Source organism: Geomicrobium sp. JSM 1781026, from assembly GCF_041949955.1.
Classification (GTDB): domain Bacteria; phylum Bacillota; class Bacilli; order Bacillales; family Marinococcaceae; genus Geomicrobium_A.
Map to the genome: position 1 here is coordinate 1 of NZ_JBHFQF010000002.1, position 57,671 is coordinate 57,671.

The 57,671-nt window shown below is 44.4% G+C and carries 51 protein-coding genes; 38 read left to right on the forward strand and 13 right to left on the reverse strand.

The features are described from left to right. The first annotated feature begins 841 nt into the window (after positions 1-841). The 8 genes from ACE1TF_RS02965 (at position 842) to ACE1TF_RS03000 (ending at position 10,024) form a co-directional block, all read left to right on the forward strand. Entirely contained in the window at positions 842-2,749 is a 1,908-nt protein-coding gene (locus ACE1TF_RS02965; protein ID WP_375014106.1) for a right-handed parallel beta-helix repeat-containing protein, read from the forward strand. Between the two features lie 139 nt (positions 2,750-2,888). Then, positions 2,889-3,656 (forward strand): DeoR/GlpR family DNA-binding transcription regulator, encoded by a 768-nt coding sequence (locus tag ACE1TF_RS02970; protein WP_375014108.1) that lies wholly within the window; start codon positions 2,889-2,891, stop codon positions 3,654-3,656. Between the two features lies 1 nt (position 3,657). Next, positions 3,658-4,965 (forward strand): four-carbon acid sugar kinase family protein, encoded by a 1,308-nt coding sequence (locus ACE1TF_RS02975; RefSeq protein ID WP_375014110.1) that lies wholly within the window; start codon positions 3,658-3,660, stop codon positions 4,963-4,965. Continuing rightward, positions 4,962-5,969 (forward strand): 4-hydroxythreonine-4-phosphate dehydrogenase PdxA, encoded by a 1,008-nt coding sequence (gene pdxA / locus ACE1TF_RS02980; RefSeq protein WP_375014112.1) that lies wholly within the window; start codon positions 4,962-4,964, stop codon positions 5,967-5,969. The genes ACE1TF_RS02975 and pdxA overlap by 4 nt, the downstream gene beginning before the upstream one ends. A 22-nt stretch (positions 5,970-5,991) precedes the next feature. Then, positions 5,992-6,972, forward strand: a complete 981-nt coding sequence (locus tag ACE1TF_RS02985; RefSeq protein WP_375014114.1) for a PdxA family dehydrogenase — start codon at positions 5,992-5,994, stop codon at positions 6,970-6,972. A gap of 15 nt (positions 6,973-6,987) precedes the next feature. Next, on the forward strand, positions 6,988-7,977 hold the full coding sequence (locus ACE1TF_RS02990) for a tripartite tricarboxylate transporter substrate binding protein (RefSeq protein WP_375014116.1): 990 nt from the start codon (positions 6,988-6,990) through the stop codon (positions 7,975-7,977). Positions 7,978-7,992: 15 nt separating this feature from the next. Continuing rightward, on the forward strand, positions 7,993-8,490 hold the full coding sequence (locus tag ACE1TF_RS02995) for a tripartite tricarboxylate transporter TctB family protein (protein ID WP_375014118.1): 498 nt from the start codon (positions 7,993-7,995) through the stop codon (positions 8,488-8,490). Between the two features lie 34 nt (positions 8,491-8,524). Beyond that, positions 8,525-10,024: a tripartite tricarboxylate transporter permease gene (locus ACE1TF_RS03000; protein WP_375014120.1), complete on the forward strand. Its 1,500-nt coding sequence runs from the start codon at positions 8,525-8,527 to the stop codon at positions 10,022-10,024. A gap of 94 nt (positions 10,025-10,118) precedes the next feature. Here the strand turns inward: ACE1TF_RS03000 and ACE1TF_RS03005 are convergent, their stop codons facing one another. Then, positions 10,119-10,811 (reverse strand): copper homeostasis protein CutC, encoded by a 693-nt coding sequence (locus ACE1TF_RS03005; protein ID WP_375014122.1) that lies wholly within the window; start codon positions 10,809-10,811, stop codon positions 10,119-10,121. A 224-nt stretch (positions 10,812-11,035) separates the two neighbouring features. Between ACE1TF_RS03005 and putP the strand changes: the two genes are divergently transcribed. The 8 genes from putP (at position 11,036) to ACE1TF_RS03045 (ending at position 21,985) form a co-directional block, all read left to right on the forward strand. After that, a complete protein-coding gene (gene putP / locus ACE1TF_RS03010) occupies positions 11,036-12,547 on the forward strand; it encodes a sodium/proline symporter PutP (RefSeq protein WP_375014125.1) in 1,512 nt (503 codons plus the stop codon). A 150-nt stretch (positions 12,548-12,697) separates the two neighbouring features. Further along, positions 12,698-13,915, forward strand: a complete 1,218-nt coding sequence (locus ACE1TF_RS03015) for a vWA domain-containing protein (RefSeq protein ID WP_042398041.1) — start codon at positions 12,698-12,700, stop codon at positions 13,913-13,915. Between the two features lie 1,030 nt (positions 13,916-14,945). Beyond that, entirely contained in the window at positions 14,946-17,981 is a 3,036-nt protein-coding gene (locus tag ACE1TF_RS03020; RefSeq protein WP_375014127.1) for a gamma-glutamyltransferase, read from the forward strand. Between the two features lie 99 nt (positions 17,982-18,080). After that, positions 18,081-18,737, forward strand: a complete 657-nt coding sequence (locus ACE1TF_RS03025; protein WP_375014129.1) for a hypothetical protein — start codon at positions 18,081-18,083, stop codon at positions 18,735-18,737. Positions 18,738-18,821: 84 nt separating this feature from the next. Beyond that, on the forward strand, positions 18,822-19,376 hold the full coding sequence (locus ACE1TF_RS03030) for a helix-turn-helix domain-containing protein (RefSeq protein ID WP_375014131.1): 555 nt from the start codon (positions 18,822-18,824) through the stop codon (positions 19,374-19,376). 65 nt (positions 19,377-19,441) lie between these two features. Next, on the forward strand, positions 19,442-20,056 hold the full coding sequence (locus ACE1TF_RS03035; RefSeq protein WP_375014133.1) for a lysoplasmalogenase: 615 nt from the start codon (positions 19,442-19,444) through the stop codon (positions 20,054-20,056). A gap of 10 nt (positions 20,057-20,066) precedes the next feature. After that, complete coding sequence (locus ACE1TF_RS03040) at positions 20,067-21,014, forward strand: alpha/beta fold hydrolase (RefSeq protein ID WP_375014135.1); 948 nt, start codon at positions 20,067-20,069, stop codon at positions 21,012-21,014. Continuing rightward, a complete protein-coding gene (locus ACE1TF_RS03045; protein WP_375014137.1) occupies positions 21,011-21,985 on the forward strand; it encodes a 2-hydroxyacid dehydrogenase in 975 nt (324 codons plus the stop codon). Before ACE1TF_RS03040 ends, ACE1TF_RS03045 begins: the two co-directional genes overlap by 4 nt. Here the strand turns inward: ACE1TF_RS03045 and crcB are convergent. The 4 genes from crcB to gnd form a co-directional block, all read right to left on the reverse strand. Further along, positions 21,966-22,328 carry a fluoride efflux transporter CrcB gene (gene crcB / locus ACE1TF_RS03050; RefSeq protein ID WP_375014139.1) on the reverse strand — a complete coding sequence of 121 codons (363 nt, stop codon included), beginning with the start codon at positions 22,326-22,328 and terminating at the stop codon, positions 21,966-21,968. The two genes, ACE1TF_RS03045 and crcB, sit on opposite strands and share 20 nt — an antisense overlap. After that, positions 22,325-22,717, reverse strand: coding sequence for a fluoride efflux transporter FluC (locus ACE1TF_RS03055; RefSeq protein WP_375014142.1), 393 nt, complete (start codon positions 22,715-22,717; stop codon positions 22,325-22,327). The genes crcB and ACE1TF_RS03055 overlap by 4 nt, the downstream gene beginning before the upstream one ends. A 611-nt stretch (positions 22,718-23,328) precedes the next feature. Further along, entirely contained in the window at positions 23,329-24,825 is a 1,497-nt protein-coding gene (locus ACE1TF_RS03060) for a gluconokinase (protein ID WP_375014144.1), read from the reverse strand. A gap of 18 nt (positions 24,826-24,843) precedes the next feature. Beyond that, positions 24,844-25,743 carry a phosphogluconate dehydrogenase (NAD(+)-dependent, decarboxylating) gene (gene gnd, locus ACE1TF_RS03065; protein WP_375014146.1) on the reverse strand — a complete coding sequence of 300 codons (900 nt, stop codon included), beginning with the start codon at positions 25,741-25,743 and terminating at the stop codon, positions 24,844-24,846. Between the two features lie 233 nt (positions 25,744-25,976). Here gnd and dgoD point away from each other — a divergent pair, with 233 nt between their 5' ends. Then, the gene (dgoD, locus tag ACE1TF_RS03070; RefSeq protein ID WP_375014148.1) at positions 25,977-27,125 is read left to right on the forward strand and encodes a galactonate dehydratase; all 1,149 of its coding nucleotides are present in this window, start codon (positions 25,977-25,979) and stop codon (positions 27,123-27,125) included. A gap of 35 nt (positions 27,126-27,160) precedes the next feature. After that, a complete protein-coding gene (locus ACE1TF_RS03075) occupies positions 27,161-28,510 on the forward strand; it encodes a GntP family permease (protein WP_375014150.1) in 1,350 nt (449 codons plus the stop codon). A gap of 211 nt (positions 28,511-28,721) precedes the next feature. Here the strand turns inward: ACE1TF_RS03075 and ACE1TF_RS03080 are convergent, their stop codons facing one another. Then, complete coding sequence (locus ACE1TF_RS03080) at positions 28,722-29,570, reverse strand: MurR/RpiR family transcriptional regulator (RefSeq protein WP_375014152.1); 849 nt, start codon at positions 29,568-29,570, stop codon at positions 28,722-28,724. A gap of 238 nt (positions 29,571-29,808) precedes the next feature. On the opposite strand from ACE1TF_RS03080, the gene ACE1TF_RS03085 reads away from it, so the two are divergent. After that, positions 29,809-30,909, forward strand: coding sequence for a response regulator aspartate phosphatase (locus tag ACE1TF_RS03085; protein WP_375014154.1), 1,101 nt, complete (start codon positions 29,809-29,811; stop codon positions 30,907-30,909). Beyond that, positions 30,906-31,199 carry a hypothetical protein gene (locus ACE1TF_RS03090; RefSeq protein ID WP_375014156.1) on the forward strand — a complete coding sequence of 98 codons (294 nt, stop codon included), beginning with the start codon at positions 30,906-30,908 and terminating at the stop codon, positions 31,197-31,199. Before ACE1TF_RS03085 ends, ACE1TF_RS03090 begins: the two co-directional genes overlap by 4 nt. An 84-nt stretch (positions 31,200-31,283) precedes the next feature. On the opposite strand, the gene ACE1TF_RS03095 is transcribed toward ACE1TF_RS03090, so the two are convergent. After that, positions 31,284-31,607, reverse strand: coding sequence for a hypothetical protein (locus tag ACE1TF_RS03095; RefSeq protein ID WP_375014158.1), 324 nt, complete (start codon positions 31,605-31,607; stop codon positions 31,284-31,286). A 1,043-nt stretch (positions 31,608-32,650) separates the two neighbouring features. Here ACE1TF_RS03095 and ACE1TF_RS03100 point away from each other — a divergent pair. The 6 genes from ACE1TF_RS03100 (at position 32,651) to ACE1TF_RS03125 (ending at position 38,053) form a co-directional block, all read left to right on the forward strand. Continuing rightward, a complete protein-coding gene (locus ACE1TF_RS03100) occupies positions 32,651-33,700 on the forward strand; it encodes a tetratricopeptide repeat protein (RefSeq protein ID WP_375014160.1) in 1,050 nt (349 codons plus the stop codon). A gap of 105 nt (positions 33,701-33,805) precedes the next feature. Beyond that, positions 33,806-34,759, forward strand: a complete 954-nt coding sequence (gene trxB, locus ACE1TF_RS03105; protein WP_042398065.1) for a thioredoxin-disulfide reductase — start codon at positions 33,806-33,808, stop codon at positions 34,757-34,759. Between the two features lie 223 nt (positions 34,760-34,982). Continuing rightward, positions 34,983-35,855, forward strand: coding sequence for an RNase adapter RapZ (gene rapZ, locus ACE1TF_RS03110; protein WP_375014163.1), 873 nt, complete (start codon positions 34,983-34,985; stop codon positions 35,853-35,855). After that, on the forward strand, positions 35,855-36,796 hold the full coding sequence (locus tag ACE1TF_RS03115; RefSeq protein WP_375014165.1) for a gluconeogenesis factor YvcK family protein: 942 nt from the start codon (positions 35,855-35,857) through the stop codon (positions 36,794-36,796). Before rapZ ends, ACE1TF_RS03115 begins: the two co-directional genes overlap by 1 nt. A gap of 15 nt (positions 36,797-36,811) precedes the next feature. Beyond that, positions 36,812-37,774 carry a DNA-binding protein WhiA gene (gene whiA / locus ACE1TF_RS03120; RefSeq protein ID WP_375014167.1) on the forward strand — a complete coding sequence of 321 codons (963 nt, stop codon included), beginning with the start codon at positions 36,812-36,814 and terminating at the stop codon, positions 37,772-37,774. Positions 37,775-37,798: 24 nt separating this feature from the next. Further along, positions 37,799-38,053 carry an HPr family phosphocarrier protein gene (locus ACE1TF_RS03125; protein WP_042398077.1) on the forward strand — a complete coding sequence of 85 codons (255 nt, stop codon included), beginning with the start codon at positions 37,799-37,801 and terminating at the stop codon, positions 38,051-38,053. 38 nt (positions 38,054-38,091) lie between these two features. On the opposite strand, the gene ACE1TF_RS03130 is transcribed toward ACE1TF_RS03125, so the two are convergent. After that, positions 38,092-40,869, reverse strand: a complete 2,778-nt coding sequence (locus ACE1TF_RS03130; protein ID WP_375014169.1) for a S8 family serine peptidase — start codon at positions 40,867-40,869, stop codon at positions 38,092-38,094. Between the two features lie 713 nt (positions 40,870-41,582). Here ACE1TF_RS03130 and ACE1TF_RS03135 point away from each other — a divergent pair. From ACE1TF_RS03135 to ACE1TF_RS03145, 3 genes are all read left to right on the forward strand, one after another. Beyond that, positions 41,583-42,833: a metal ABC transporter solute-binding protein, Zn/Mn family gene (locus tag ACE1TF_RS03135; protein ID WP_375014171.1), complete on the forward strand. Its 1,251-nt coding sequence runs from the start codon at positions 41,583-41,585 to the stop codon at positions 42,831-42,833. Between the two features lie 73 nt (positions 42,834-42,906). Then, positions 42,907-43,950, forward strand: coding sequence for a metal-binding protein ZinT (locus tag ACE1TF_RS03140; protein ID WP_375014173.1), 1,044 nt, complete (start codon positions 42,907-42,909; stop codon positions 43,948-43,950). A 71-nt stretch (positions 43,951-44,021) separates the two neighbouring features. Then, positions 44,022-44,939, forward strand: a complete 918-nt coding sequence (locus tag ACE1TF_RS03145; RefSeq protein WP_375014175.1) for an aminoglycoside phosphotransferase family protein — start codon at positions 44,022-44,024, stop codon at positions 44,937-44,939. Positions 44,940-45,475: 536 nt separating this feature from the next. Here the strand turns inward: ACE1TF_RS03145 and clpP are convergent. Then, positions 45,476-46,072, reverse strand: coding sequence for an ATP-dependent Clp endopeptidase proteolytic subunit ClpP (gene clpP, locus ACE1TF_RS03150; protein ID WP_042403517.1), 597 nt, complete (start codon positions 46,070-46,072; stop codon positions 45,476-45,478). Between the two features lie 207 nt (positions 46,073-46,279). On the opposite strand from clpP, the gene rpoN reads away from it, so the two are divergent. Then, positions 46,280-47,623 (forward strand): RNA polymerase factor sigma-54, encoded by a 1,344-nt coding sequence (rpoN, locus tag ACE1TF_RS03155; RefSeq protein ID WP_375014177.1) that lies wholly within the window; start codon positions 46,280-46,282, stop codon positions 47,621-47,623. 48 nt (positions 47,624-47,671) lie between these two features. Beyond that, positions 47,672-48,049, forward strand: coding sequence for a hypothetical protein (locus ACE1TF_RS03160; RefSeq protein WP_042403513.1), 378 nt, complete (start codon positions 47,672-47,674; stop codon positions 48,047-48,049). 2 nt (positions 48,050-48,051) lie between these two features. On the opposite strand, the gene ACE1TF_RS03165 is transcribed toward ACE1TF_RS03160, so the two are convergent. Continuing rightward, positions 48,052-48,513: a hypothetical protein gene (locus tag ACE1TF_RS03165; RefSeq protein ID WP_375014179.1), complete on the reverse strand. Its 462-nt coding sequence runs from the start codon at positions 48,511-48,513 to the stop codon at positions 48,052-48,054. A gap of 83 nt (positions 48,514-48,596) precedes the next feature. Between ACE1TF_RS03165 and ACE1TF_RS03170 the strand changes: the two genes are divergently transcribed. Continuing rightward, a complete protein-coding gene (locus ACE1TF_RS03170) occupies positions 48,597-49,196 on the forward strand; it encodes a TetR/AcrR family transcriptional regulator (protein WP_042403509.1) in 600 nt (199 codons plus the stop codon). On the opposite strand, the gene ACE1TF_RS03175 is transcribed toward ACE1TF_RS03170, so the two are convergent. Genes ACE1TF_RS03175 through ACE1TF_RS03185 form a run of 3 tightly spaced genes read right to left on the reverse strand, consistent with a single transcriptional unit; the run spans position 49,169 to position 50,532 of the window. Then, positions 49,169-49,783: a hypothetical protein gene (locus ACE1TF_RS03175; RefSeq protein WP_375014181.1), complete on the reverse strand. Its 615-nt coding sequence runs from the start codon at positions 49,781-49,783 to the stop codon at positions 49,169-49,171. The genes ACE1TF_RS03170 and ACE1TF_RS03175 overlap by 28 nt on opposite strands. Positions 49,784-49,786: 3 nt before the next feature. Next, entirely contained in the window at positions 49,787-50,206 is a 420-nt protein-coding gene (locus tag ACE1TF_RS03180) for a permease prefix domain 1-containing protein (protein WP_042403507.1), read from the reverse strand. Further along, a complete protein-coding gene (locus ACE1TF_RS03185; RefSeq protein ID WP_042425142.1) occupies positions 50,203-50,532 on the reverse strand; it encodes a PadR family transcriptional regulator in 330 nt (109 codons plus the stop codon). The genes ACE1TF_RS03180 and ACE1TF_RS03185 overlap by 4 nt, the downstream gene beginning before the upstream one ends. Positions 50,533-50,734: 202 nt before the next feature. On the opposite strand from ACE1TF_RS03185, the gene ACE1TF_RS03190 reads away from it, so the two are divergent. The 6 genes from ACE1TF_RS03190 (at position 50,735) to eno (ending at position 57,625) form a co-directional block, all read left to right on the forward strand. Next, on the forward strand, positions 50,735-51,769 hold the full coding sequence (locus ACE1TF_RS03190) for a sugar-binding transcriptional regulator (protein ID WP_042403524.1): 1,035 nt from the start codon (positions 50,735-50,737) through the stop codon (positions 51,767-51,769). Then, positions 51,770-52,777, forward strand: a complete 1,008-nt coding sequence (gene gap / locus ACE1TF_RS03195; RefSeq protein WP_375014184.1) for a type I glyceraldehyde-3-phosphate dehydrogenase — start codon at positions 51,770-51,772, stop codon at positions 52,775-52,777. A gap of 75 nt (positions 52,778-52,852) precedes the next feature. Further along, positions 52,853-54,034: a phosphoglycerate kinase gene (locus tag ACE1TF_RS03200; protein ID WP_375014186.1), complete on the forward strand. Its 1,182-nt coding sequence runs from the start codon at positions 52,853-52,855 to the stop codon at positions 54,032-54,034. A gap of 12 nt (positions 54,035-54,046) precedes the next feature. Next, a complete protein-coding gene (gene tpiA / locus ACE1TF_RS03205; protein ID WP_375014188.1) occupies positions 54,047-54,805 on the forward strand; it encodes a triose-phosphate isomerase in 759 nt (252 codons plus the stop codon). Continuing rightward, positions 54,802-56,322 (forward strand): 2,3-bisphosphoglycerate-independent phosphoglycerate mutase, encoded by a 1,521-nt coding sequence (gpmI, locus tag ACE1TF_RS03210; protein ID WP_375014189.1) that lies wholly within the window; start codon positions 54,802-54,804, stop codon positions 56,320-56,322. Before tpiA ends, gpmI begins: the two co-directional genes overlap by 4 nt. 22 nt (positions 56,323-56,344) lie before the next feature. After that, positions 56,345-57,625 (forward strand): phosphopyruvate hydratase, encoded by a 1,281-nt coding sequence (gene eno, locus ACE1TF_RS03215; protein ID WP_375014191.1) that lies wholly within the window; start codon positions 56,345-56,347, stop codon positions 57,623-57,625. The last annotated feature ends 46 nt before the right edge of the window (positions 57,626-57,671 follow it).

The window sequence follows — 57,671 nt, forward strand, 5'->3', positions numbered from 1 at the left end:
ATTGGGTTATCTTTCACCCAAGCAGTATGAGCAGCAATATAAAGAATCAGTAATCTGAAAAACTCAGAATGTGACCAAAAATCCTGCGTGGATGATGTTGTGATTTTCAACGTCCTCCACGCAGGATCGACCAAACGCAGTGCGGTAGGCTTTTATACTTGGGCGCTCAATTTTTAGTGTCTACTTTCTTGACTGAAGTCCAGTATTGTCACATAAAAGAGTGAGAGGCCGTAGCATTCCTTGAACGAGTTGGGCAGCTATCAATCACATCTGTTTACCGTCCGGAAAACGCTCGCCGTGTTGTTTGCAACCCTCTTATTGATGAAAAACAATTGGCGCTGAAGATGTCGGAGTGAAACAAGATGAACTGCGACAAACAGTACGGTGACACTCACTCGCAAATTGCCCTCTGTTAGTAGCTAAACAGTTACAATTCGGTCCGTCTTTCGCGCGCGTCAATCCTACGTCGTTCTAATCAACGGTATGAAATATGCGACGTTGTGCAACTCGAGGTTCTTAGTTGTGGTATTGAACTCTATGTATGAACATAATCAGTCAATGACAGGGATAGGATTTTGAGCAACATGGTTGTAGAAGACATTCATTGCTACGATCTGTTGTGAGTTCTTGACGATGAACTATGAGCTTTATCAGTCGATATTTCTTCCTTCATTACATATTTCTTTTATTCGATTTACAAAGATTGCTTTTCTATCATTTTTTCACTCCCGGCCTTTTCTCGTGTAATTACCTCCAAAGCGGGTAGGAACACAAGAATATTACGTAAGGGTGCATAGCATAGTTACAGAACTAACTAGAACAATAGAAAGGAGGAATTGTTATGATTGTAACAACGTATGCAGATTTACTTGCAGCCCTTGCCGCTGGTATTCCGGTAATCATAGTGGCGAATGACCTGGTAGCGACTAGTACAGCCACTGTCAATTATTCAGTGGAGATTCAAGGAGCAAATCCAAATATAACGATTACTCGTTCCTCTGCATTTACAGGAGACGTTTTTTTCGTTACAAATTCTGGACAACTGACGGTTAATGCACTTGTCTTAGACGGGCAAGAGGTTACGTCTACAACACTAGTAAGAGCTTTAGGTCCGGTTGTGATGGGCGCAGTAACGTTGCGAAATTCTACTTCTAGCACGAGAGGAGCCGCGCTTCTCGTGCAGGGGACTAGCGCAATATTGAACGGAGTGACGATTTTTAATTGTTTTTCACCAATTGAAGCAGGGACCATCTATGTCACCGTCCCAAACAGTAGCCTTACGCTTACAGATTGCATAATTAGTGGAAACGAATCTGGGGGCAACGGTGGAGCTTTGTTTATGAATGAGTTCACAAATTTCCAGTGTACACGAACGATATTTGCACAAAATGTAGCCGGAATTAACGGAGGCGCTTTTTTCTTAAATACAGATATAACGGCTGTTATTACGGATTGTCAGTTTATTGACAACACCGCTGCCGATGGTGGAGCAATTTTCATTAATCCGAGAACATCATTAACCGTATCGGGTAGTGGATTTTCAAATAATGTTGCAACCTTAAATGGCTCAGGTATTTACTTGAATGCTGAAAGTGCAGCAACGATCACAACGAGTATATTTCGAGGAAATCAAGCACCGTTTGGAGGCGGTGTATTTATAAATTTGAATTCTTCACTCGTACTTGAAAATAACCGATTTGAAGAAAATCAAGCAACTTCAGCGGGGGCTGGGTTGTTTATGAATGTTGACAGCGCAGCAGCAACTTCAAACAACACTTTTGAAAATAATCAAGCCCCGCAAGGGGCAGCAATATTTGTAAATGTGGTTGCTGTACTACAATCAAATGCAGATATTTTGTTTAGCAATCAGGCAAATGGAGAAGGTGGAGGGTTGTTCATAAACAGTGATGCAAGTGTGAGTGCCACAAACCTTCAAGCAGCTGTAAACACGGCGAGCACGGGTGGTGCAGTGTTTAATAACGGAGGAAGCCTCACATTACAGAATAGTGAGATCTTTGGAAACACTGCGTCTGTGCAAGGCGGGGCCATCTTTAACGCGGGTACGTTAAATTTCGTTGGAACGAGTAACTTTGGACCGTTTGGTTCGAATAATGCACCTCTTGCCCCAGGAATTTACAATGCTGGCACGTTAAATGGTCAAGATGCACTTTTCGTCCCTGACGGAGTGTTTATTGAATCCGCAGACAATGTCGTTCAACTAACAGCCCCACTTTCACCTAATGCGGTTATCCAACTAAACGAATCGGATTATGTGGCTCCTGATCCGGCCAACAGTCCCATTGTCGTCGGGGTTGCAACGCCCTCTTACCCTGTTCTCACACAAGAAGATGCTAATCGATTCATCAAACCACCAGCGGGGTTTGAAGACTGGCAAGTAGCATTGATCGATAATCAAATTGTGCTCGTATTCAACCCAATGGTTGGACCATTTAGAATTACGTATATCGGTGTCATTGGAAGAAACCCGAATCCTAACTCTTATACTGCAGACGACTTGCCGATCGTCTTACAAGATCCAGAACCCGTAGAAGGGCTTCAATTTATCGGATGGTTTGACGCATTAGGAAACCAAGTGACAGTCATTCCAGAAGGAACGACCGGAGATCTCGTCCTGTATGCAAGGTACAACACGGTCAACCCACCTGATGTAAGCGGTACTGTCATTTTATCCAGTTCAATATCCATCTGTTTTTGTAATAACGATTGCCCTTGCGAATCATGTGAATGAAGTCAAATGAAAAATCACTACAGGAGGATTTCCTATAGTGATTTTTGTTAATTTTGAACAATTTATTTAAAAAATTATTGACATTAATGTTATAAATGAACAATAATTGTGTTAGAAATTAACTTTCAGAGGTGTACATATGCATGCTGATGAGCGCAAAAGACAAATTATTAGTCTTACAAACAATAAGGAAAAGGTAGAAATCGAGGACTTAGCTCTGAAATTAAATGTTTCTGCAATGACAATTCGTAGAGACTTAACTGAACTAGAAAAACAAGGACAGCTTATAAGAGTGCACGGCGGGGCAGTTCCTGTTAAAGAGTTAGTGTCAGAAGTTCCTTATATGAATAAAGCATCAAAACATATAGAGGAAAAGAAAAAAATTGCATCTTTGGCTGTTCAATATATCCCTGATCACGCTCGTATTATCATGGATTCCGGTACAACGACTCTAGAGATTATCCGAAGAATTAAGCACAGAGGGGATTTAACCGTCATTACAAATGATATTACATCAGCGATGGAATGTATGAATGAGCCACTAGAAGTCATTTTAACTGGTGGGGTGTTGCAGCAAGGGGTAGGTGCATGCACGGGTCCGGCTGCTGAGAGGTTTCTAGAAGATGTACATGCAGACATTTTCTTCTTAGGTGCCCATGCCATTCATCCTAAAGCAGGAATTACTGCGCCTACTTTGGAGAAGGCAAGTATTAAGAAGAAAATGATTAATGCTGCGGAGTTAACGATTTTAGTAGCAGATTCTACTAAATTTGATCAAAAATCATTTGCTAGTGTATGTCCTCTAAATATGGTCGGTCAAGCGATTACGGATAAACAACTATCGGAAATGAAGATGGAAGAATATTCCGAGAGAATGAATATGGAGGTAGCGTCGGAGGAGATCTGATATGGAGCTAGTGGTTATTGCTGACGATTTAACAGGAGCAAACGCTTGTGGAGCTTTGTTTGCAGAGACTGGGTTTAGGGTGGAAACGAAATTCCACTGGTCTGAACATAGTCTAAATTCAAGTGTTGACGTAACGATGGTTGATACAAACAGTCGACAGAGTTCGCCTGTTGTCGCTAGAAGTAAGTTACAAGAAATGATTCACACATATCGAGCAAATGAAATCTCTTACTTCGCTAACCGTATTGACAGTACAATGCGTGGGAATGTGGGTGCTGAAGCGGCGGAGTGGCTGTTGCAGTTTGGAGAGCAATCAATTGTTGTCATCGTTCCAAGCTTTCCCGACTCGGGTAGAACAGTCCGGGATGGATTATTGTATGTTCATGGTCAGTTAATGCATCAAACAAGTGTAGGTGATGACCCAACAACGCCAATCAAAGATTCAAGCATTTCATCAATCATCCACGCTCAAACAGTTGAGGCGACAGCCCATGTCCAGTTACAAGAAGTTGAGAAAGGGGCTGAAAGTCTCGCAAATCAATTTCGGAAATTACCAGAGAAAGAGCAAAGAATTGTTATTGTTGACGCAGTTACAAATGAACACATTACAACCATAGCTAAAGCAATGACATTGTGTAATCTACCGATGTATCCGTTCGATCCTGGCCCACTAACGTATCATTTTATGAAATCAAAGTTGTTAATGAATATTGAAAAACCTCCAAAACAAATGGTGTGTATTGGCAGTGCAAATCAGTTAATTGAAGCCCAAATGAACAAATTTTGTAACGATCGAAAACTAGAGCCTATTGTTGTAAACCCGAAGTGGTTTTTGGAACCGTGTGAATACGAGTTTATATCAGAACAAGCTCAACGAATCCATCGCTTGTTAATAACTCAAGATATTGTTGTTACGACAACGATTGTACCAGGTGAACGACGACTATCACTACAAGAGTATGCTGAACAGCACCAGCAAAGTGTTGAACATATTTCTCAAAGAATTACAAGCGGATTTGCCATGTTTGCATACAAACTATTGAGTGAAAATCCATCGATACGAGGTTGTTTCACGAGTGGTGGAGACTTTACTGCAGCACTATGTAAAATATCAGGAGCGGATGGGTTGAGACTGCAACAACAAATCGCCCCTCTCACTGCCCTTGCACAGCTTACTGGTGGAGATTTAGATGGACTAAGAGTCATTACTAAGGGTGGTTCAGTAGGAGAGTTAGACGTTATCGATACTTGTGTAAGAAGACTGGAAGTTGAAGCGAATAAAGAAGAGGATATGGAGGTTATCGAATGAATTTACCAATTATTGTGATACCTATGGGTGATGCAGCAGGTATAGGTCCTGAAATTACGGCTAAAGCTGTGAACAGTCCCGAAGTACAAACAGTATGTAGACCAGTAGTTGTCGGACACCGTCAAGTGATGGAACAAGCCATCGAACAAACGAATGTAAACCTCAACATTCACCAGATTGAAACAGTCGAAGATGGGAAGTTTAAAGATCAATACTTAAACATTATCCATATTGAAAATTTGGATTTCTCATCGTTGGTCCAGGGAGAAGTACAGGCACAATGTGGGCAGGCTGCCTATGAATACATCGAAAAATCTGTGCGACTAACAAAAGAAGGTAAAGCAGCCGCTCTAGCAACAACCCCAATTAACAAAGAATCTTTAAAAGCGGCAGGCGTTCCTTATATTGGACACACAGAAATGCTCGGAGCAATGGCGGATATTGAGGATCCACTAACGATGTTTGAAGTCTTGTCATTGAGAATTTTCTTCTTAACCCGGCATGTGTCGTTGAAAGAGTCGATTGAGCAGATGACAAGTGATAGGGTATTTGATTACTTGAAGAGATGTGACGAAGCGATGCAACATTTAGGCATTGAAGAACGCAAGATTGCTGTAGCAGGACTCAATCCACATAGTGGTGAAAATGGATTATTTGGTGATGAAGAAGTTGTTGAAATAGGTCCTGGAATTGAACGAGCAAGAAATTATGGGTTAGATGTTTCTGGTCCAGTACCTGCAGACTCGGTCTTTCACCAAGCATTGCATGGAAAGTATGATGCCGTCCTTTCTCTTTATCACGATCAAGGTCACATTGCTGCCAAAATGACTGATTTTGAGCGAACCGTTTCAATTACAAATGGTCTTCCTTTTCTTAGAACCTCTGTCGATCATGGAACTGCATTTGATATTGCAGGGACAGGAGTCGCAAGTGAAGTGAGTATGGTCGAATGTTTAAAGGTAGCTGCTCAATATGCACCATATTTTAAAAAAGCAAATGTGTAACGATAAGGAGATGATTAACGCGATGAATGAAAGAATAGGGATTACGCTAGGTGATGCTGCAGGTATAGGCCCAGAGTTAGTTGTCAAAGCGTTTCAACATCAGGAAATTCGAGAGAAAGCTACGTGGATTGTTGCAGGTGATCGTGCAGTTTTGGAACGAGCAGAGGCAATTACAGGTAAGCATCTTAATGTGACCTTTATCCAAGATATTCATGATGCCAAGACGAAAGCAGGCACGATCTATTTTATTGAGGTGGCTACTTTAGGTGACGAATCATACAAATTAGGGGAGTTGTCACCTGATGCGGGCAAAGCGGCTGGGGAATGCCTAAAGTACCTCATCCGCATTGCTAAGGAGGGGGTCATTTCAAGCATTATGTATGCGCCATTAAATAAAGAAGCGTTACATCGAGGTGGTCACGAATTTAAAGATGAGCTTCACTTCTTTGCGACATTATTTGGCGTAACAACTGGATTTAGTGAAATTAATAAAATGGACGATCTATGGGTAACGCGCGTAACATCTCATGTCTCTTTAAAAGAAGTATCGGACCTTGTAACAAAAGAAAAAGTGGCATGGACGATACGTTTTGCAAATGAAACATTGGAAAAGGCAGGGTACTCAAACCCTAGAATTGCAGTTGCTGCATTAAATCCTCATGCTGGCGATGGCGGCATGCTAGGTCAAGAGGAGATCGAAGTCATACAACCTGAAGTGGATCGGGCAAAAAGCGAAGGATTAAATATCAGAGGCGCCTATCCAGCGGACACCCTTTTCGTACGAAGGAAAAAAGACCCGTTTGATTGCCTCGTAGCGATGTATCATGATCAAGCACAAACAGGAATGAAGCTTCTCGGGTTTAATAAAGGAGTAACAATAAGTGGTGGGTTGCCTGTTCCTTTAACGACACCAGCTCATGGAACGGCATTTGATATCGCTGGAAAAGGTGAGGCGGATGAAGGCGCTACAATTGAAGCGTTAAAGATGGCTGTTCAGCTATAGTTAGGGGGGCTTTCCGTGTCAGAAAAAGGTAAGAAACTCTTTTTACTCGTATCATTATTTTCTATTATATTGATAGCCAGCGCTTTTGTTCATGAAACGGTGACCCCTGATGCAAGTGATCGAGATATTGAGAACTATCCTAATCGTGACATTGATGTGTACGTCGGTCACGGTCCAGGTGGGGGCACCGACATATTTACGAGAACGATAACAAATGAGATGAGCGAACTGATGGGTGTGAACTTCAATATTATTAACCAAGAAGGTGGCTCAGGTGTTATTGCTAAACAAAGTGCTGCAAACCAGCCTGCAGATGGATACACACTCATTGGGATGTCTGCCTTTGCTGTAACGACTGCTGCAGGCATTAACCAAAATGATTTGTCTACCTTGATGCCAATTGGACGGGTGGAAAGTGATATCTATTCATTGCAAGTGAGAGAGGGCACATTTGAGTCTATTGATGAGCTGGTTGACTATGCCGATGAAAACCCAGGCGAACTTCAATTTGCATCTGTAGGGACAATGGGAATGGATGAGGTAAACGCTAGGCGGTTTATGGAGGCAGCGGACATTGAAATGACTTATGTTCCAATGGAAGGGGCAGGGTCCATGCATTCAAATCTACTTGGTGGGCATGTGGATGTCATTTTAGAAGAATTAGGGCCTGCATACTCTTATATTGAAAGTGAACAAGTAAAGCCACTAATTATCTTTGCTGATGAGCGGGTCGAGGAGTTTTCAGAAATACCAACGACAGTTGAATATGGATGGAATTTAACTGATGGGATTGAACGTGGATTAATGATCCATCGAGATACCCCGGAGGAAATCGTTACTTATCTTGAAGAGGTCTTATATGAAGCGCAGAAAACAAAGACTTTTGAACAATATAAAGAAAACGCTTTCTTGAATTTCCGAGAAGGATGGCTTAATAGTGAACAGTATGAACAGAAGCTTATACAAGATATGGAGCTCTATGAAAGAATACTAGAAGACTTGTAAATGGAGGGATGCATTGTGAAATATAACGGCATTTTATCAATCATAGTCATTTCTTTGTCGATATTTTTTCTTGTGATGACCTTCAACCTTCCGGATACAGAATCTGCTGGGACAATAACTGCTAGTGTATGGCCAATGATAATTCTTTTCGTCATGCTATTAATGGGTATATTACTAGCTTTAAGGACGTATCGAGAAAGAGCGAAGGGGCATATAGAAGAACCCGAAGAGTCTGAATCTAAATCTAAACCGGCAAATCCCAACTACCATTGGCTTGTGATGGCAGTTCTTGCAGGGTACACACTTGCGATGCCACTCATCGGTTTTTTGGTAGCCACTCCGCTATTTATCATTCTACTTGCACTTGTGCTTGGAATGACAAAGATTCGATATTTGTTACTTACCTCACTCATTAGTCACGGTGCTGCTGTACTTTTGTTTTTATACGGGTTTAATATTCCGCTTCCTAGAGGAATAGGTTTTTTCAGGTCATTTAGTTTCTTAATCTATTAAGTACGTATGCACGGGCAATAGAAAGGAGGCAGCAATGCTAGAAGGTTTAATGCTTGGCTTACAATCAATAGTTGAACCCCAGCATTTTCTCGTGTTACTCATCGGGGTATTCGTTGGATTTATCGGTGGAGCTTTGCCTGGTGTAAGCGGAACAATGTTAATTATAATTGTTTTGCCGATTACATATGGAATGGAGCCCATCTCAGCTTTTATCCTTTTAACAACGGTTTATGTGGCATGTGTATTCTCTGGTATGATTACTGCAATTTTGTTCCGAACTCCAGGAACGCCTGAGTCAGTAGCTACAGTATTTGATGGGTATCCAATGACACAACAAGGTAAAGCAGGACAAGCTCTAGGCATTGCCGTACTCAGTTCTGCAACAGGTGGTATGGTAGGTGCGATATTTCTTATTTTTTTAGCTCCGGTGCTAGCAACATTCGCTTTGCAATTTTCAGCTCCCGAATATTTTGCCTTAGCTATATTAGGACTAACTGTTGTAGCAACGCTAAGCGGAGGGGATTTAATACGTGGTGTTATTGGCGTAACGATTGGGCTATTTATAGCAACAATCGGAATGGATCCTTTGTCTGGAATTCCAAGGTTCACTTTTGAAAGCGCTCCCTTGTTAAGTGGTGTTGATTTCATTCCAATTCTTGCTGGTTTGTTTGCGGTCTCTGAGGTATTACGCCGAAGCCGAGATGATCATTCAATTAAGGATACATTCCAAAAATTCAAAACGAAAATCTTTGATTTTCCCATTATCAAAAAAATATCAACAACCCTCACACGTTCATCTTTATTAGGATCAGCAATAGGAGTATTGCCAGGTGTAGGGGCAACAACAGCAGCGATGTTGAGTTACAGTGAGGCGGTTCGTTGGTCAAAACATCCAGAAAAATTTGGAAAAGGAGCACCAGAAGGAATTGCTGCTCCGGAATCTGCAAACAATAGTGCAGCGGTAAGTGCAATGGTTCCATTGCTGTCATTAGGTCTGCCTGGAGGAGCAACAACAGCCGTTATACTCGGGGCATTCGTCATGCATGGACTGCAACCTGGACCGATGCTGTTTACAAATGAGCCGCAACTCGTATACACAATCATCATTAGCATGTTAATTATTAATCTCCTTATGATTATTTTCGCAAGACCATTTATTATGATCTTTTCAAAGATCATGAACATTCCTTATTCAATAATGGGGCCAGTCATTCTATTATTATGTGTTATTGGCACATTTGCAGTGAGAAATTCCATGTTTGATGTATGGATTATGTTGTTGTTTGGTCTTATTGGGTTTTATTTCGATCGAATTAAATTCCCGCTTGCAACCATTATATTAGGCGTCGTACTAGGTCCAATCGCAGAGGAAGAGTTTAGAAGAGGGTTACTTATGGCTGGAGGGGACTTATCCATATTTATAAACAGACCCATAAGTGCAACTTTGCTAGGGCTTGCCTTACTAGCCTTAACCTTGCCTCTCATAAAAAAGGTGTTTTCTAAAAAGATTCAACACCCTCCAGTAAGCGGATAAATTCTGACCGAGTACTAACAAAAAATATACACGCTAATGATACTGAATCGATCCGATCACAAAAATGAGAGCGCGGTGATTTCGCACCGCGCTCTCATTTTTTTAGGGAGTGATTCATCATCTTCATTTTCTCGGGATCAATGGGAAGGTGCATATTTCCATCTTGTCTTACTCCGGTTCCGAGATGGTATTCTTCTGCACACAGTTCCCTGTGAAGGTTTGGGAGCTCTTCGGGTTTGATTCCACTACCGACGAGTATGGTAGGGCCATTTAATTGTTTTGACTTGGCAATCAATTGTTGGAGTTGGGGGATGGCATCTTTTGCTTTCTGCTCTCCTCCAGATGTGAGAATTCTAGCGATTTGTTTTTTGTATTTATTTAGAAGCACGTATCCTTCTTGTTGAGAGCGAAGGGTGTCAAAGGCACGGTGGAAGGTAATATCAAATCCATCAGCCCTTTCCAACACCTTGTTTAATAGGGTTTCATCGATTTGTCCACCTTCAGTCGTACAGCCAAAGACGATGCGGCGTCCACCTAATGAACGGACCATGTCGATGTCATCTCGGATGATGTCCCAATCGGTTTTCGTATACACAAATCCGTGGCTGTGTGGTCGAATCATCACTTGAACAGGAATTGCAGCTGTTTGCAATGCATGTTTTACTGTCCCGTAACTCGGCGTCAATCCTCCTTCAGCCATTGCGCTAACGAGCTCAACACGGTCTGCCCCCAACTGGGCGGCTTGCTTCGTATCTTCATGATTGAGTGTAATGACTTCGATTCGCATTCAAGGTCCCCCTTTTCATGTCTACTTTATCAGAAACAGAGGGAAGGAAAATCAAACTGCGATTTTGTTGTAATTTTCTGTTAAAATAAACAAAAACGAAGGGGTGAACGTATGGAGATGTTCGGGCTGCCGTTGGCAACGGCGTTATGGTTAGTCATACCAATGCCACTCACCATTGTGCTATCTGCAATTAGTTATTATTTTTGGAAGAGGGGTGAAACTTAATGGGTGGTATCGAGATTCCTACACTGATTACGTTTATTGTTTACCTTATTGGGATGGCGATCTGTGGCATCATCTTTTACCGCCTTACGTCCAATATGAGTGATTATGTTCTTGGAGGGCGGAGTTTAAATGGTTGGGTCGCTGCTTTAAGCGCTGGGGCATCAGATATGAGTAGCTGGATGCTCATCGCATTGCCAGGGACGATCTACTTAAACGGGCTGAGTGAAATCTGGTTGCCGATCGGGCTAACGATTGGTGCATACTTAAACTGGCAGTTTTTAGCGAAACGGCTACGCCGGTATACACAAATTGCAAATAACGCCATTACTTTACCAGACTTTCTTGAAAACCGCTTTCGTGACAATACTAGAATTCTACGTGTCGTTTCGGCATTTTTTATTCTTTTATTCTTTACGTTTTACACGTCCTCAGGGTTAGTTGGCGGGGCAGTATTGTTCTCTGGAACGTTTAATTGGGATTATGAAGTGGCGCTAATTATCGGCACGATTGCCATTGTTTCGTATACATTTCTCGGAGGGTTTTTGGCGATTAGTTATACGGACTTCTTTCAAGGCACGCTCATGCTCCTTGCACTTGTAATAGTGCCGATTGTAGCCGTTTATGAGATTGGGAGTTGGGACTCGGCAGTCACTTCTGTCGCGGAGATTAATCCAGAATATTTGGACGCTTTTGCCGGAACGTCGGTAATTGCAATCGTTTCTTTGCTCGGCTGGGGGCTTGGTTACTTCGGTCAACCTCACATTATTACAAGATTTATGGCGATTCGCTCGGAGCGTGACGTACCTACGGGGCGTCTCGTCGGAATGACGTGGATGGTCATTTCCCTTTTTGGTGCAATCTTTGTTGGCGTTCTTGGTATTGCCTATTTTGATGGAATCGGAGCGGGTACACCTCTAGATAACCACGAGACTGTATTCATTATTTTTAGCCAAGTGCTTTTTAACCCTTGGGTTGCTGGATTTCTGCTTGCGGCAATTCTTTCGGCAATTATGAGCACGGTTGACTCGCAACTGCTCGTCTCTTCGAGTGCGCTTGCTGAAGATTTCTATAAAGGGTTCATTCGCCCAAAAGCGTCTCAAAAAGAACTTGTTTGGATTGGTAGGTTTGGGGTTGTCCTCATTGCACTCGTGGCCATGATACTCGGGTTCGACTCAGATAATACCGTGTTGGAACTTGTTGAGTATGCATGGGGAGGATTTGGCGCTGCATTCGGACCCGTAATGCTGTTCTGTTTGTTTTGGAGGCGGATGACGGTGTGGGGAGCGGTAGCGGGTATTACAACCGGTGGACTCACAGTAATTATCTGGTCGCAGTTCCAAGGGGGTCTGTTTGATTTGTATGAACTCGTACCTGGATTTTTGCTCGGTAGTTTGGCCATAGTAATCGTTAGTTTGCTAGGTAAAAAACCATCTCAAGAAATTATTGATGAATTTGCGTTTGTGGAAGAGGCAGAATATGATGAAACGAAACGAGTGTATTATAGACGTTAGAATGGTGAAGCTACACGAGGAATAAAGAGCGTTTGATCACATACATTGCAAAAGATGGCAGGAAATGAATTTCCAGATAGAGTAGATTCTGAACACGTTTTCGTATAGAATCAAGTTGATAATGCTCAGACGAGGCAGGTGAACGAGCAAGTGAAACGCTTTCTACTATTGATGGGTTGTGCAGCCATGCTTGCTGCCTGTACCGTTGAAGAAGAACAATTTGAACCTGAAGAGCAGGAAGAAATTGATGAACATTCATATGACTTTGGCTCATTTGATCGCTTTACGAGCACATCTCCTGCAGAATGGATGCAGGCAGAACCTGGTGATTATCATACAGAAGACTTTGATGATGAAGAAGTGCTTGAAATACTAAGAGAGTCTGCGGATTTAGGAGTGTCAGATGAAGAACTATTCTATCAGATGTTGGACCTTGCAGCTTTTGATTACCGAGACGATTACACGTATTTCATGCAATTCGATGAGATTCAATCAGAAATTGCATCTGTAGGGGCAAACTTGATGGATGAAGGCATGCAAGTGAACATCCACTTGCTTTACGATGCCAACATCGGCACGGATGCTGACGATGAAGTATTAGGGCTTTTACAAGATTTCATGCAGGACATGCCGGACGATACAAATGTATCCCTCTTGAGCTACGGCGCGGAAGCAGAGAGTGGCGAACGTTCTTGCGACAGTATTCATGAGATTCATCCGCTTGACAGTTACGATGAGCGTCTACTTCAGGAGGGGGTTGGCATTGAGCCTGGGGCGTCAGTTCCGCTCTCTAGCGCACTGAATGAAGTTGAAGTTCATTACAGTGATTATGAAAAAACAATCGTGTATGTCGTTGCTTCCGGTGCGGATACGTGTGGTGGCGATCCGGCTCATGCAGCTGAAATGTTAGATGCTGTCGTCCATGTAATTGGGTACAACGTCGACCCGAATGAACGGGAAGCTCTTGAGAGCGTTGCATCTAGCAGTGAAGGCACATTTACACACGTGGAGGAAGTCGAAGGCTTCCAGCGTGTAATTCAGGAAGCGTCGATCTACACGATTCAAGCGTGGAGAGACTGGCAAGTTGAATTCATCGAAGACAAGCGGGCACAGCAAATGGAACATATCGATGATTCCAGGGAACGGCAAGATGAGATGAATGAACGAACGAGAGAAGAACAAGATCGTCTACGCCATTTAACCGATCAGCTTGAAGAAGAAGGCTATCGTGTCAATGGGGCATACATTCGCTCCATGATCAATGAGCGAGCTGTGTCCCTTCGAACGTACATGTTTGAAACAGCAATTGAATTTCGAGACGAAGCGTTTCAAGCAAGCTTAGATCCGATTGAAGAAGATCAAGAATAGACATGAACAAAAAACCATCTATATGAAGAAGTCTGATTTTGAGCTTGTATCTGCTCTCAACCATTGTTGAGGTAGTGTTTGCTCAGATATACTTCTAGCTGTATAACATTTGGTGATTTATAGGAGATCGGCGATCTAGATCGCGGTAAAAAGGCTGATTTCACCCGATGCGGGTGAAATCAGCCTTTTGCGCGCTAGTTTCCCTCATCTGCGCTCAATCCGCCAAACTCCTGCGCAGTTTGTTCGAACTGGAGCGCAGATTCCAGGCTGAAGTGCCAACGACACGTCGGCCCCAGCGGGGCCGAAACGAAACCGCACTCGGTTCGGCGTGGCTCGCGCCGACGTCTTGTGGGTACTTCGGCTCGGGGATGTACACGTGACCCGGTAATCTGTTACCGAGTTCGCTCATTCTGTTCCCTAGTTTATGTGAATAGCCCACTTTTCCAGCGATTTCCCCCAACTTGAGAACTGATCGACCGCAACTCGAGTACAGTTCCCATTTGACTAAGCCGACACCGATTCTTTAGGAGATGCTTTCGTTCAACATATACAGATCACTTCAGATCGCTATAGAGCACTATTGCTTCCCTCACTCTGGGCGATCTATGAACGTTTGTTTCTGTGCTGCAGAACTATTCACTCTGTTTGTCCATGTAAACCTCAAGAGCTAGCAACCATCATCGGCACATCTGGTGCCGATGATAAAACGAACGAGACGTCAGCATGACTCATGCTGACGTCTCGTTTTCCTATATGACAAAAAAGGTCGTAGAACTACTTACGCCGAGCGAAAGAAATGAGGTTTGATGCAATTTCAACATCAAGAACTAGTGAATTTCATTATTGCAACCCATCTAGGTACGTCTATGATGGGTTTTTTGTCCCTCAAAATCGTTAATTTAACGGACTGGAGACGATATATATTCCTAATAATCGACCATTTTTTTCTACTTGCTAGGGAATAATACCTGTTATAGTATGCCTATATAGGAATTAATCATCAATTTAAGGAAGGTATTGGAGGGTTTTGATGAAACGGCGACATCAAAAGTGGGGAAGTTTAGTATTGCTCGGTGGTGTGATGGGTGCCACGCTTGGAGTGGACCACGGGCTTGCGAACAGCGGCCACGAAATGTCAGGCTTTGGCGGGGCGGTGTCTTCTGAAGACGAGCATGCGAGTCAAGCGGGGATGGATATGTTAAACAACGGCGGCAATGCTGTAGATGCAGCGATTGCAGTTGCAGCCATGCAAGGGGTTACCCGCCCGTACTCTGGAGGTATTGGTGGAGGCGGAGTGATGAACCTTTACTTAAAAGAGACAGATGAACATATTATGATTAATAGTTTGCCAGTTACGCCAGCGTCTTTTCATGATCGTACATATTTTAATGAGCAAACGGGTAGTTTGTACAATCAAGCGACTCGTACGAGTAGTGGAGCGGCTTTTTCAATCCCGGGTACGGTCAAGCATTGGGAGCATGTGATTGAGGAATACGGTTCTTTGCCAATGGAAGATGTGCTAAGTCCGGCCATTGAATTGGCAAGGTCGGGGTTTGTTGCAGATGCAAATTATGTGAGTGAAACGAATCGACATGCGGATCGGTTTCGACTGTTCACCTCTTCCAGTGATTTATTTTTAGACGGTGGTTCGGTTCCCGCAGCCGGAGATACGATTACGAATCGTGACTTGGCTCGTTCATATGAATTAATTGCCGAGCACGGGGCCAGCGTATTTTATGATGGAGAGATTGCGGATGCAATGAGAGATACCATCAATGAACCCCCAACGGTTTCTAATCCTAGTTTGAACGTATTAGCGGGAGATGTGACGAGCGCTGATTTTTCAAATTATGAAATTATTGAAGAGGAGCCGATTCACTCTACCTATCGTGAATATGATGTATACGGCGCACCACCTGCTTCTAGTGGTGGTGTGACGATTGCTTCAATGTTGAACATGTTAGAAAATGAAAACCTATCAAACATGTCCAAAGAGGACGCGTATCATTATTATTTGGAGTCCAGTCGGTATGCGTTTGCGGATCGAAGAGCTTATTTAGGGGACCCGGAGGTTTCAGATGTCCCTGTCAATGAGCTCCTCTCGGACCGGTATACGCAATTTCGCCACAGCCAACTAGGCGAGCGAGCCGCGATCGGTCAAGTGCCGCCAGGTAACCCACGAGGTGTTTTAGAAAGCTCACCGAACTTGGCGTATGATTTTGATGAGGAAAACGGACAAGAATGGTCAAAAGAAGCGTTCTATCGATTAGATTATGGACCGGCCAACAGTCCATTTGATGCCGATTTCAACGTGCGAAATGGGCAAGGAGAGATCTCTCTATCAGAACGTTTGCCGACACGCGGTAGTGCGTATGGAAGGGCAGCGGCGAATGTAGAGCCTTCGTATGAGCAGGAGGTTCGCTTAACCGTAAATGCCGACCATACCGATAGCGACCAGCGATTGCGGCTATTTTTAGCCGGTGACGTTTGGCAGTCTGGAGCGAGTCAACCTGAGAATGGTTACGGACTAGAACTGCGTCTGGACCGGGATGAAATCCGTCTGTTTAGCATTGTTGATGGGACGAGCCATACATTGCAAACGACTTCTTATGCTTTAGAGGATCGCGATCATGAGCTTGCGTTCGTTCATACGAACAATCACTTGTATGCAAAAGCTTGGGTATTTGGGGAAGAGGAGCCTCGGGAGTGGACGCTGTCTTCGAGGTTGAGCGAACCAACGACGATCAACCAACCGGGCCGGTTCATGCTCAGTGCGATCAACTTTAGTTACGATAATACGCAGCAGTTTACGTTAGATGGTGTGAATGTCCGCTCATTAGACAGTGACCGTGTCCGCACGCTTCGCTCCGAACAAGAAGCAGAACCGGCAGAGCCCCAAGAGTTACCTGATGAAGAAGCGGATGGATTTGAAATTGAAGAAGAACGAAGCGATGAATCGACAATACATTTAGCCACATCGGACGCCGAAGGAAATGTCGTCAGTTATACGAATACGATCGTGTCGATCGGTGGCAACGGCATGATAGTGCCTGGGTACGGATTTCTATTAAACAACGACGCGTACAACCGCATACCTACTGAACACCCAACTCACCCGAACTACCCGCAGCCAGGGATGAGAACACTCAGTAGCATGAGCCCAACGATTGTGATGAAAGACGGGGATCCTGTCGTCACCGTTGGCGCACCGGGTAGCGACACAATCATCACGACGGTCACCCAAATCTTAATGAATCACTTAGATCGGGACATGTCGCTCACCGAAGCAATTGAAGAGCCGAGAATTACACAAAGAAATAATTTTAACGCTCACACCGAATACGAAGGCCGGTATGGAAGGGAAACCTCTGACCTTAGAAAGGCGTTAGAAGATCGGGGTCATATCGTTCGAGAAGGTCTGCACGAAATCGGAGCGGCGACAGGCATTGCTTTTCATGAAGATGGTCGTGTGAGTGCAGCAGCAGAGGCCGAGCGCCGTGGTGGTGGCTCTGCACTCGTGCAACAACAATTGTTTTCAGATGTGCCTCCAGGTACACATGCATACGATGCCATTATGAATTTAACTGCACAAGGAATTCTAACTGGGTATTCTGACGGCACGTATCGACGGTCGCAAACCTTGAATCGTGGGCAATCGGCTCGCATTATTGCTCGGGCACTTGAGCTGCCCATCCCAGAAGAGGTGACCGAGTCGCCGTTCGCTGACGTAACCGCTAGCAATGTGTATGCCGATGTAGCGACCGTCATGAAAGAAACAGGCATTATGGTCGGTCAACAAAACAATACGACTTTTAACGCTGGCGCAGGTTTGACGAGAGAGCAAATGGCGAGTGTGCTCGTCAGAGCCTTTGACTTGGAGTCGCTCGAAGGGAATCCAGAAGTGATTGACTTGAACGACAGCTCAGATGTACACCGAGAAAACATTTTAATTTTAACGGAGCATGGAATTACCCAAACCGAAGACCGACGATTCCGACCACGTGAAATTGTGAACCGCGGTCAAATGGCATTGTTTATTGATCGGATCCTCACAAGTGAAGAATAACTGATACGGCCACAATCCCTTAAGGGATTATGGCCGTATCCCATTGTAATCAGAAGATTATGATATGATAACAGGAGACATTTACAAGGTGGTTAGCGAATGACGGGCAGCGGAGGAAAGCCAAATGTTCAGATTGCCTATGAGATCGGCATGTTCTTTCTTGCCGCTTTTTCGGTGTCGACGCTTTGGGTAAATACGGGCGTGGACGATTATATTGTGTGGGGAACGTGGGCGGCGTTTTTTGTTGATTTCCTCGTGCGTATTATAAAAAGTGAAGATCGTGTGGAGTTCCTGAAGGCAAACCCGCTTATTGTTGTGGCTGCCATACCGCTAGACGCGATTTTTCAGTTGGCGAGGTTCGCAAGAATCTTGCATCTTCTGCGACTGAAAACCATTACGAAATACTACACAATGCCACTTATTAAGTTTTTGAAAAAGCAAAAACTGTACGTCGTGTTAGGTGGGGCAACGCTGTTCATCTTATTGCTTGTCATCCCTCTTTACGTTGCGGAAAGTGAGCTTTCTTCATTTTTTGAAACGATCTACGTGAGCTTCTTTTCCGTTGTTGTCTTCTATGCGGCGGGCTTTGAACCTGAAACGCTCATCGGCATTATCATCACCGTCATCTATTCAATCCTCGGTGTTATGCTGCACGGTCTCATCATTAGTACGGTGTTTGACCGCGTGTTTAATTCTGATTGGTTCCAAACGTACTGGCAAAAAGCGAAGAAAAAGAAGGAAGATATTGCGTCGTGAACCAACGGTTGACACGGGCAACGAACGGTTCATCGCTAAATGCAACAACTTGCCGTAAGGTGGTGAAGAAGGAGGAGAGAGCTAATGAAATTACATGAACACATTCGTCGATTAAGAATGGAACATGGCCTTTCTCAAGAGCAATTAGCGTTAAAGCTCCACGTCACGAGGCAAGCGGTCTACAAGTGGGAGAACGAAAAGGCTTATCCCGATATTGAGAGGCTTGTGGAGTTAAGTCGCATTTTCGATGTAACGATTGATGAGTTGGTAAAGGGAGACGCGCAGTTTCGAGAACGAATCAAGGTGAGGAACCCTCTTCTGAAAAATACGTCCTTTCTTTCCTCGTTGCCGTATTTTAGCATTACAATTCTCCCTGTAATTGGTCCGGTCGTTGCCATGGCTGTTGGTGAGGATGAAATTAAGCGGCATGGCAAGCGTGCGTTGTTACCGCAAGTCATATTTCTCGTGCTCATCGTTGTGTTTGCGATGTTTATATTGACCGGAAGTTTGTTTTCTTTATCGGATTCGATGTTTATGACGATTGGATTGATCTGTTTTAGTCTGTTGTTCGTGTACACGGTTTCTGCGATCGTTTGGTCGTGGTTGCAAGGGTTCGCGGTTTTGCGTGTGCGGGATTAAACCGTTGATGAACGGCGCGTTACAGGGGATAATGAAGATACTGACCGGGAAGGGGGTGTGTTCTTATGCAGCGTTTAACAGGTTTGATCTTATTGATGAGTGCACTTTATATTTTCATTATTCCTTTATTAAATGTATCCACACACGTTGTTGTTCTGTTCAAAGTTATTCCGATGGTCCTTATTATTATTTATGGTCTTAACATTCGCACAAAAGGCTCGGGTATGCTCGTCATGATTGGCGTCACAGTCTGTGCAGTGGCAGATGTGGCGATTGCGTATTCGTTTATCGCTGGACTTGTCATCTTTTTGATCGGTCATTTATTTTATATTCCTGCGTTTTGGCATGCACGAAAAAGAGAGGCCAATCGTGTATTGGCTGTCGGAATCATTTTCATTTATATCGTATTTATTGGCTTTTTTATTATTCGTGCTTTAGTAGAATCAGGCGACATTGCTATGGTTGTTCCTGTCGTATTGTACATAGTGGTCATTGGTTCGATGGGAATTACAGCAATGCTTACGAGAAACCGCTTGGCGATTTTCGGGGCAGCTTTGTTTATTATTTCCGATAGTTTCTTGGCGTGGAACCGTTTCGTAGAATCTTTGGAACTGTCGCATGTTCTTATTATGGCAACGTATTATAGTGCACAGTATTTTATCGTAAAGAGCAGATTGTAGGAGGGCTTGGATGTTTACACAAAAAGAGTATGTGGAGATTGACGGACATGAGCACGGAATGATTATTGAAGGAACCGATAAAGAAAATCCAATATTACTGTTTGTACATGGGGGGCCAGGATTTCCTGAATACCCATTAATGGCGGCTGAAAAATTAGCGTGGCTTGAAGATGTGACGGTCTGTTATTGGGACCAACCAGGTGCGGGCATGTCTTATAACCCGAAAACACAAGGAGAGCTTTCGATTGATCGTTACGTGAAGGATTGTTTAGCAATCACTAAACATGTAAAACAGCAATGGAAACGCGAGAAGATTTATTTGTTCGGGCATTCGTGGGGTAGTATGATTGCCTGCCTAACAGCCTATGCACATCCCGAGCATTTTCATGCGTTGATTACATCGGGGCAGATGGGTAGACACCGTGAATCAACGAAAGATACACTCAAGTTTTTGGAACGAAGTGCAGCGGTTCGAGGAGAACATGGGGTAGTAAAGCGCGTCAAAAAAGTGAAAGTTGATGACACGTTACATGAAAATGCCGATTACCGAATGCTGCTTGGGAAAGTGAATAAGTACGGCGGCGGGATGAAGAAAAGCGGTTACTCAAACACGAACAGCCTCGTTGATATTATGAAATGTCGTGCGTACACGCTGCGGGAACGAATGAACATCTTGCCTGGTGCGGCGCTAACGTATAAACAAGTGGGGAAAGAAATGATGGACGTAGACGTGGCTGAACGAACGAAACGTTTTGAAATGCCTGTTTATATTATGCACGGACGGTATGACTACCAGACGAGTCTTTTGGAAGCCGAGCGCTTCTTTGAAAAGATCGATGCCCCGCATAAGGATTTCCATGTGTTTGAGAATAGTGCGCATACGCCATTTATAGAGGAACAAGATAAGTTCATACAATTATTTCAACAAATTTTGCAAAATGATGGAGTGACGTCGTGAAGCCTTACGTGTTTGTCGGACATCCGATTGAACGAGAAACCCGAGACTACCTCGAACAACATTTTGAGCTGGCGGTGTGGAATGAGCCCAACAAAAAAGTACCCGCGGAACGTTTGCGTGATGAGTTGCAACGAGCAGAAGGGGCGATGCTAACGTCTACACGAGTTGATGCTCAGCTGTTAGCCGATGCTAAGAAGCTAAAAGTCGTTAGCACGGTTAGTGTCGGTTATGATGCGTTTGATATCGACGCGTTTCAAGAGTACGGGGTGCTTGCGACGCATACGCCTTATGTGCTCGATGAAACAGTGGCTGACCTCGTGCTTGGCCTGATGATTTCTTCGAGTCGTCGAATTGCTGAGTTACATGAGTATATTAAAAAAGGTGAGTGGCAGCCAGAACCAGATAGCACATTTTTTGGTCAAGACTTGCATCATCGCACACTCGGCATTATTGGCATGGGGCGTATTGGAGAGAAAGTTGTCAGACGGGCCCGCCTCGGATTTGAAATGGACGTCGTGTATCACAACCGTCGCCGCCAACCGGAAGTGGAGCAAAATTACGAGGCGCGGTACATGGAACTGGATGATCTGCTCCAACATGCTGATATTGTCGTTGTGATGGTTCCGTTAACAGAAGAGACGACAGGGCTCATTAGTACACGAGAATTTGGGCTTATGAAGCCGACGAGTGTACTCGTTAATGCTGCGCGTGGCCCTGTCGTAGATGAAGGTGCGCTCGTCACGGCGTTACGAGAGAAGCAAATCTTTGCAGCGGGTCTAGACGTCTTTGATCAGGAGCCACTGCCTGCCGATCACCCGTTGTTATTACTAGATAACGTCACATTGACCCCGCACATCGGATCAAGTACACATGAAACGACGCGAGAGATGGAAATGTGTGCGGCGAAAAACCTTGTGCAAGCGTTACAAGGAGACACACCCCAGGACTTGATTAAAGAATTGAAAGACTGAGCCCGATTAGAAAACCAACGACGGACCCGAGTAAAGTTAGGCTTACGTAAATGAGTAAAGGGAGGTAGCGACGTTGCTCGAGTAGCTCCAGTGCTTCCACACTGAATGTCGAGAACGTCGTGAATCCTCCGAAAAATCCGATGGCAATGAGTGCGTGTACAATACTTTCGTCTGCTGTTGACCATGCATACCACGCGCCGAGGCCGAAAGAACCTACAATGTTTACGATGATCATTGCAAGAGGAACCGGTGTGTGGGGTGTTTGGCGTTGAATGGCATTGCCAAGGATCAGCCGCAAAACCGCACCGGCAGCTCCTCCGAAAAACACAGCGAATACGGTCATTGATTTGCTCCTCCTGCCCATTTTTGTCCACACACCAACCCGCAAAATGAGAAGCAGATGCCTCCAACGAGTGACACGATCATATAGACGCCAGCGAAAACCAGGTGCTGGTCTGTGATGAGAAACACCCCATCCGCTGCAAAGGCGGACATCGTTGAGAGCCCCCCACAAAAACCAACGCCAAACCCAGCGCGCAACCATTCGGGAAACGAGCGGTTGAGCACCGCACCTACGAGCGCCCCGAGCAAGAAGCTCGCAATAAGGTTTACGATGATCGTGCCTAACGGGCCATGCGTGAGCGGGCTCATCATATGTATGCCATAACGCAAGCTACTGCCGAGCCCGCCACCAATCGCAACCGCACCGATCAAGATGGATTGTTGTTTCATTGCTGAACTCCTTGTTTTCTGCCGTTTGTATCATTATAGGAAGAAATGAACGCTCGTACGAACGTAAATTAATTGTAAAAATTCTTAATATATTGTAATTTTTGTTGCAAGTGGATGACTTTAAATGATGCTTTTGTATTGGAGTGGTAACGAATGTTCTCAAGAAATTTTAACATATTATTATCAGGTGTATTCGATAAAAGAGGATAACAAGCTTGCCGTAAATGAGTAAATTGAATAATTGTGAGATGGGATTTTAGTGGGTACTGCCCCCCTTGATGACGTAGCTTACTGAAAAACGTATAACCGTGTTTCTCTTGTTATAAATAGAGAATCCCATCATAGACAGGATCTATGATGGGATTCTCTGAAATATCGAGCCGATTTTTGCAGGAATCCCCACATAGAAAGGCGATATTCCCACATAGGCGGTTCTATGTGGGAATAATTGACGAATGCAACGCTCAATGTTGTTGGAATCCCCACATACGCACGGCCAGAGGGTTCGCGTGAACGAGTGATTCGCTTTTTTCAGTCCCTTTGTTTACCGCAGTTTACACCGCTTGAAAAACCCATTTCTAAAAAATGAAGAAATGGGTAGGGTAGAAAAGTTATCGACTAGTTGCTGCAGCTTGTTGCAAACGATATAACCGCTCGTAATGGGGAGACAAGCTCCGAATTAGTTCTAAATATAGCGAGCTATAGTCGCGATAGGTGGTTGCAGTTGTTGCATCTGGCACAACCGTTTCTTCTCGAGTTTTACGATTTTTAAAATGAGAGAGCTGCTCAATGTCTCCGAGTGTGTACATGCTCAAGATCACAGCGCCGAATGCCGAGCTTTCATAAGAGGGAGAGAAATGAAGCGGTTGATCAAAAATATCCGCTGCCATCTGTTTCCATGTCTCTGAGCGGGAGAACCCCCCGGAAGCGTAAATGGCGTTTGGAACTCCGATTAATTCTTGCAAGGCAAGCAAGACGCTATAAATGTTGAACGTGACCCCTTCTAACGCAGCCCGAATCATATCTTCGCGCGTATGGGTGCGGGTGAGTCCAATATAAGATGCGGTCGCTTCCGGGTTCCAAAGCGGCGCACGTTCACCGGTCAAAAACGGCAAAAAGAGCAAACCATTTGACCCTGCCGGCACACGTTCGGCGAGCGATATCGCCGCCTCTGTCGCATTCTCGCTCGTCATGGTGTCATCTTTAATGAGTTCTTCGACAACCCATTGAAGGGCAATGCCACCATTGTTAATCGGACCGCCAATAATCCATAGATCATCTGTTAGTAAGTAGCAGAACGTCCTGCCTTTGGCATCCACGTGTGGCGCGCGAGATGCACTACGAATCGCCGCGCTCGTTCCGATTGTTAGCGCCACTTCCCCTTCATCAATGGCGCCAACGCCTAAGTTGGACAGAACGCCATCGCTTGCTCCGATAATGTATGGAGTCTCTTCTCTATAGAACGTATACGATGTTGGGACAAGCGTCGGAAGTTGCTCTAGGGAAATACCTGCATAAGCGGCAATGTCTTCATCCCACTCGCGTGTGTGAATGTTCATCAGTCCAGTAGCGCTTGCAATCGACTCGTCCATCACAAATTCCCCGAATAGTTTAAAGAGGATATATTCTTTAATCCCAACGATTTTTGCGGTTTTTTCTAGCAATGGTGCTTGATGATCATTCATCCACACGAGCTTGGCGAACGGAGACATCGGGTGAATCGGTGTTCCCGTACGTTCATAAAAATCCTGCCCCCGCTCCGTCTGTTGCAGCGCTTTCGTTTCTTTTGCGCTTCGTTTGTCCGCCCATGTGATCAACTGTGTCAGAGGTTCTCCTGACTCATCGACACACATCATACTGTGCATAGCAGAACTAAAACTCACCGCACGCACACGCGTCCCTTCGTCTGCCAGAAACGCAAGTGCTTGCTCGAGTACGCCCATCGTTTTCTCATAGATGAGGTTTGCATCTTGTTCGGCGGCGTCCGGAGTCGGGCTTCGCATTGGGTACGTCTCGTACGCTTTGAATCTCTCCGTCCCTTCTTGATCGAATACAACGGCTTTGACGCCGGTTGTTCCAATGTCCACGCCGATATAATGATTGTCCATGTCAATCACCTGCTTCCACTACTCTTTTTTCTCAATCGCATGACCGCCAAACTGATGGCGCAATGCAGCGACTACCTTTCCGTGAAACGGGTCGTCATCTAGTGAGCGGTAGCGCATCAACTGCGACATTGCAATGACGGGGGCACTTGCTTGATAGTCTAAAGCCGCTTCTACTGTCCATTTGCCTTCTCCGGAAGAATGCATCACGCCTTTAATGCTCTCTAGTTTTGGCTCGTCTTTAAATGCTTCTGCGGTTAATTCCATTAACCATCCTCGAATGACAGAGCCGTGATTCCACATGTCGGCAACGCTCTCGTAATGATATTCGAATGGCCCTTTTTCTAGGAGCTCAAACCCTTCGCCAATGCTTTGCATCATTCCGTATTCGATGCCATTGTGAATCATTTTTAAATAGTGTCCGCTCCCGACTTCCCCAGTGAGTAAAAATCCATTCTCAATTGTAATGGCTTCAAAGACCGCTTTGACGCGATCGGCTGCTTCCTCATCCGCGCCTACCATTGCACAGAGCCCATTTCTAGCACCAGAAATGCCCCCAGACGTCCCGCTATCTGCAAACAGAATCCCAGTGTCTTTTAACTGTTCGTGACGACGTAATGTATCGCGGTAATGGGCGTTTCCAGCATCAATAATGAGGTCATCGGGTGCTAGTTTCCCGCGTAATTCCTGAAATACGTCTTCGGTAATGTCTCCAGCAGGCACGAGCAAAATGAGGGTGCGCGGGGTCTCAAGAGCGTTCAGGAGATCATCAATCGTTTCCGCGGTCCCCCCACCAGCTGCCTGCAATGTATTCCTTGCTTCCGGTTGTTGGTCCAATCCAACAACATCGATGTTACGATCCATAAGCTGTAAAGATAGAGACAGTCCCATCTTTCCAAGCCCAACAATGCCTACCTTCATAAAAACGCCTCCAAAGTAATGGTGTTGTTTGTATCTTATTAAAATAATTTTCATTTGTAAATGAAATGAAGAAAATATATTTCATTTTTAACCACATAGTGGTAAGATGCACTCAATCGTTTTGAAAAATAAGTAGGAATTAAAATGATAGGTGAAACCGTTTTGATAATTTCAGATCAAGAAGATGAATTTCTGAAAGCGTAACCACGAATGGAGAAAGGAAGTGACGAACGATGAAAATCGTAAACTATGAATTGTTTCAAGTACCCCCACGTTGGTTGTTTCTAAAGATCGAGACAGACGAGGGGATTACCGGTTGGGGGGAGCCGATCGTTGAAGGACGTGCGGCAACCGTGAAAGCTGCCGTTCATGAATTGATGGAATACGTCATGGACAAAAACCCACTTCATATTGAAGATCATTGGAATGTGATGTATCGCTCTGGCTTTTATCGTGGAGGTCCGATTCTCATGAGTGCAATTTCTGGAATTGATCAAGCGCTCTGGGACATTAAGGGCAAATACTATGGTGCGCCGGTCCATGAATTGCTCGGCGGTAAAGCAAGGGATTCTATTAAAGTATATTCCTGGATTGGCGGAGATCGCCCTGCAGATGTTGGGCAAGAGGCGAAGCGTGTCGTTGACCGTGGGTTCACAGCGGTAAAAATGAACGGAACGAACGAATTGCAATACGTCGATTCCTACGAAAAAATCGATCTTGTTCTGGAAAATGTTGCTGCCATTCGTGAAGCGGTAGGTCCTTATATTGGTATTGGCATCGATTTTCACGGGAGAGTCCACAAACCGATGGCGAAAATCCTTGCAAAAGAGCTTGAACCGTTCCGGCCAATGTTCATTGAGGAGCCCGTTCTCCCTGAAAATAACGAAGCGTTGCGAGAGATCGCAAACCATACCGCCATTCCGATTGCGACTGGCGAAAGAATGTATTCAAAATGGGATTTCAAGAACCTTTTGCAAAACGGTTACGTAGACATTATTCAGCCAGACCTTTCTCATGCCGGTGGCATTACGGAAAATAAGAAAATCTTGTCGATGGCAGAAGCGTTTGACGTCGCCGCCGCACCGCATTGCCCGTTAGGACCGATTGCACTTGCTGCGTGCTTACAAGTGGACGCAACGTGCCACAATGCGTTTATTCAGGAGCAAAGCCTAGGTATTCATTATAACCAAGGGTCCGATTTACTGGACTATTTGGCCGATACGAGCGTTTTTAACTATAAAGATGGGTATGTAGAGATTCCAAATCGTCCAGGTTTGGGGATTGAAATTAATGAAGCGCATGTAAGGAAAATGAGTGAAGAAGGTCACAACTGGCGAAATCCGGTTTGGAGACACACAGATGGCAGTGTTGCCGAATGGTAAGGAGTATTAATACGAAAACAAAGGGGTAATTCTCCATGTCAGGCGTAAGCTTAATAATTATTACAATTTTAGGTATCAGCTTACTTTTATACTTAATCATTCGTTCCAAAATGCAAGCGTTTTTGGCGCTGCTATTGGCGAGTATCTTCATTGGACTAATGACCGGTATGGACCCATTAGCACTGCTTGAAACGATCGAAGAAGGAATGGGTGGCGCACTTGGATTTATCGCCATTGTCGTCGGTCTTGGCGCCATGTTTGGTGAAGTGCTCAGAACATCCGGAGGAGCTGAACGGCTGGCGTTCACCCTCATTGATACATTTGGCGAGAAGCGGGCGCAATGGGCCCTCGGGTTTACAGGGCTGATCGTCGCCATTCCGGTATTCCTTGACGTTGCCCTCGTCATTTTAATTCCGATCGTCTACAGTTTGGCGATGCGTACCGGTAAGTCGTTGCTTTTTTATGCGATCCCGCTGCTCGCTGGTTTGGCGGTGGCGCATAGCTTTGTGCCACCAACGCCCGGGCCGATTGCCATTGCATCAATGTTAGGTGTTGACTTAGCTTGGATGCTCCTTTTCGGTTTTATTGCAGGTTTGCCTGCCATGATCGTCGCAGGGCCACTATTCGGTCGCTTTATCGGCAACCGTATTCACGTGCCCGTGCCTGACCACATTCGCGCGCGTGCAGAAGCCGAAGAACAAGAGACGAGCGATCTTCCTTCGTTTAAGTTAATTCTATTTATTATCTTGCTGCCACTCATCCTTATTTTAACGAATACAGCCGGAGAGCAACTATTAAATGAAGGTGCGGTCCAACAAGTATTCATGTTCATCGGACACCCGTTTGTCGCTTTAATTATCGCAACACTTTTCGCGCTGCATTTCTTAGGTCGCAAACGTGGCCTAACGAAACAACAGCTACAAGATATGTCCACGAAAGCGTTGGAACCGGCAGGAATCGTGATCCTTATTACCGGAGCGGGCGGGGTATTTAGTGAAGTGCTCATCCAAAGTGGTGTCGGTGACGTCATGGGAGACATGATGGCCGCATCTGGGTTCCCACTCGTCTTGCTCGCCTTCTTAATCGCAACCGGGGTACGCGTTGCCCAAGGTTCAGCAACCGTCGCCATGCTAACTGCGGCGGGACTCATCTCGCCAATCGTTGGTCTTGTTGACTTATCACAACCATCACTCGCTCTCATTGCCGTTGCCATCGCCTGTGGTGCGACCGTATTATCTCACGTGAACGACTCAGGTTTCTGGCTCGTTAACCGTTTCCTCGGCATGTCAGAAAAAGACACACTCAAGTCTTGGACCGTAATGGAAACCATTATCGGGGTCGTCGGATTCCTCGTCGTATTCGCACTCAGCTTTTTCTTTAACTAAGTACACATACAAACCCCATCATAGCGTGGCTATGATGGGGTTTGATATTTTTAAGCGGTGTGATGATGTTGGCATTGGGTGTAGGTTTTGTCGAAAAGGTGCACATCCGTGTCGATTATGTGCACATCTTTGTCAAAAGTGTGCACTTCCATGTCGAAAGCGTGCACATGCATCGCTATTAGAGGTCATCAAAGTTGCTCGTGTTCAAAAATTAATACCTCTTCGTCGCAATCGACTCACGAATCTTGTCTAAGTTTTTCAGTGTTGTATCTTTTAGTTGCAGTGCGGCGAGTACGTACAAAACATCGATTAAAGCGAGCTGTACCATGCGGGATGCCATCGCTTCCGAACGAAAGAGTGATTCCCGCGCGCTCGTCGTTAACGTGTAATCCGCAGTTTTTGTTAATGGTGACGAAGTGTGCCCTGATATCGCAATCGTCGTTGCGCCAGCGGTTTTGGCGGTCTTTAATGCATCAACAACATCGCGGTTACTGCCGCTATTTGAAATACCAATGGCTGTACTACCTTTTGAAAGCAAAGACGCGCTCATCATCTGCTGATGACTGTCGCTAAACGCTTGAATCGGGATGCCAAACCGCATGAATTTGTGGTATGCATCTTCGGCAACAACTCCGGAACCGCCCGAACCGTACAAGTCAATGCGCTCGCTTTTCGTAATCACTTCAGCTACTTGTTGCAACGTTTCTTCATTTAAAAGGGCAAGCGTGTCATCCATGGCTCGTTTATGTTCAGTGAATATTTTTGAGGCAAGTGTTCCGACGTCATCTTGCAAAGAGATGGATTCGTGAATATTCGCTTCCTCTTTCACAATCTGCCGGGCTAAAGATATTTTCAAATCTTGAAAACCTTTATACCCAAGCCGTTTACTGAATCTAGAAACCGTGGCATCAGCAACACCACTTGCTTCTGCCAGTTCCGAAATTGAAAAATAAACCGCTTGATCTGGGGCAGAAAGAATGTAATCTGCAACCTTCTTTTCTTTATCCGATAAGGAAGAATAATAAGAGCGTATCGTTTGTAGACAGGCATTTGCAGTCAAAATATTCCCTGCTTTCATTCATGTAGTGTACCGCAGTATAGCATAACTGAAGATTAAGGGACAAAATCAGCGCGAAATCGTATAGAAATTTGTTGCTTTTTAGTAGAAAAGAAAAATTCCGCTCACATTAACTAGGAATATTTACTCAATTATATTGAAAAATTCTTACTTTATAGTAAAATAGATATTAATTCTAGGATTTTAAGTAGATTAAGTTTTAAAAGGGGGACATAACAGAATGAGCTCATATGTATCCCCTGCTGACCTCGTGTCAACCATTGGAAACTGGTACCATGCGATCATTCGACGAGACGTAGAAGCAGCCACGCGATTAAAGAAAGTTGTAGAGGAGTTGATGGCTAGAGGGAAAATTGATGAAGAAATCGAACTCTACTACGAGCTTACCGACTTTCGGCATATGATGATTACCGAGAATATATCTGAAGGAGAAGCATATCGAAAAATTGATAAACTTCAGGATCTAGGTAAGGTCAATGTTAATTCTACGTTTCGGAGTTTACAAAATTATATTTATGGTCATTTCGAGTTTCTCCAGGGTAGTTATATTAAAGCTATTCGCTACTATCAAGAGACAGAATTTGAGCTAAATCAATTATCAGATCCTTTTGAGAAAGCAGATTTTTATCAGCGGATGGGAGAAACATACTATAGAATTGATCAATATGTAAGCTCAATTTATTATCTCGAAAAATCATTTAGTATATTTAACGAGAACCCACTTTTCGAAGAGCGTGCCTTAAATAGCTTGCTATTGTTAGGGTGTGTTTACTCAGAGATGAGAGAGACTGATGAGGCTAAAGAGCTGTTTGATCGTGTTTTAAATTCTTCTAAATCATATCCAACATTACATTCATTAGCACTAAGAAACATTGGCTTAAGTTTGTTGCAATCTAATCATTTAAAATCAGCAAAAAGGAATTTTTTAGAGGCGTTAGAGACTGGAGGGCACAAAAACTCTGCTGAGGGCATGAAGACAAAGTATAATATCTCTTTAATTTGCTTTAGATTAGATGACTATGAAGAGGGATTGAATTACTTGAACATTGCCATGTATGAAGCAGATAAGTACCATTCAACTGAATATATTGCCCGTTGTAAAATTGTCCAGAACTTATATGTCAAAAAAGATTTAGCTGTTGTGATTGAAGGCTTAAATCAACTCGAGGCAAATAATCTCTATTTTGAGTGTGCAGAAATGTCTAATGAAGTATCTTACTACATGGAGAGAGTAGGAGAAAACGAACAAGCGTTTAGCTTTTTGAAAAAATCATTAGAATATCGTAATTTTCAATTAAAATCTAGGAGTGATATTTCATGAAGAAGCTAATTATGTCATTTGTGTTTGTTTTGTCTATTAGTTTTACAGGATTTGTTGCTGATGCTAGTGCTGATAAAGGCTCATCGGTGTGGAGTGTAAATTCTCTAGATAAAGGCTCATCTGTATGGGGCGAAGTGAGTCCCCAAGATAAGGGCTCATCAGTATGGAGTGAAGTGAGTCCCCAAGATAAAGGCTCATCTGTATGGGGCGAAGTAAGTCCCCAAGATAAGGGCTCATCCGTATGGAATGAAGTGAGTCCTCAAGATAAAGGCTCATCCGTCTGGAGATAAACACAAATTAGGTTATTCAACTATCTAAATCTATAAAGAAATTAAACCTAAAACCCCTACCGCATCTACTGCGGTAGGGGTTTTTCATGCTCTGCGTGCTCGGACGTTAATGACTGTTCCGAACAATCCTTTGCCTATGAGAATGAAACTCATTGCTGAGAAGAGCGCTGCGATAAATGGAAGGCTAAACCCGATGACTTGACCCGGGACGCCTGCGACCAGTGTGGACGTCTCGTGTAAAGAGGCGCTTAGTACAAATCCTGACATGTAGGCGGACGTTAATAACAGAATTGGAGATGCTGTGAGTAGTCCTAACCCATAAAGCAGCGTCTTGTTGGCACGCTTGATCATTGCATAGGTAAGCAATAAGGAGGCGAGGATTGTAAAAGTAATAAGTGCAATAAACATGAATATCCCCCTTAAAAGACACTCTGTACATCGTAGTATGAAAGTGCTGTTTTGAAAAGAGGTTCAGGGAAATAATCTGAACGTTTCGATAAACGTGATCCTCTTTACATTATAGTCACAGCGTAAGGGATTATGATTTTGTATACAACGAAGAAAAGGTGTTTGCTCATATTGAAGAGCAAGCGTAGCGAAAAATCTAAAGTTGTTTGTTCGGGATGATTGGCTTGGTTGTGTGGTGTATGTAAGGTGGGCCCCTATTTTGCCGGAAACTATGCTAAGCTGGCTGCTGAAAGTAAAAAGCAAGACAGGTTGCATGATTGAGGGAACACTTTCTGTTCAGTATCAGATGAACTAAAAAATTTCACTCAACTATAGGCAGGGGATTGTCGTGTGGCTTTGTACCCGAACATCAATCTCCGTGGAATGTCTTCGGCTGAGCGTGGTATAAGCTGTGGACTAAAAATAAAAAACTGCTTTAGAAGTCGACGGTCAATTACCTCCTTTAAAGCGCTCGATCGACTTCCAATAATTCTTTTTTGGAATGAAACGATCATCGATTGGAAGTAAATTGATACCAACACGGGCTTAGATCGGTGATTCTGTTTCGAATCGAAGCTCTTTTGGAAACAGCTTCATGGCCGAAAAACGATGAGCGCCTATGGAGAACTACGACCGATGCTATGACTTTGAAAAGAAAGTTGTACATATAAAGGAGTACAGTTGAAAGCAAAAAGCAAAAAGACACTTCAGGATGAATGGATCGAAGGATGACACGCACATAATGTCGTGGGCACTTTATTAGCTTCGGAGATTTCATTGACCTTTCTTACCTTGACCACGAAAGGGGCGAGGAAGTCGTCCGTAGCCTGGGAAACGGTTCTAAATGTTGACAACGTACACCTATGCTTCATGACTTTGAGACGGTTCTTTTGATTCCAATAGATTATATGGTATAATTAGTTCGTTATGCTTTTGTTCGGAGAGTTAGCTTGTGGCAAAAGCGAATTTGCTATGGTCAAAACCGGAGAGTGAGGGTTTGTTCAATGGGTCAAGTTGTCCCTTTTATACAGAATCCGGAATACTTCTTTAAACAAGGTGTCATTGCTTATCAAAAGAAGGACTGGCACCGTGCGACGCGATTGCTGCAACGAGCCATTGACTTACGCCCCCTCGAAGGGGTTTTTCACTGTCAGTTGGCAGCTGTGTTATCGGACATGGGTCAGTATGAGCGTTCCAACGAGATTCTGTTACACGTAGTCGAGCATATTGATTACCAATTATACGATTGTTATTATTTTCTAGCAAATAATTATGCCTATTTAGGGTTGTTTGATAAAGCAAGAGAAGCGGCGAATAATTATTTGAAGCTCATGCCATATGGCGAGTTTCGTGCAGATACAGAAGAACTGCTTGAGCTATTAAACCTTGAGGATCTTGATGCGGGAATAGAAAACGATGAACTTGTCGATCACCCTGTCCCCGATCAAGTCATTTTGCAATATGAAGAAGCGTGGCGCTATATTAAAGAAGGCAATTACCGTCAAGCCGAACGAAATTTGCGTGAGATGATTGAGGATCAGCCAAGTTATTTGGCTTCATATAACCAACTGGCGCGAGCGCTTCACTTGCAAGGGAGAACGGAAGAAGCGATTTTCGTGTTGCAAGAACTCATTGAGGAGCAGCCATATGTGCCGGCACTTTGCCAAATTGCGCTTTTGCTGTTTGAAGCAGGTCACAAAGAAGAAGCGTCCTATTGGACCGAGAGATTAAAAGATGTTGTACCGATTGATAAAGGCCATATGTATAAGGTGGCAACGACGTTATGTAGGCTCGGAGAATACGAGGCTGCGTTTCCTGTTTTTCGTTATTTGCAAAAGCATATGCCACAGGAAAAGGCGTCTTTTTTCTACCGGTACGGTGTTGTCGCATATCACCTCGGGTATAATAACCGCACAAGAAAAGCGTGGTCCATCGCCAAAAGGTGGGGGCATGAACATGCGGCTAATTTACTGGCGACGTGGGAGATACGATCCCTCGACGATGAAGAAGTGCGTTGCGAAGACTTGCGCGATCTAGCTTTTGGAATCGAGTAACACTCAAGCAAATTTATGGACGCTGACTAGCGACATTTCATATACTTTGGGAACAGGATAAAATAATGAACTTCAATCCAGAATAAACAAAAAGGAGTGTTGGAGATGTCAGGGGATACAGAAAAAATCTATGATGTGATTATCGCAGGTGCAGGTCCAGCTGGAATGACGGCAGCTGTTTACACGTCAAGAGCTGAAATGTCGACGCTAATGATTGAACGCGGTGTTCCAGGTGGCCAAATGGCAAATACCGAAGATGTTGAGAACTACCCAGGGTATGATCATATTCTCGGTCCCGACCTTTCGAATAAAATGTTCGACCATGCCAAAAAATTTGGTGCCGAATATGCGTATGGCGACATCAAGTCCATTGAAGAAGGTAAAGAATATAAAACCGTTCACGCAGGAAACAAATCATACAAAGCGAGAGCCGTCATCGTTACGACCGGTGCAGAGTATAAACAACTAGGCATTCCAGGCGAGAAAGAACTCGGTGGCCGTGGCGTATCTTATTGTGCGGTCTGTGATGGCGCATTTTTCCGTGAGCGTGAAATCATCGTTGTTGGTGGTGGAGATTCTGCAGTGGAGGAAGCTGTCTACTTGACTCGATTTGCTGATAAAGTAACGATTGTGCACCGTAGGGATCAGCTTCGCGCCCAGAAGATTCTTCAGCAACGCGCATTTGTTAACGACAAGATTGATTTCAAGTGGAATACGGTTGTTAAAGAAATTCATAGTGAGGACGGCAAAGTAGGCAGTGTCACACTTGTGGATGTCGAAGATGGTACGGAGTATGAACACAAAACCGAAGGTGTGTTTGTTTATATCGGGATGTTGCCATTAAACGATGCCGTGAAAGACTTAGGGATCACAAATGATGAAGGTTATATTGAAACGAACGAAGAGATGGAAACGGCCATTCCTGGGCTATATGCTGCAGGAGACATTCGTGAAAAGAGCCTTCGCCAAATTGTTACAGCGACAGGTGATGGTAGTTTAGCTGCCCAAAATGCACAGCATTATGTCGAAGAACTGCTCACCCAAGTAGGTTCGAAATAACGATGTTAACATTTCTTTATAAATTCGTTATTCGCTTTTAACGGGTTTGTAACCACAGTGCAACACTCATGCGCTATGATGGGGTTAGTTAATTGACCCCCCTTTTATATATCTTGAAGCGCAAGGCGATATCGCCTTGCGCCTTTTTTGGGAATCGAGCCTTTAATGATGTATAATGGGAAGAAGAACAGAACGGTACAGGTGAACAAAAGGGGAGAAGGATATGAACGAAGATATCCAAATTGTTGTTATAACCGGGATGTCCGGAGCGGGGAAAACGGTAACGGTCCAAAGTTTGGAGGACCTTGGTTATTTTTGTATTGATAATTTGCCTCCAGCCCTTATTCCGAAATTGTTAGACCTCATTGAATCCGGTTCCATGAATCGCGTAGCCCTTGTGATGGACCTGCGTGGTCGTGAGTTTTTTGACCAAGTGTTTTCAGCTGTTAGTATGCTGGGTGACAAGCCGAATTTGCATACACATATTTTATTTTTGGATGCAGATAATGAAAAGCTCGTTCAACGATATAAAGAAACGAGACGTTCCCATCCGTTAGCGCCAAACGGTTCGCTGTTAGAAGGTATTGAAAAAGAACGGAAGATTTTAGAAGAAATCAAAGGTCGTGCAAGGCATCGCATTGATACGACAAGCCTTAAACCAAAAGAGTTGCGAGAGGAAATCAATCGTTTATTTACGAAGCCTGAAGAACAGACATTTACGGTTCATTTTATGTCGTTTGGCTTTAAGCACGGAGTTCCGATTGATGCCGACCTTGTCTTTGATGTTCGCTTTCTTCCAAACCCGCATTATATTGACCGACTTCGCCCGATGACCGGTCTTGATAAAGATGTGTCTGACTATGTTCTAAAATGGGATGACACGAAAGTTTTCATAGAGAAACTTGAAGACTTGTTAACGTTCATGTTACCGCTATACAAACAAGAAGGAAAGTCCCAGCTCATTGTTGCGATTGGTTGTACAGGTGGGCAGCATCGCTCCGTTACGCTTGTCGAGTACTTTGCGAATTTGTATGAGAGTGCCTATCCGGTTCATCGCAGTCATCGCGATCGGAAAGTTGGAGGCGAACGTAGCTAGTGGGTGTACAGAAAGTTGCAGTCATTGGTGGCGGAACAGGTCTCGCGGTATTACTCAGAGGTTTAAAGAAATATGACGTAGATATTTCTGCAATCGTAACGGTTGCAGATGATGGCGGCAGTTCAGGTCGTTTACGTAAAGAATTGAACATCCCTCCTCCTGGTGATGTACGCAATGTGTTAGCGGCATTGGCCGAGGTAGAGCCTTTAATTGAACAACTCTTTCAACATCGTTTTAAAGATGGGGAAGGGTTAACGGGTCATACGCTTGGCAACTTGCTTTTGGCTGGAATGACATCGATCACAGGGGACTTTGCCCGCGGGATTACGGAACTTAGTAAAGTGCTCAATGTTGGGGGCAAGGTGTTGCCAGTGTCCAATGATAGTTTGGAATTGGCCGCAGAGATGAAGGATGGGTCAATTGTTTACGGTGAATCCAGCATCCCTCACGCGGAACAAACGATTGATCGCGTTTTTATAGAGCCGAGGAACCCTGCCGCTTTACCTGAGACGATCCAAGCCATCCGGGAAGCGGATAAAATTGTGATCGGTCCAGGTAGTTTGTTTACGAGTGTGCTCCCGAACTTACTTGTGCCCGAAATTACAGAGGAAATTAAGCAATCAACAGCGAAGAAGCTTTATATATGCAATGTAATGACGCAGTACGGGGAGACCGAACAGTTTTCGGCTTCCGACCATGTGAAAGCGATCCAAAGGCACGTCGGTAACGACGTATTCGATCATGTGCTAGTGAACGAAGCACCGATCCCTAAAGAAATGACAAACCGTTACATGGAAGAGGGAGCAGAGGCTGTCGTGTGCGACACGAAAAACCTACAAGCGCTTGGTTTACGAGTGATACAAGATAACTTCATACGCATCGAAAGCAGCCATCTGCGTCACCACGCGGAGAAGCTGTCAGAGATTATTATAGAATTATAAAGGTGGTGAACGCTCATGTCGTCTTTTGCAGCGATGACTAAAAAAGAATTAACGCAAATTGAAACCGATTCATGCTGTGAGAAGGCTGAGCTAGCTGCACTCATACGAATGAACGGAGCGCTGTCATTTGGCAGTGGCAAACTATCCCTTGATATATCCACCGAGAATGCGGCGATTGCTAGGCGAATTTACACGTTGCTGAAACGTTCATATGATAACATGAAGGCAGAACTCGTCGTTAGAAAGAAAATGCGTTTAAAGAAAAATAACGTATACATCGTTCGACTATACGAACATGTTCGTGAAATTCTTGCAGACACAGAGATTATGGGAGAAGGATATTCATTTACACGAGACATCTCTCATCGGTTGATTGAGAAGCAATGTTGTAAGCGCGCTTACTTGCGCGGAGCCTTTTTAGCAGGAGGATCGGTGAACCACCCAGATACGTCTTCGTATCACTTAGAGATCTTTTCACTATATGAACAACACAATCGCTCACTCCAAAAGCTGATGGCGGAGTTTGATTTGCAGGCAAAAGTGCTAGAGCGTAAAAAAGGGTTTATTTTGTACGTGAAAGAGAGCGAGCGAATTACCGAGTTTCTAAATATCATTGGCGCTCACCAAGCTTTGCTTTATTTTGAGGACGTACGAATCATGAAAGACATGAGAAATTCCGTCAACCGGTTGGTGAATTGTGAAACTGCCAACTTGAACAAGACCGTCGGAGCGGCATTACGTCAAGTTGAGAATATCGAGTTTATTGAGCAACAGATTGGTTTGAATAAATTACCTCAAAAGCTTAGAGAAATCGCAGAGATAAGAGTGAAACATCAAGAAGTTACGCTGAAAGAGCTCGGTGAAATGGTTCCTTCAGGTAAAGTGAGCAAGTCAGGTGTGAACCACCGACTAAGAAAACTCGATGAGATGGCTGAGAAGTTACGTAATCACGAAAGCATTGAGTTGCCGCAAGCTTAAACGATTGTGAAGGGAAGGGAAGCCATGGTTACAAGAGAAGTGACAGTCACTTTAAAATCTGGGTTGCAGGCACGCCCTGCAGCGTTGTTCGTTCAAGAAGCAAATCGATTCGGTTCTCATGTCACCATCCAAAAAAATCATCAAGAAGTGAATGCGAAAAGCATTATGGGTGTTATGAGCTTGGCCATTCGTAAAGATACGGCAATTGTAATAAAGGCTGAGGGAAATGATGCTGAAGACGCAGTGAATGCGTTGGAAGCATTCGTCACTGAACATTAAAAAGGTTGAGCGGGTTCGATCCGCTCAACCTTTTTTCGTTATTCGCTTACGTTCTTCCAAACGTCCCACTGTCCAGAATTGTTCGGGTTTTCCCCTTGTGTCCACCATTTGGCTTCAAATAATTGGCCGTCATGGAGTACACGGTCTCCGCCGACGTAAATGTCAGATGTTGACCAAGCAGGATAACCGTCATCTTCATCTGGCTCGGTGCAGTCTGAAGCGATCTTCCAAACATCCCATTGTCCAGATTGTTCTGGGTCTTCACCTTGCGTCCACCATTTGGCTTCGTAGAAGTTACCGTTGTGCTCAACGCGGTCTCCCCCTACATAAATGGAAGAGCTTGACCACGCGCCATGTTCACAAAGCGGTGGGTTTTCTGGGTCTGGAGTTGGTTCTGGTTGCGAAGCATCTTCGTCACTTTCGACGACTGTAAACACGTTACTTTGAGCGGTATTTGTTTGTTCGAGATATTCAGCATACCCAATCATTACGTAATCACCAGCGTCAAGATGAGTCGCATCATAAGTTTCCTCAAACGTACCACCAGCAACATCAGCATACGAGTCAGCAAGTCCTAAATAGTTGCCTGTTTCTGCGTCATAGAGCCAGAATCCTAGTTCCTCTGCTCCACGGGGTACATTTGCAACGAGATCAAATTCATTTGTCTCCTCTGTATCAAGAACATTTAGCGAAGTAATTCGTGGATAATCAGGTTCGTCTACAAATAGAATTGTAGGTACCTCAATTGTATCGGTGAGGCTTTCGACTGTAATCATACCTTCATAATAACCACTGTCTAAAAGGTCAGGATTCACTTGAATGTTCAGGCGAACTTCACCAGATTGTCCTGGTTGAAGCGCAATGTCACTGCTCGTCATCGCACTAATACCAGAAGGGTTGCCATCAAATTCAATCGAGAAGCCATATGCTTGTCTTTGATCTGAAACATTATTAATCGTAAACGAGCTTCGCTTCGTTTGGACTCCCTCATCTTCAGCGAAGATACCAAATGAGTGAGTTCCTGGCATAACTGTAGAATCTACGTTAATGGCATCTGGAATTCGAATGCTACCTGTTCCTTGCGTATTATGCGGGTACGTATTCCCGTCAGGGTCAACGAGCGTTTCTGCAGTATTCATTAAGGCCGCACGTACGTGTTCAACACTTGCATCCGGATCTGCATCTAAAAGAATAGCTGCTGCACCAGCGACGTGTGGTGCTGACATGCTCGTCCCTTGTTTGGATGAATATCCGTGTGGGTTGCTACTATCGTGTGTCGGCACAGTACTTACAATCGATACCCCTGGTGCAGACACATCTGGTTTGATCATCCAGTTAAACATGACCGGTCCGCGAGAAGAGAAGTCTGCAACCGTTTCTCCAACTTCACGGTCAAAATCAAAGTCAAATGAAACGGTGTTGTCCCCGTTACTTAGGGCATCTAGCATCGCTTGCCCGTCTTGGAGCGACAATTTAACCGTCGGGATGTCTAAGCCTGGAACGTCTGGCTGAGCTCCTTCGACGTTATTGTAAATAATAGCCCCTACAGCTCCAGCATCCGCTGCATTTTCTGCTTTTTCAACGAAGGGTAAGTCCCCTCGAATCATCAGTGCAATGTTGCCTTCTGCGTCAACATCTTCAAAGTCTTCAGGAGCACCAATGCCTGCATCAAAGAATTCATACTCTCCTTGGTTTAATCGAAGTAAATCCAATTCGTTAGAGAAGCCCATTACTTCTGCAGATGGGTAGCTACCTGTTTCTGTTTGCATTGCTGCAGTGTACTCAGCGAAAGGCAACTGTGTTGCACCGACAGAAATCGCTTCGCGTGACGTGCCTGGTGAACCAACAGTCCAGTTTTCTGGCCCTGAGTTCCCGTTAGACGTAACGGCAACAACACCGTCTGCCATTGCCACATCAAGCGCAATACTCGTTGCAAAGTCTGGATCGTTCAGCGTATTCCCTAGCGACAAATTCATTACGTCAGCGCCGTCGAGAACCGCTTGCTCAATCCCTGCGATAACATTAGCTGTCGTACCTGAACCACCGGGTCCGAGTACACGGTAAGCAAGAAGATTCGCGTCCGGGGCAATCCCAGTAACAAGGCCACTACCGGCAACCGTCCCAGCTACATGAGTGCCGTGGTCAGTGGAACCACCACGAGGGTCTCCTGGAGGTGTCTCTTGTGGATCTTCATTATTATCGACAAAGTCATACCCTTTATAGCTACCAAAAGCAGGGGCTAAGTCAGGGTGTGTATAATCGACGCCGGTATCAATTACAGCGACGGTTACACCTTCCCCGGTATACCCCATATCAAACGCTTCTTGATTCCCGATGAAAGGTCCGCTGTCAAGCATGTCTGGGCTAAACTCTTCTTCAGCAATGGCAATGTCCTCACCAATTGTGTCTACTTCATATTCCACATCTGGATAAACCGCTTTGACGCCATCAATGGTGAGAAGTTGTGGAATTTCATCTTCTGGAAGCTCGATGGAAAATCCAGAGAAAACATAGCCATATTCTTGCACCACATCTACTGAGCTGACATTCACTTCAATGTCATTAAGTACACGATTGCGCTCGTCCGTTAGTACGGAGCGAGATTGGCGTTCACCTGATTGTCTTGCGTCTAGTTCAGACTTTTCTTCAAGTTCAACGATGACTGTCTTCGTCTGCGAAGACGTGAAATCATGAACACCAAAAATTTGTGCTTCAATCGCCTTTTCTGCCTCCTCAGCAGTTGCCGCGTATGGAAGTGCAGATGAAGCTAACAGAAAGAAAATACTAGATAGTGCAAATGTTTTAAATTTCTTCATAAAATCCTCCCTTTTATTCCCGTTAATCGACTCCCTAAAATGCTACAATCCTCCTTTTTCCTACAGTAAATTATTTCGGTATGCTTAATAAAAATCCTGTAGAATCGTGGAAAGACAGGCGTTTAGACCTTCATACGAAAAATGCCAACGGCTTTTGTCCTTTCTTTTCTTTGAATTTCATAGTCTGAAAGTCAAGAAATCGAAATCATTTACTGATGAAAAACTAGCATCCATAGGAAAGTCTTACCCATAAAGAGGATGGGAAGGGGAAATTTCAACAAAAACTGAAAAAAAACCAAGTGATTACATCATGCACCACTACTATTCGATATAAATTTCCAACATGAAAAAAGGATATGCCTTGCATTCTGTTACATAAACCTGAAAAGGCTCAATTTATTGTAGTGACACGTATTCTATGTATATCAAAATCTAGTGTTGACAATACGAGCAGATTTGTTTAATCTGTAAATCGTAATCGTTACGATCGTAACGATTACGATTTACAATATTGAAGGAGGAGGTGTATGGGTGAAAAACGAAAGCGTCATGAGCTGGTAGCAAAGTATGCTGCATTTCGAAAAGGGTGATCATGGGGGCATCCTAGAGTTTCTAAGCGTACATTCGGAATGCCTCGTATTGCATTTCGCAAACATGTGCACAAAGGATAAATCCTGGATTTAAAAATCAAGTCGGTAATGGAGGGATGATAAATGAAAAACTCATATGTTTTCTTCTTGGGATTTGCTGTAATACTTACGGCGTGTATGGATCATCAGCAGCAATCAACAGAAGGAAGCAACGATGTATTGGAGGTTTCAACCACACTTTTTGCACTGGAGGACTTTGCAAAAAAAATTGGAGGAGAATTCGTAGTAGCAGAAAGTATATATCCTCCAAATGCAGATGCACATACGTTTGAACCTTCATCCACTGACTTTGTAAAACTTGCAGAACAAGATGTATTTATCTATTCCGGTGTTGGATTAGAACCATTTGCAGATACAGTGGAAGATGTTCTAGATGATGAAAATGTTTACGTAATAGCAGCGGGCGAGCACATTCCTTTACGAGGTGAACGCAGCGATGAGGATAGTGTCGATAATCCTGATGTCGAGAGCCACCCGTATGGTGATGATATTCCAGAAGAAATAGCTGTGGAAGGCGTTGCTGATCATTATCATACGGGAGACACGGTGGTTATTACAGCAGAAATTGAAGAAGCACTCCAGTCTAATCAATCGCAATGGTACACCCGAAATCATACGCATCACCAATGGGAGGCAGCAAAAGGTCAGGATCGGACAAAATTCGAAGCCGAAGCTAGAGACGGTCAGGAAATTATGCTCGTTATTTATGATGATAATCTAGAGCCGTATGTCCAATCTTCACCTGTTGAAATTGTGATTGATGATCATGATGGTACGAGTGGGCTGGGTGATCCACATGTATTTTTAGATCCTATCCTAAGCATAGAAATTGCAGAGAATATTAAAGAGGTGTTCATTGAATTACTTCCTGAAGAGCGTGAAACCTTCGAAAGAAATTTTGAAAAAGTAAAAACTGAATTAGAAAAGATTGATGAAGAATTTCGCCAGACGTTTGCTAAAGCAGATCACCATCAAATCATTGTCTCTCATGCCGCTTATGGCTATTGGGAAGAACGTTACGGACTTGAACAGCTTAGCGTTCATGGATTATCCACGACACAAGAACCATCACAGGCCGACCTTGTGGAAATTGTAGAAGTAGCATCAGAAAACAATATTCAATACGTAACCTTTGAAAATAATGTTAGCAGTACGATTAGTGAAGTCATACAATCAGAGATTGGGGCTGAGAGCCTCATTCTACGTAATATGGAAAGCATCTCTGAGGAAGATCTCGAGAATGAAGAAGATTATTTCAGCATGATGAGAATGAACATTGATACGCTAGAAATAGCGCTAAACGATGATGAATAAGCTTGTCTATGTTGAATGAAAGAAATACTTCAAATTAAAAAAATATAGGTAATCAAATAAGGAGATATGAATAATGAATAATAAACTACTTAAAGGATGGAGTATCTTAATTGCATCAGCGCTTTTTGTAGCTTGTGATTCCGATGATACTTCAGATGAAGGTTCGAGTGCTTCTAGTGTAGATGAGCAAGTAGAAGAAACAGGAGGAGAGGATCATTCTGACCATGATGAAGACCCTGGTCAGAATTCTCCAGAAGATGTTGGTATTGAGGGATTAGCAGATCATTACCACACAGGTGATTCAATAGAATTGGTAGCGAACTTCGATGAAGATGTAGATTATGATCATTGGCACTGGTACACGAGAGCTGATCATAATTCAGAGTGGCAATCAGTACCTGACCATGGTACCGAACACTATTCAGGAGAAGCTACACATGATGGACAAGAGATTAAAGCAGTACTTTTTGATGCTGATCATGAAGCATATGTCCAGTCTCCTTCAGTAGAAGTTGTCATAGATGATCACGATCATGATCACGACCATGCACATAGTCATGCTCACGATGAAGAAAGCCAAAGAATCTATGATGGTTTCTTTTACAATGACGATGTAAAAGATCGCTCATTATCCGATTGGTCTGGTGAGTGGCAGTCCGTTTATCCCTATTTGGTAGATGGTACATTAGACGAGGTGTTTGAGCATAAAGCCGATGAAGAGGGCAATGATATGTCTGCTGAAGAGTATAAAGATTACTATGAAGTAGGGTATGAAACAGATGTTGATCAAATTGTTATTGGAGATGACAGCTTCACTTTCTATGAAAATGATGAGGAAAGTACAGCGAATTATGAATACGATGGATATGAAATTTTGACATATGATGCAGGGAATCGAGGGGTTCGCTTTATCTTTGAAAAGGTCGATGGAGACGAAGCCATGCCTGAATATATTCAATTTAGTGATCACGAAATTGCTCCAACTGATTCTCACCATTTCCATTTGTACTGGGGCGATGACAGAGAGGATCTATTAGATGAAGTAACGAATTGGCCAACGTATTATCCTACAGATCTTAACGAAGAGGATATTGTGCATGAGATGATTGCTCACTAACAGATTAATCGGTTCGTTTTAACAAACTATGGACGTATGCTACAATGCGGGCTATTAGTGAGGTGAGGCGCATGAAATCATTTAAACTCAATCTAACAGGTGAAGACGTTGCGAATATTATTTGTGACGAACACCCAGATGCCGTTCATATTAAGCGAATCGATATGGGTGAACGAAGTAGCGTTTATCAGTTTGATACAGCTGCTGCTCAGTATGTTGCACATTTTAGGCTCGACAGTGAAAGCATAGATAAAGCGAAACAAATCTATCATAAATATGGAGCGACACTTCCTATACCCAAAGTGCATCATACAAATGTCGTTAATGGCATTCACTACATGTTTAGCGAAAGAGTAAATGGTAAGCCGATTGTTTCGTATGAAAAAAGTACGCAAAGCCGCATCTTAAAGAAATTAACGTTCGTTTATTCTAAAATCGTAAATACGAAAACGAATGGAAAATTTGGATGGATCGACCCTGATGGGCATGCAAAGCTGACCTCCTGGCCAGAAGTGCTCGAAAGTTTCTTTATCGAAGAGGTCGACGGGTTTTATGGGAATTGGAAAACACTATTTGAAGAAGAGATACTAGAAAGGGAACCCTTTGATCAAGGGTTCAAAAAAATGATGGAGCTCGCGTCATATGCGCCAAGAACATCATTCTTAGTTCACGGCGACTTTCATCTCGGCAACATGCTATCAGATGGGGAGAAAGTTACTAGGATTGTAGACTGGGAAATGGCGATGCAAGGAGATTTCATGTTCGACTTAGCCGGTCTTCATTTTTGGTCTCCAGAGATGAACTTTCCTAAAATGATGAAAGAGATTTGGACCGAACAGGGCATTGAAATCCCCCACTTCAAAGAAAGGCTGTATGCGAATTTACTATTTAAAGCAACAGATGGCTTGCGTTTCTATGCAAAACAGGAACATAAGGAAGGATACGAGTATATAAAAACAAAACTTTACCAGTTGTTAAATGACGTTTGAATCGACGAAACCCCTCTAACGCTAAGCAGTAGAGGGGTTTCGTCGTAGCTAAGGCAATTCGCGGTTTCACTAACACACACAGAAATTGTACACATGGAACATGGGATAGGAGCGGATTTTTTAACAATCGGTCTTAGACGCCCGAGGCTTTCAAATCCTAAGTCGGAAGAGTTAAGCGCGAACTGCTCATGCCGGGCAAGGGTTCTGCCCTCACAAAAATAGAGCCCCGCGCAATTCTGTTCCGTGCAAGGGTTCTGTCCGGCACAAAAATAGAGCCCCGCGCAATTCTGTTCCGTACAAGGGTTCTGTCCGGCACAAAAATAGAGCCCTGCGCAATTCTGTTCCGTACAAGGGTTCTGTCCGACACAAAAATAGAGCCTCGCGCCGTTCTGTTCCGTGCAGAGGGGCTAAGTTGCGTGTGGCGCCCCCAAACTCATGCGCAACGTGTCTGTTTTATGAGGGCCTACACTTTGCTTCTTTATGAAATTCGTTCACATAAAAAAACACGCACGGCGCGTGCCGTGCGTGAGAATGCTTTATTTACCTGGTTGGCCGTTCTTTTCAAAGATTTGATCGACAAGACCGTAGTCTTTTGCAGCGTCTGCTGTCATGAAGTTATCACGATCGGTATCTTTTTGAATGACTTCAAGAGGTTGACCTGTACGCTCAGAAAGAATGGTGTTGAGCTTTTCACGCATTTCAATAATGCGACGAGCATGAATCTCGATATCAGAAGCTTGACCTTGTGTACCACCGAGTGGTTGGTGAATCATGATTTCACTGTTTGGCAGTGCAAAGCGTTGGCCTTTTTCTCCAGCAGCAAGCAAGAATGCACCCATTGAAGCAGCCATACCGATGCAAATTGTGGATACCTTCGGCGTAATGTATTGCATTGTATCGTAAATGGCCATACCGGCAGTAATTGAGCCGCCGGGACTGTTAATGTATAAAGAGATGTCTTTATCTGGGTCCTCAGCTTGTAGGAAAAGCATTTGCGCAACGATTGAGTTTGCTACGTTATCATCAACGCCAGACCCAAGCATAATAATGCGGTCTTTCAACAAGCGCGAATAAATATCATACGCACGCTCTCCGCGATTTGTTTGTTCAATAACTGTAGGAATTAAGTTCATCATCAAACCTCCCTTGGAATATCTGCATATATCTTACCGCATTGGTCAATAAAGGTCAAATGAAAATGTCCGATTCAACACATGCACTCTTATATGATTTCCGAAATGCGTGTGATTCAAACGCATCTAGCGTGATTTCTTAATGTAGCGTATAATAATTGTAACGTTCATTATTTAGACATATTTTATTAGAGGGGGCGACGTGTAGTGAACTTGGAGATGGGATTGTTTCAACAACAGACAATGAAACTTGTCATGACGCAGCAACTTCGCCAAGCCATCTCGCTGTTGCAGTACTCATCGCTCGAATTGTCAGAATACATTGAGGAACAGGCATTAGAGAACCCACTACTCGAAGTAATTGACTCCAAACGAGACGAGCCAATCGCTTACGATGCACCCGTCATGTGGCAAGACCGGGAAGACGGTGGTGGCGAAGTGAGAGAAAGAGATTCTTATCTTGAACAAATTAAAGCAAGTGGTGAAGAACTCACGACGATGTTGTTTGATCAGCTTCAGCATCAAGATGTGTCCACGCAAGTATACGATCAGGTAACATACTTGATATACAATGTAGATGAACAAGGATATTTACGAATCGGAGATTGGAACGGCGCTTCAGAAGTTGGAATGAGTGAGACAGATTATGCGAATGCTCTCTACATCTTGCAAGGGTTTGAACCTGTAGGTATTGGCGCAAGATCACTTGCGGAATCGTTGCTTTTGCAACTGCAATCACTTCCTGAAGAGCATGCGCTATCTGAAGTAATTGTCGAGCATCATTTGCAAACGTTTGCTGAAAAGAAATGGAAGCGGTTAAGTGAAGAACTTGGCGTGACGCTACAAGAGCTGCAAAGCGTTCAAGACTGCATTTCAAGCCTTAAGCCTTGGCCGGCCCAAGGGGTAGGTGGAGAGAGCCCGAAGTTTATCTCACCCGACGTATATGTGGAGTGGCAAGACGGACGGTGGGCCGTTCAGCTTAATGATGAGTCGTTGCCTCGCATTCGGATGAACAAGCAGTACCGTAACCTCCTCGAAAAGAAAAATCAATCTGATCAAGAAGCGGTGGAATACGCTCATCAGAAGTATAAGCAACTCGTTTGGCTTTTAAAAAGCATTGATCAACGTCAGCAGACGGTCCGACTCGTGACAGAGGCGATTGTTGACTTCCAGCAAGAGTTTCTTTCTTCAGGCAACTTGAAGCCGATGACGCTTCGCGACGTTGCGGAACGAGCGGACGTGCATGAATCGACAGTGTCAAGGACAACAACAGCCAAGTACATGCAAACACCGAAAGGGTGCTTCGAGTTAAAGGCATTCTTTAGTAAAGGATTGGCAAACACTGGTGGCGATGAAACGTCTTCAACAGTTCTTAAGCAAGCGATTAGACAATGGATTAATGAAGAAGATAAAATGAAACCATTATCCGACCAAAAGATTACGGACCGGTTTCATACAGAACAAGGTGTGAAAGTTTCTAGACGCGCAGTAGCGAAATATCGCGACGAGCTAAAGATTCCCGCATCTTCAAAAAGAAAGCGATTTGCGTAAAGGTCGGTGCTTGCACCGACCTTTTGCGCGGAAAAGGAGTCTCGCAACATGAAAAACATACTCATGCACACACTTATACTCATCGTATTTACACTTATGCTAGTCGGAGATTCCTTTCCAGAGATCCCGATCATCGGCGGCGTTTCCATTGTGATTTGGTTCATCGCAATTATTGTTATCTATTTTATCATGTTCAAAGTTAAAGCGATTGACACGAGTGATCCGTTATACCGATTTAAGACGCAACTTGTGTTAACGGTATACGTTGTAGGCCTTATTTTCTTCCTCGATGTGATTGGCGGCCAATCACAAATGGGCATTTCACCAGAAAATGAAATCTTTTGGCTCATCGTTTTTGTGTCTGTCATTGACCTCGTTTTCCAATGGCGCCGGGTTAAACGGTTAAACGAGCAAACTGAAAAATAAGCTTACAGATTGAGCATCGATGCGAGCCATTCATCAGCTACAACCGAAAGAACAGCGACGACAATGGAGAGTGTAATGACAGCAACGCTTACGTAATACGTTGCAGCTGCTTTTGAGTCTTCAAAGGATACAATGGCTGTTGCAGTTAATTGGCTGCTAAGGAGGGTGGATCCTAGCCACGAAAGACCAGCCACGCCGTAACGGTCGTAGAATTTCTTGAACTTCGGATTTCGTTTTTTAGGTGGGCGGTCAGGGTTCTTAAATCGGTTGATGAACAGCCGGATTTGGCTTCCGAGAAAAACAAACACGACAACACTTAATAGGTTGCCAGCAATGGCAACCGCTGTTGCGATAATAGGGTTTAGATTAAAGATGATAATGCCTGTTGGGATTGAAATGATAAATTCCGAAAATGGAAGGGTACTTAAGGCAAAAACGATAATATATTCAAGCAAGGTTGACATAAGAACCGCCTTTTTTGGTCATTTGACTTATAATGTTTATTTTAATACATTTGTATTAATAAAATCAAGAGGATGGATTTGTTGTGCCGAAAGTAGTAGACCACTATGAACGTAAGAAAATAATTGCTGAAGCATGTATTCGTATGATTGACAAAACAGGAGTTGAAAAAACGACGCTAAGGGAGATTGCACGTGAAGTCGGGTATTCTCTCGGTTCTGTTCAATATTACTTTCCGAAGCAAGAGGACTTGTTTTCGTTCACAATTCAAATGCTGTACGAAAGAACGGCTGAGCGGATTAACAATGTTGTATTGGAGGGGAATACGACGATTGAGAATGCTGTAAGCATGCTTACCCAGTACGTGCAAATTGAAAACGAAGAGCAACGAATCGAAAATAATGTGTGGGTAAAATTCGTACTCGTTTCTGAAAAGCAACGGGAGTATAAGGAAATGAAGGACCGATATGTAGCGATGTGCTACCGGTTTGTCGAGGACGCTTTGAACATGCTAGAAGCGGGTCACTGTCTCGCGGATGGCGAGTCTAAGCAGTCTGAATTGGAAAACTTGACGATTTTTATGAATGGTATTGTATTTCATACGATTATTTTCCCTGAAAGTTACGATGAGGACCACGTAAAAAAACAGATTCGGTCCTATTTGGACAGAATCTGCCGACCGTAGAAATAATACATCGAAAGCGGCCACCATATGAACACGAAGATGGGATAAACTGCCCACAGCTCTTGAGGTGACGTGACGAGGTTCACTACGATAAAGAAGAGAGCTAATAAACCTGACATGACGAATGCGTACAAGACCGGACGCCGAACGAACTGAACGGTCATTGGCCACCAGAGTAAAGCAAATACGGGAAAGATTGCCCACGGGAAGCGGTCCTCCCACCCGATGTTAAGACCGATGTAGTAGAGTGAAATGATGAAGAAACAAGCCCAAGCCATGAGTGATGTTTTAAATGTACGTGGAAACCAAGCGGAAATTGGCCATACAAATATCGGTAGCGTATACAGAACCCATGCATAGTGTGGGGTTTCGATGCTGTTGATTAAGGCTAAAGTTACGAACACTAGCGTACTGCCAATGATACTAAACATGCGATATGGCAAGTGGCTGAGTGGCCAAAGAAGTAGTAGCAACAACAAGAACGGTGACCATGTGAGTGAAGGCGAGAGAAGTAAGTCCAAAGCGACGGCCACGCAAGCAATGATTGCCGTCGCTAACATGACTGGAAGCCATTCAGAGCGTCGCATCGGTTACTCCTCTCCTGTTCGTTTATACACAAACGTCATGGCTAGTGGCCACCAAAGAATGGCGAACGTCGGAAAGATGAACCAAATCGTGTTCGGTGTGTAATAGAAATTGATAAAGATGAAAAGCAAAATGATTAACGCACTTCCCCATAATGAAAAGTATAAGTTTAACTTTGCTCGGTGCTTTCTTGACGTCTCTTTAGACTCAGGATGTTTCATCCGCAAGTCCTCTTTTAACTCTTCAGCGTCACCGAACTCGACAATCGCTTTATTAATGGCGTCCTCCCTCGATTTACCTGTTTGCACAAGATCGTGCACTTTTTCAGTCAAATTCTCCGTAATTTCCTCAATCAGAACTTCTTTTTCCTCTGAGTGGTGAATATCACGAAACAATGACTCGACGTGTGCTCGAATACGGTTCATCTCGATCCCTCCATGAATTGATCCACAATTTCTTTCATTTCAACCCATTCCTTTTGCATTTCTGTTCGATAGGCTTTCCCTAGTGGGGTAATTCGATAATACTTTCGTTTTCCTCCATGAGATTCTGTCCCTAAGTAAGATTCAATCAGTTCTTTTTTTTCAAGACGTTGAAATGCTGCATAGAGTGTCGCTTCTTTTATTACGAAACGTTCTGACGTGCGTGTGCGAATTTCTTTGGAGATCTCATACCCGTATCGGTCATGCTCAGCGATCAAGGTCAGAATAATGCTGTCGAGGTGTCCCCGCAGTAGATCGCTTCGTACCATGCATAACACTCCTTTCATGTCCTCTATCTGATAGAGTAATCATACGCAAAATTACTCTGTCTGTCAAAGTAATATTTTTAAAACAGAATCATTTGTCAAAACGGGCGAGGTCCGTTATAATATAATTATCGACTTAGCGGGAACGAAAATGTCAACGCGGGACATAATCGATCCCGATAAGGAAGAGTGAAACAATATGAATATGTTAACGATGCTAGAATGGCAACAAAAGCTTCAACCTGACGTGATTGAGTCACTCGTTCACCGGTATGATTTGCTGCGATTCATCCAAATTAGCCAACCTGTCGGTCGAAGAGCGCTCGGTGCTGAGATGAACGTATCTGAACGAATCTTAAGACGAGAAGTGGATTTGCTCAAGGAGCAACGGCTTCTCAATGTCGAGTCTTCAGGTATGCGTTTGACAGAAGAAGGGAATTCTTTATTGCATGCTTTAGAGCCAAGCATTCAGGCGTTAACGGGTCGAGCGGCGTTGCAAGAACAACTTGAGCGAGCGTTGAACGTGCGTCGAGTGATTGTCACTTCTGGAGATAGCGATCAGCAATCTTGGGTGAAAAAAGAGATGAGCCGTGCATGTGTGGAAGAGATGATCCACACGTTACGTGATGGGGATGTTGTTGCAGTCGCTGGAGGAACAACGCTTGCGACGTTAGCGGCTTCAGTGTATCCGCATGAACGTTTGAAAGGTGTCACATTTGTTCCTGCACGAGGTGGGTTAGGTGAAAATGTTGAGCTTCAAGCGAACACGATTAGTGCGGAGCTTGCAAAGCAAGCAGAAGCGAACTACCGTTTGTTGCACGTGCCTGACCAACTTAGTGAGACCGCTTATGATTCACTCATTGAAGAACCGGGTATACGAGAGTTGCTACAGTTAATTCGTTCGCCACGAATGGTTATTCATAGTGTAGGAGATGCCATGACGATGGCAACGAGAAGAAGTGCAGATCCGGGTAAGCTCACCGGTCTCGCTGAGCAACATGCACAATCTGAAGCTTTTGGGTATTACTTTGATCAAGAAGGACAGATTGTTCATAAAGAACGAACCATCGGTCTACAACTTCAAGATTTGAATAAAGACCAACAGGTCATAACGATTGCCGGCGGTCAGTCAAAGGCGAGAGCAATTGCTTCCTATATGACACACCGGCCAAGTGATTTGCTTATTACCGATGAAGGTGCAGCGAAAGCTGTACTGCAAACATTAGAGGAGGAATTATAGATGACAACGAAAATTGGAATTAACGGATTTGGTCGTATTGGACGTTTGGTTTTCAGAGCTTCACTCAATAATCCTGATGTAGAAGTGGTGGCCATTAACGATCTTACGGATGCCGATATGCTTCGCCATCTCTTAAAGTACGACACCGTACACGGAACATTCAATTCAGAAGTAGAAGTGGACGGAGACAGCCTCGTTGTAGGCGGCAAATCCATTGCCATTTCTTCTGAAAAAGATCCTGCTCAAATCGGTTGGGACAAGTATGGTGTTGATGTTGTTGTGGAATCAACAGGACGCTTTACGTCGAAAGAAGATGCGAATAAGCATATCGAAGGTGGCGCAAAGCGTGTCGTAATTTCGGCACCAGGAAAAGATGTTGACGCGACGTTTGTACTTGGGGTGAATCATGAAACGTACAATCCAGAAGAGCACTATGTCGTTTCTAATGCGTCGTGTACAACAAACTGTCTCGCTCCTTTAGCGAAAGCACTTCACGATAAGTTCGGCATTCGTCGCGGGATCATGAACACGGTCCACTCGTATACGAACGATCAGCAAATCCTTGATTTGCCACACAAAGACTATCGCCGTGCTCGTGCAGCAGCGGAGAACATTATTCCGACATCAACGGGAGCTGCGAAAGCTGTAGCGCTCGTGCTACCTGAACTTGAAGGTAAACTTAACGGAGCGGCGATGCGTGTGCCGACGCCGAATGTTTCTCTCGTCGATCTCGTTGCAGAATTGAATGAAGATGTGACGGAAGAACAAGTGAATGCAGCACTAAAAGAACTCTCCGAAGGAGAACTTAAAGGTATTCTTGGTTACAGTGAAGAAGAGCTTGTATCCAGTGACTATAACGGCAGTACGCTTTCTTCAACCGTTGATGCACAGTCTACGATGGTGATGGAAGGCAATATGGTGAAGGTTATTTCGTGGTATGACAATGAATACGGGTATTCCAATCGTGTGATTGATCTTGTCGCTCATATGGCCAAGATTGGGTTATAATAATACAGGTAAAGGGAAAAGGGAGAAACGGATGCGTTTGCTCCCTTATTTCTCGTTTGAAGGAGGCCATACCCAATGAACAAAAAAACAATAAGTGATCATGATCTGCAAGGAAAAACCGTGTTTTGCCGTGTAGATTTTAATGTCCCAATGGATGGGACAACCGTTACGGATGACACGAGAATTCGGGCTGCATTGCCTACGATTGAAGCGCTTCAAAAAGCTGGAGCAAAGATTATTTTGGCAAGCCACCTCGGTCGCCCGAAAGGTGAAGTGGTGGAAGGGTTAAGAATGAACCCCGTTGCAGAGCGTTTGAATGAACTCGTAGGTGGCGGTGTACAAAAGGTCGATCACGTCGTCGGTGAATCGGTGCAAGAGGCAGCTTCAGCGCTCTCTGAAGGTGAAGTATTACTCATTGAGAATGTACGCTTTGAGCCGGGTGAAGAGAAGAATGATGCGGAGCTGGCGAAAGCTTTTGCACAACTTGCTGATGTGTATGTGAATGATGCATTTGGTGCGGCTCACCGGGCGCACGCTTCAACAGAAGGGATTGCCCATCATTTACCGTCGGCTGCCGGATTACTCCTTGAAAAAGAGTTAGAAGTTCTAGGGAAGGCACTTGAAAATCCGAGCCGTCCATTTGTGGCGATTATCGGTGGTGCGAAAGTGAAAGATAAAATTGACGTCATTGATCATTTGCTCGACAAAGTAGACACCCTCATTCTCGGCGGAGGTCTTGCGTACACATTCGTGCGCGCGCAAGGACATGGTGTTGGCCAGTCTCTCTTAGAAGAAGACAAGATTGAAACCGCCAAATCATTCATGAAAAAAGCTGAAGACAATGGCGTAGAACTGCTTCTACCAACCGACGTGAAAGTCGCGGCTGAATTCAGTGCAGAAGCAGACAAGAAGATTGTTCCAATTAGTGAAATACCTGACGACTGGCAAGCGCTAGATATTGGTCCAGAGACGGTTCAAACGTTTGCAAAAGCCATTCGTGAGTCCAAACTTGTCGTTTGGAACGGACCAATGGGCGTGTTTGAAATGGATCCGTATGCCGATGGTACAAAAGGTGTTGCTGCGGCAATGGCAGGCAGTGATACGTACACGATCATTGGTGGCGGAGACTCTGCAGCAGCGGTTCACAAGTTTGGCGTTGAACGAGCGATGAGTCATGTGTCGACTGGTGGAGGCGCTTCATTAGAATTTATGGAAGGCAAAACGCTACCAGGTGTAACGGCGTTGCAAGATAAATAAGAGGTGATCAAAATGAGAAAGCCATTTATTGCTGGGAATTGGAAGATGAATCTGACGGATGAAGAAGCACTCAAGTTTGTAGACCAAGTCGTCGAGCGTGTTCCGTCGATTGAATCGGTTGATTATGCTGTTTGTGGCCAGGCGGTCTCTTTGAAAGATATGAAAGAGCGAGCGGTCGGTACGAATCTTCAAATCGGTGCCCAAAATGTACATGAAGAAGAAAAAGGTGCATTTACCGGAGAAATTAGCGCAAGTGCACTTACTTCGGTCGGTGTAAAACTTGCCATCATTGGTCATTCTGAGCGTCGTGAGTATTATAACGATACCGATGAGCGGATCAACTTGAAAGTGAAAACGGCATTAAACCACGGAATTACGCCGATTTTGTGTGTGGGCGAGCAATTGGAAGAACGTGAAGCTGGACGAGCAGAGTCGGTTGTAAGAAAGCAATTAGAAGATGCGCTCGATGGCATTGAAGCTGGCAGAGCGGCAGACATTGTCATTGCGTATGAACCCGTATGGGCAATTGGAACGGGCAAATCATCTTCACCAGAAGATGCCGGAGCGATGTGCGGAACCATTCGCCGCTTTCTCTTTGACACGTATGGTCCGGAGACGGCAGAATCGATTCGCATTCAATACGGTGGAAGTGTCAAGCCGGAGAACATTCGCAGTTATATGGCAGAAGAAGACATTGACGGTGCGCTCGTAGGCGGAGCGAGCTTAGATGTGGATTCTTATCTTTCTCTCATTGAGGAAACCGCTAAATGAGGCACAAGAAACCGGTCGCGCTCATTATCCTTGACGGATTCGCAATGCGAGAGGAGACGTTAGGAAATGCCGTAGCGCAAGCAAATACGCCTCATTTTGATCAACTTTGGGAGAAATACCCACACGCGACATTGTCGGCATCAGGTGAAGATGTTGGGTTACCGAAAGGACAGATGGGCAACTCCGAAGTCGGCCATATGAACATCGGTGCGGGCCGGGTCATTCATCAAAACTTATCGTTAATTAACAAAGGCATTGCCGCTGGAACGTTTTTTGAGAATGCGGTGTTTGCTGAAGCGATCGAACATGCAAAGCGGAACAAATCGGCCCTTCATTTGTATGGTTTACTATCTGATGGCGGAGTTCATAGCCATCAGAATCATCTGTACGCATTGCTCCAGCACGCAAAGCGCCATGATTTTTATGATGTGTACGTGCACGCGTTTTTAGACGGTCGAGACGTCGGTCAACAATCGGCGAAGACGTATATTGAATCGTTGCAAGAAAACATGGCAAAGATCGGTGTCGGCAAGCTAGCAACGATGCACGGTCGCTACTTTGCAATGGATCGAGACAACCGTTGGGAGCGGGTCGAGAAATCGTACCGAGCTTTAGTTGACGGTGAAGGTGTCGTTGCCGAAGATCCGATTGCTGCGATTCGTGAGTCGTATGAGAAGGGCGTCTATGATGAATTTATCGAGCCGACCATTCTACCAGCTGCACAAGGCATTCAGACGGGAGACGCCATCATTAGTTTCAACTATCGTCCTGACCGAATGATCCAATTATCGAAAACGATGACCGATGAACGGTTTACCGACTTTGAACGTGGGGACAGGCATCCTTTGAATCTCTTTTATGCAACGATGACGCAATATGATACGAGTATAAAAGCAGAGATTGCCTTCCCGCCAACGAGGCCTGTAAACACGTTAGGTGAAGTATTGTCAGAAGCGGGATTAAGACAACTAAGAATCGCTGAAACCGAAAAATACCCCCACGTGACGTTTTTCTTGAACGGTGGCCAAAATAATGTATTTCCAGGTGAAGAACGAATCCTCATCGATTCTCCAAAAGTAGCGACGTACGATCTTCAGCCGGAGATGAGCGCGGTCAAAGTGACAGATGCACTACTAGACACGATCACAGGTGACCAGCACGATGCGATTATCTTAAACTTTGCAAACCCAGATATGGTTGGCCATTCCGGTATGTTAGAGCCAACGATTCAAGCGGTTGAAACGGTGGATAAACAACTTGGACGCATTGCGGAAGCCGTATTTGCGAAAGGCGGAAAGTTGATCGTTACCGCTGATCACGGGAATGCCGATGAGGTCACTTCAGAAGCCGGCGATGCGATGACTGCGCACACGACAAACCCTGTGCCTGTCATTGTCACAGACGAAACGGTACACTTAAGAACGGACGGCATTTTAGCCGACCTTGCTCCGACGATGCTCGAATTATTAGATGTGAAACAACCGAAAGAAATGACGGGCAAAAGCCTAATTAAATAGCTGTCGAAAGGACGAAGTATACATGTCAATGATTGCAGATATTCTAGCACGAGAAGTATTGGATTCAAGAGGAAACCCAACGGTCGAAGTTGAGGTTGTTACAGAAGACGGTACACTCGGTCGCGCCCTAGTGCCAAGTGGCGCTTCCACGGGTGAGCACGAAGCAGTAGAGCTGCGTGACGGCGGTTCGCGCTATATGGGTAAAGGAGTGCTCAAAGCAGTCGAAAACATTAACGAAACGATCGCACCGCAACTCGTCGGGGTAGACGTTTCTGACCAACTCGGCATTGATCAACTTCTCATCGAGCTTGACGGTACACCGAACAAAGGAAACCTCGGGGCGAATGCGATTCTTGGCGTATCGATCGCTTGCGCGTATGCAGCCGCTCACGATCAAGGGGTTGAGCTATATGAATACCTTGGCGGTATCAATGCGAAAACACTGCCAGTCCCAATGATGAACATTTTAAACGGCGGGGAGCATGCTGATAACAGTGTTGACTTGCAAGAATTTATGGTTATGCCTGTCGGAGCCGATGACTTCCGTTCTGCAATGATGATCGGAACAGAGATCTTCCACACGTTGAAGAAAGTGTTGAAAGAAAAAGGCTTAAACACAGCTGTTGGTGATGAAGGCGGGTTTGCGCCAGACCTCGACTCTAATGAGCAAGCCCTGAGCACAATTATGGAGGCGATTGAAAGAGCCGGCTACAAGCCAGGTGAAGATGTGATGCTTGCCATGGATGCAGCGGCCTCCGAAATGTATGATGATGGCAAGTACAACCTGAAAGGCGAAGGGGTTGTAAAAACTGCCGATGAAATGATCGATTTCTACGAAGATCTCGTGAACAAATATCCGATCATCTCCATTGAAGATGGCCTCGATGAGAATGATTGGACCGGTTGGAAGAAGCTCACTGAGCGCATTGGCGACCGTGTTCAACTCGTCGGTGACGACTTGTTCGTAACGAACACAGAGAAACTCGGAGAAGGCATCGAGAAAGGCATTGGAAATTCGATCTTAATTAAAGTGAATCAAATTGGAACGCTCACCGAAACGTTCGATGCGATTGAAATGGCGAAGCGTGCAGGCTATACGGCTGTCATTTCCCACCGCTCTGGAGAAACCGAAGATGCAACGATTGCTGACTTGGCGGTTGCTGTTAACGCCGGACAAATCAAGACCGGTGCCCCGTCCCGAACGGACAGAGTAGCGAAGTACAACCAATTGCTTCGTATTCATGACCAGCTTGGTGGTCGCGGGCAGTACCCAGGCAAAGAGACGTTCTATAACCTTAGATAAGTAGATAAGCGAAGACGCCCGGTTGTTTTGGGCGTCTTTTTTCATG

Bases quoted from the DNA above. Each gene is read 5' to 3' on its own strand.
- ACE1TF_RS02965 (WP_375014106.1), top strand. From the start codon at position 842: ATGATTGTAACAACGTATGCAGATTTACTTGCAGCCCTTGCCGCTGGT.
- ACE1TF_RS02970 (WP_375014108.1), top strand. From the start codon at position 2,889: ATGCATGCTGATGAGCGCAAAAGACAAATTATTAGTCTTACAAACAAT.
- ACE1TF_RS02975 (WP_375014110.1), top strand. From the start codon at position 3,658: ATGGAGCTAGTGGTTATTGCTGACGATTTAACAGGAGCAAACGCTTGT.
- pdxA (WP_375014112.1), top strand. From the start codon at position 4,962: ATGAATTTACCAATTATTGTGATACCTATGGGTGATGCAGCAGGTATA.
- ACE1TF_RS02985 (WP_375014114.1), top strand. From the start codon at position 5,992: ATGAATGAAAGAATAGGGATTACGCTAGGTGATGCTGCAGGTATAGGC.
- ACE1TF_RS03000 (WP_375014120.1), top strand. From the start codon at position 8,525: ATGCTAGAAGGTTTAATGCTTGGCTTACAATCAATAGTTGAACCCCAG.
- ACE1TF_RS03005 (WP_375014122.1), bottom strand. From the start codon at position 10,811: ATGCGAATCGAAGTCATTACACTCAATCATGAAGATACGAAGCAAGCC.
- putP (WP_375014125.1), top strand. From the start codon at position 11,036: ATGGGTGGTATCGAGATTCCTACACTGATTACGTTTATTGTTTACCTT.
- ACE1TF_RS03020 (WP_375014127.1), top strand. From the start codon at position 14,946: ATGAAACGGCGACATCAAAAGTGGGGAAGTTTAGTATTGCTCGGTGGT.
- ACE1TF_RS03025 (WP_375014129.1), top strand. From the start codon at position 18,081: ATGACGGGCAGCGGAGGAAAGCCAAATGTTCAGATTGCCTATGAGATC.
- ACE1TF_RS03030 (WP_375014131.1), top strand. From the start codon at position 18,822: ATGAAATTACATGAACACATTCGTCGATTAAGAATGGAACATGGCCTT.
- ACE1TF_RS03035 (WP_375014133.1), top strand. From the start codon at position 19,442: ATGCAGCGTTTAACAGGTTTGATCTTATTGATGAGTGCACTTTATATT.
- ACE1TF_RS03040 (WP_375014135.1), top strand. From the start codon at position 20,067: ATGTTTACACAAAAAGAGTATGTGGAGATTGACGGACATGAGCACGGA.
- crcB (WP_375014139.1), bottom strand. From the start codon at position 22,328: ATGACCGTATTCGCTGTGTTTTTCGGAGGAGCTGCCGGTGCGGTTTTG.
- ACE1TF_RS03055 (WP_375014142.1), bottom strand. From the start codon at position 22,717: ATGAAACAACAATCCATCTTGATCGGTGCGGTTGCGATTGGTGGCGGG.
- ACE1TF_RS03060 (WP_375014144.1), bottom strand. From the start codon at position 24,825: ATGGACAATCATTATATCGGCGTGGACATTGGAACAACCGGCGTCAAA.
- gnd (WP_375014146.1), bottom strand. From the start codon at position 25,743: ATGAAGGTAGGCATTGTTGGGCTTGGAAAGATGGGACTGTCTCTATCT.
- dgoD (WP_375014148.1), top strand. From the start codon at position 25,977: ATGAAAATCGTAAACTATGAATTGTTTCAAGTACCCCCACGTTGGTTG.
- ACE1TF_RS03075 (WP_375014150.1), top strand. From the start codon at position 27,161: ATGTCAGGCGTAAGCTTAATAATTATTACAATTTTAGGTATCAGCTTA.
- ACE1TF_RS03085 (WP_375014154.1), top strand. From the start codon at position 29,809: ATGAGCTCATATGTATCCCCTGCTGACCTCGTGTCAACCATTGGAAAC.
- ACE1TF_RS03090 (WP_375014156.1), top strand. From the start codon at position 30,906: ATGAAGAAGCTAATTATGTCATTTGTGTTTGTTTTGTCTATTAGTTTT.
- ACE1TF_RS03095 (WP_375014158.1), bottom strand. From the start codon at position 31,607: ATGTTTATTGCACTTATTACTTTTACAATCCTCGCCTCCTTATTGCTT.
- ACE1TF_RS03100 (WP_375014160.1), top strand. From the start codon at position 32,651: ATGGGTCAAGTTGTCCCTTTTATACAGAATCCGGAATACTTCTTTAAA.
- trxB (WP_042398065.1), top strand. From the start codon at position 33,806: ATGTCAGGGGATACAGAAAAAATCTATGATGTGATTATCGCAGGTGCA.
- rapZ (WP_375014163.1), top strand. From the start codon at position 34,983: ATGAACGAAGATATCCAAATTGTTGTTATAACCGGGATGTCCGGAGCG.
- whiA (WP_375014167.1), top strand. From the start codon at position 36,812: ATGTCGTCTTTTGCAGCGATGACTAAAAAAGAATTAACGCAAATTGAA.
- ACE1TF_RS03125 (WP_042398077.1), top strand. From the start codon at position 37,799: ATGGTTACAAGAGAAGTGACAGTCACTTTAAAATCTGGGTTGCAGGCA.
- ACE1TF_RS03130 (WP_375014169.1), bottom strand. From the start codon at position 40,869: ATGAAGAAATTTAAAACATTTGCACTATCTAGTATTTTCTTTCTGTTA.
- ACE1TF_RS03135 (WP_375014171.1), top strand. From the start codon at position 41,583: ATGAAAAACTCATATGTTTTCTTCTTGGGATTTGCTGTAATACTTACG.
- ACE1TF_RS03140 (WP_375014173.1), top strand. From the start codon at position 42,907: ATGAATAATAAACTACTTAAAGGATGGAGTATCTTAATTGCATCAGCG.
- ACE1TF_RS03145 (WP_375014175.1), top strand. From the start codon at position 44,022: ATGAAATCATTTAAACTCAATCTAACAGGTGAAGACGTTGCGAATATT.
- clpP (WP_042403517.1), bottom strand. From the start codon at position 46,072: ATGAACTTAATTCCTACAGTTATTGAACAAACAAATCGCGGAGAGCGT.
- ACE1TF_RS03160 (WP_042403513.1), top strand. From the start codon at position 47,672: ATGAAAAACATACTCATGCACACACTTATACTCATCGTATTTACACTT.
- ACE1TF_RS03165 (WP_375014179.1), bottom strand. From the start codon at position 48,513: ATGTCAACCTTGCTTGAATATATTATCGTTTTTGCCTTAAGTACCCTT.
- ACE1TF_RS03175 (WP_375014181.1), bottom strand. From the start codon at position 49,783: ATGCGACGCTCTGAATGGCTTCCAGTCATGTTAGCGACGGCAATCATT.
- ACE1TF_RS03180 (WP_042403507.1), bottom strand. From the start codon at position 50,206: ATGAACCGTATTCGAGCACACGTCGAGTCATTGTTTCGTGATATTCAC.
- ACE1TF_RS03185 (WP_042425142.1), bottom strand. From the start codon at position 50,532: ATGGTACGAAGCGATCTACTGCGGGGACACCTCGACAGCATTATTCTG.
- ACE1TF_RS03190 (WP_042403524.1), top strand. From the start codon at position 50,735: ATGTTAACGATGCTAGAATGGCAACAAAAGCTTCAACCTGACGTGATT.
- gap (WP_375014184.1), top strand. From the start codon at position 51,770: ATGACAACGAAAATTGGAATTAACGGATTTGGTCGTATTGGACGTTTG.
- ACE1TF_RS03200 (WP_375014186.1), top strand. From the start codon at position 52,853: ATGAACAAAAAAACAATAAGTGATCATGATCTGCAAGGAAAAACCGTG.
- tpiA (WP_375014188.1), top strand. From the start codon at position 54,047: ATGAGAAAGCCATTTATTGCTGGGAATTGGAAGATGAATCTGACGGAT.
- gpmI (WP_375014189.1), top strand. From the start codon at position 54,802: ATGAGGCACAAGAAACCGGTCGCGCTCATTATCCTTGACGGATTCGCA.
- eno (WP_375014191.1), top strand. From the start codon at position 56,345: ATGTCAATGATTGCAGATATTCTAGCACGAGAAGTATTGGATTCAAGA.